Origin of the sequence: Pseudorhizobium tarimense, from assembly GCF_022968135.1 — a bacterium.
In the GTDB taxonomy this organism is placed as follows: domain Bacteria; phylum Pseudomonadota; class Alphaproteobacteria; order Rhizobiales; family Rhizobiaceae; genus Neorhizobium; species Neorhizobium tarimense.
This window is the reverse complement of sequence record NZ_JALJRA010000013.1, coordinates 56301-112217: the sequence shown is the minus strand read 5'-3', so window position 1 is coordinate 112217 and position 55917 is coordinate 56301. Positions and strand designations below refer to the sequence as shown.

Sequence of the window (55917 nt, the reverse complement as noted above, 5' to 3'; positions counted from 1 at the left end):
TCCGCTTGGGCCACGGATCCGGATAGAGAAGATCGATCCGGTCGACAGACCCCTCCGGCAACCAGTCCAGCACCTGCGTCGCATCGTCGTCGTAGACCCGGATGTTCTGCAGCCCGAGGTTGGTCACCCGGCCCACCAGCTTTGCCATCGAATTGACGAAGGGCTCCACGCCGATGAAGCCGCTCTGCGGGTTCTCCTGTGCCCGATGCACGAGATGCTCCCCACCGCCGAAGCCGATTTCCAAACGCACTTCTTCCACCGGATGCGGGAAAAGCGCCGCCAGCGAGGCAGGCGCCGGTGCCGTGAGGTCAAGCTTCAGCGCTGGCAGAACCGTTGCAAGACCCTCCGCCTGACGCTCGCGGAGCGGCTTTCCCTTGCGCCGTCCGAAGAAGGCTTCGGTGGAGCGGCTGGGGTGCTGCTGGTCGTTCATCGCGTGGTCTCTCGATAGAAGAAAGCGGGCGGCTCTCAAAGCCACCCGCTTTACAGTTTCAGAGCCGTGTCCGTAAAGGGACAATCAGGCAGCCTTGAGGGCTTCCTTCAGCGGTTTTGCCAGATCGACCTTTTCCCAGGAGAAGGAGCCGTCACGGCCAGGCTTGCGGCCGAAGTGGCCATAGGCGGCGGTCTTGGCATAGATCGGCTTGTTGAGGTCGAGATGCCGGCGAATGCCGGACGGCGACAGGTCCATGACCTTGCGGATCGCCGCCTCGACCTGATCCTCAGTCACGCCGTTACCGGTGCCATGCAAGTCTACATAGATCGAGACCGGCTGGGCAATTCCAATCGCATAGGCGATCTGGATCGTGCAGCGGTCGGCCAGACCTGCCGCCACGACGTTCTTGGCGAGATAGCGAGCGGCATAGGCGGCTGAACGGTCGACCTTGGTCGTATCCTTGCCGGAGAAGGCGCCGCCGCCATGCGGAGCCGCCCCACCATAAGTGTCGACGATGATCTTGCGGCCGGTGAGGCCTGCGTCTCCGTCCGGTCCGCCGATGACGAACTTACCGGTCGGATTGATGTACCACTTGCAGTCGTCGGCAACGGGAAGCTCGCCCAGAGCTTCCCTGATGTAAGGCTCCACGACGGCGCGAACCTTCTTGGAGTCCCAGCTCTCATCCAGGTGCTGCGTGGAAAGAACGATCGAGTCGACGCAGGAGGGCTTACCGTTCTCGTAGCGGACGGTCACTTGGCTCTTGGCGTCCGGCCCGAGCTTGCCGACATCACCTTCGCCCTTCTTGCGGGCGGCAGCCAGGAGCTGCAGAATCTTGTGCGAGTAGTAGATCGGGGCAGGCATCAGGTCCGGTGTTTCCTTGCAGGCGTAGCCAAACATGATGCCCTGATCGCCGGCGCCCTCGTCGCCCTGCTTGTCCGCAGCGCTGTCCACGCCCTTGGCAATGTCGGCCGATTGGGAATGCAGGAGAACGTCGATCTTTGCCGTCTTCCAATGAAAACCATCTTGCTCATAGCCGATATCGCGGATCGCCTTGCGGGCGGCGGACTTGAACTTCGAAGGGTTGATGACGTCCTTGCCGTCCTTGTCCTTCTTCATCAGGCTTGCGGGAAGGCGCACTTCTCCGGCGATGACGACACGGTTGGTGGTCGCAAGGGTCTCGCAGGCAATCCGAACAGACCACGGATCCGTTCCCGTCTTGCCCGCCTCGCGATACACGAGGTCGACGATCTCGTCGGAAATTCGGTCGCAGACCTTGTCGGGATGACCTTCGGCAACCGACTCGCTGGTGAAGAGATGATTCTCGCGCATTCCGGGATTCCCCTCAAAGAAATAACACCGGATCTGTTAGTGGTTCACCAACGTAAATACAAGCGCATAAATATATCTTTATATCTCAAATCCTTCTCTCGTGCGGGAAAGGCACAAAAAAAGCGGCATTTAGCCGCTTTTTCATAGGCTTTGAGAGGGACGGCTAATCCGCGTCGGCTTCTGCGGCCAGCGCCTTCACCAAATCAACGATGCGGCGCCGCACCTTCTGGTCGGCAATCTTGACGAACGCGCGGTTCAGCTGCAGTCCCTCGGAGGAAGACAGGAAGTCGACCACGTAATTGGAGCTTGACGCCTCTTCAAGACCGCCTGCACTCGCAGCCTGCTCCCCCGGCGCGTCTTCAAAGAAGAACGAGACCGGCACGTTGAGAATGCTGGAGATGTTCTGCAGACGGCTCGCACCGACGCGGTTGGTGCCCTTCTCGTACTTCTGGATCTGCTGGAACGTGATGCCAAGGCTCTCGCCCAGCTTTTCCTGGCTCATTCCCAGCATGGTCCGACGCAGTCGAATACGGCTTCCGACGTGGATATCGATCGGGTTCGGCTTCTTCTTATTCTCAATCATCATTGCGTCCTGACAAGTTACCGGTCTCTGAACCGGGTCGACCGATGATGCCCAAGCGTCTGTGGCTAATGCATGACGAAAGCCAAACAGCACGTTTGCGGAACAATATGAAGCTCACTATGCGATTTTGGGGGTTTTGGTCAATTCGCCGCAGTTTTGAAACCACTGCGCGCAATCGCTGCAATCAGGAACATGGCAAACAGGATCAACCAAAAGTTCATCTTGCGCACCGACCCGTTCCAGGTTGGTACCGTTCCGCCCGCAATCGACGCATCCACCACGCCCTTGCTATTGAAGGCCGAGCCGTTGACGATCCGCCCATAGGGGTCAACCACGGCCGAAATGCCGCTGTTGGCATCCCGGAGAAGGGGCAAGCCATTTTCTACCGCCCTCAGCCTTGCCTGCTGGAAATGCTGATACGGACCCGGTGTATCGCCAAACCAGGCATCGTTCGTGATGTTCAGGATCGCATCGGCCTGTGCGACTTCAGCCCCGACTTCCTGAGGAAAGATCGCCTCGTAGCAGATCAAAGGGTAGAGCGTCTGGCCGCTGGGCAGCGTCAGGAGCGAGCGGTTCGCCGCGGCAGAGAAGCCACCGGGAAGCGCCACGAGATTGTTTACGCCCCATTTGCGCAGCCATTCCTCGAACGGCACATATTCGCCGAACGGCGTCAGGTGGATCTTGTCCGAGGCGCCGAGAATCTGTCCGTTCGAATCGATGACGTAAATGGAGTTATAGAAGCGCGGCGGCTGGCCTGCTGCCGCATATTCCACGCGTACGGCACCGGCGATGAGGATCTGCCCATCTTCCAGGATCTCGGCAATGCGCGAAAGGGCGTCCTGGCTTTCGGTAAGGATGAAAGGAACAGACGTCTCGGGCCAGACGATCACATCCGGCCGGCGGGAGCCGGGCTGAGGCGGCAGGGCCGAAAGCGCCAGATGTTCTTCGAAAATTGCCGCACGATCGCTGTTCTCCAGCTTGCGCGACTGATCGAGAACCGGCTGGACCAGGCGGACTGCCAAGTCGGCGGCGGCGGGTGCAGTTTCGGCATTGGCAAGCCGATAGGCGCCATAGCCGAGATGCGCTGCTAGCAAACAGCTGCCGGCGGCAAGGCCAAGGCGCAGGCCTCGGCGGGTTCCAAGGAGCGCCGGCACGGAAAAGACGAACACGGCAAGCGTCGTGACGCCAAAGAGACCTATGACGCTCGCCGATTGCATCATCATCGGCATGGGCATTGCCCCATAGCCGATGGCGTTCCAGGGGAAACCGGTCATCAAGAAGCTGCGCAGCCATTCGGCAAGGCCGAACCCGAAGGCAAGGGCTGCATGACGTCCTACCCCATCAGACCAAAGAATGCCCGCAAGGCTGGTGGCAAGGCCATAAAACAGGGCCAGAAAGGCCGGCAGGCCAAGAACCGCAAACGGCAACGCCCAGGCAAAATCGTCGGCCTCGAGAAGAAGCGCATTGCCGAGCCACCAGAGGCCGGCAACGAAATAACCAAAGCCGAATAGCCAGCCCAGCAGGAATGCGGAGCGTGCGCGGGTAAACCAGCCGCTTCCGCGATGCGAGGCGAGGCCGTCCATCAGCCAGACGAGTATTGGGAAAGAGAAAAAGGGTGCGGCGAGGACATTGAACGGCGGCAGCGCAGCTGCGCCCACTGTTCCCGCGACGACGGCAAGCGCCACGCGTCGCACGCCCCAAAGAAGCATTACCCTATTTGCCAGCCGCTCCATAAGGAAGCTTCCCCTCACCCGCCCGAATCAGGTCCGCAGTGTTTCAAAAATCACTGCGCCTGTCCTCAGGCGAGCGTGGAAGACGATGGCATGCCTCAATGGGAGCGTTCACCCGCACCGGCAGTCTCGGACGGCGGCGGGTTTGGATGGACCGGATGGATGCTTTCCGCGGGCGCGGCGTCCATCTCGCCCTTCAGCTGTCGCCGGCGGGCAAGGACGCGCTTGCGCACGACTCGCACGCGCTTGATACGGCGCGGATCGGCCTCCAGAATGTGAAATTCGAAGCCCGGAACGGCTTGCACGACTTCGCCTCTGACCGGAATGCGGCCCAAGGCAGAGAAGATCAGCCCCCCGAGGGTATCGACATCCTCAAGCCTGTCGCGAATGTCGAAGTCGGATCCGATTGCCTGGGCGATTTCCTCGAGCTCGATACGGGCATCGGCGACGAAGATATCCTCGCCGACCTGCGAGAACATGACTTCTTCGTCGTCGTGTTCGTCCTCCACATCGCCGATCACCATTTCGACGATATCTTCGTGGGAGACGAGTCCGTCGGTGCCGCCGTACTCATCGATGACAAGCGCCATTTGCGTGCGCGCCGCCTGCATGCTCTGCAGAAGATCTGATGCCAGCATCGAGGGGGGTACGAAGAGGATCTTGCGGATCAGCCCGGCATCCGCCACGGTCTTGCTCAAATCGACACGACCAAGGTCGAAGGCAGCCTTCGGCACGCGGGCCACCTTTTCCGGCTTTTCTGCCTTTTCATTGACCAGCGGCATCGGGTGCGTCGCCGAAGCGGCACGGGGCGCCGTACGCCGCTTGTTGCGGGCCTGCTTGGCCAGATAGGAATGGAGGTCGCGGATGTGCACGAAGCCGCGCGGATCGTCGAGCGTGTCGCAGTAGACCGGCATGCGCGAACGGCCGGTTTCTTCAAAATGGATCATCAGGTCGCCGAGGGTCATCGTCATGTCGACGGCCTCGATATCGGCACGCGGTACCATGATATCTTCCACCCGGACTTCGCGGAAGCGCAGGATATTGTGCAGCATTGCGCGTTCTTCGGGTGAGAAGGCGCTGCTGACGTTTGTGTCCGTCATCAGAGCGTCCGCGAGATCCTCTCGCAGACGTTCGCCCTGGGCGGGCCGCAGAAGTCTCAAAGCACGGGCCCAGAAGGAGGCATTGCTCCGGTGGTGAGCTTCTGATCGTTGCGGACTACTGCCCTCTTCCGAAGAGGTGTCCGAACCGTCCTTGCCATCAGCGGCAACAATTGTCGAAATGTCGTTCATCGTTCCAAGCTAGGTGATCGGGTCTTGTCCCGCATAGGGATCAGATAGGCCAAGAGTGGCCAAAATGCGAGTCTCCAGCGCTTCCATGCGCTCGGCCTCGTCAATTTCCATGTGGTCGTAGCCGAACAGGTGCAGGAAACCATGCACCAGCAGATGGGTCAAATGGCTTTCGCTGCTTTTCTCGAGTTCAGCTGCCTCGCGCTCCACCGTCTCGTAGGCAATGATGATGTCGCCGAGCATGGGGCCGGGCATGCCGCCCGGTTCGAGCGGGAAGCCTGGAAAGGACAAGACGTTCGTCGGCTTGTCCTGGCCCCGCCATTCCGCATTAACCTCTCGGATCGCTTCGTCGCCGGTAAACACCAGCGACAGCTCTATCGGCTGCTGCGGAAAGGGCTGCTGCTCCATCGCCGAAAGATGCTCGGCCGCCGCGACGATGACACGCTCGGCGAGCGCCTGAAGCGTCTCTTCTTCTGGCCACGCGTCGTCTTCCACGCTGATCTGTATGTCGAGTTGGGGCATGCCGCGCCGACCGCCTCAGCGACCGGTTTCCTCGCTTTCCTCGTGGACTGCATATTGGGCGTCATAGGCTCTCACGATCCGTCCGACGAGCGGATGGCGGACGACATCCACATCCTTGAAACGGACGACGGAGATGCCTTCAACGCCTTTCAGGACATGAAGGGCTTCGACCAGGCCAGATTTCACGCCGCGCGGCAAGTCGACCTGACTTGGGTCGCCCGTAACAATCATGCGCGCATTCTCGCCCAGACGTGTCAGGAACATCTTCATCTGCATCGACGTCGTATTCTGTGCCTCGTCCAGGATGACGGCAGCATTGGCCAGCGTGCGGCCACGCATGAAGGCGAGCGGTGCGATCTCGATGACGCCCGCGGTAAGGGCGCGCTCGACCTTGTCGGCAGGGATCATGTCGTAGAGAGCGTCATAGAGAGGCCGCAGATAGGGATCGACCTTCTCTTTCATATCGCCGGGCAGGAAGCCGAGACGCTCGCCCGCCTCAACGGCCGGACGCGACAGGATGATCCGGTCGACCGCGCCCCGCTCCAGAAGCTGGGCGGCATGGGCGACGGCCAGATAGGTCTTGCCGGTACCGGCCGGGCCAACACCGAAGACCAGCTCGGACCGTTCCAAAGCACGCATGTAGGCGTCCTGCGTCGGCGTCCGCGCAGCGATGGTCTTCTTGCGCGTCGAGATCTGCGCCATCGAGAGCTTCGCCTTGCGCTCCATCGTCGGGAGCTGCAGCTGATCGTCGGCGGCCACCGCCATCCGGATAGCGCCCTCGACGTCGGATGCCTCGACGCTCGCACCCTTCTGCAGACGGTCGTAGAGATAATCCAACGCACGACGCGCCTGATTGGTGGCGGTAACGTCGCCGGATATGGTGACGGAATTGCCGCGCGCGCGGGCATCGACGTGCAGGCGCTCCTCGATCAGCTTGAGGTTCTGGTCGAATTGTCCGAACAGTTCGCTGGCGAACCTGTTGTTCTCGAACGTGAGCACGAAGTGGTTGGCGTCGGTCGCAGCAGTTCTAGGTTGACGTGCGGGTGAAGAAACCAGTTCGTTTGCGTTCAAGTAGGCAAGCTCCTCGCCATGTCGTTCAGGATGCGCTCGAGGCCCCCACCGGCTCGGCAAACAAGCTGTTGGGACCCGTTCCAATGATTCGTACCGGAATAATGTCACCGATCTGCGATGGTTTTGCATCAACATTCACAGACTGCAGCCACGGCGATCGTCCGATGAGTTGGCCAGGCATCCGCCCGGGCTTCTCAAGCAGCAGATCGATGACCTTTCCGACGCATGATTTGGCGAACTCAGCCTGCTGTTTCAAGAGCAAGGACTGAAGTCTTTCCAGTCGCTCGGCCTTCACGTCTTCCGCAACATGACCGGGAAGGTCGGCGCCAGGTGTTCCGGGGCGAGTCGAATACTTGAACGAGAAGGCCTGAGCATAACCCACCGCCTCCACAATCCGCAGCGTATCCGCAAAGTCCTGTTCGGTCTCACCGGGGAAGCCGACGATGAAGTCGCCCGACATCGCCATGTCCGGCTTGACGGCGCGGATGCGGGAGATCAGGCGCAGATATTCTTCTGCAGTGTGGCGGCGGTTCATCGCCTTCAGGATCCGGTCGGAGCCCGATTGTACCGGCAGATGCAGGTAAGGCATCAGTTCCCGCAGATCGCGGTGCGCCTCGATCAGCCGATCGTCCATGTCGCGCGGATGGCTAGTCGTGTATCGCAGGCGCGCTAGCCCCGGAATCTCTGCCAATTTGTAGAGAAGGTCGCCCAGTCCCCATTCACGCCCGTCGGGCCCCTCCGAGCGCCAGGCGTTGACGTTCTGCCCGAGCAGGGTGATTTCCCGCACCCCGGCATCGACCAGCCGTTGCGCTTCGACGACGATCTGGCGGAAGGGGCGCGAGACCTCGGCACCGCGGGTATAGGGCACCACACAAAAGGTGCAGAACTTGTCGCAGCCTTCCTGCACAGTCAGGAACGATGTGACGCCGCGGGAGCGGACACGCGTGCTTTCCACCGCCGGCAGGTGCTCGAACTTGTCTTCCACGGCGTAGTCGGTATCGACAATGCGATCGCCCAGGCGCGCGCGCCGAAGGGCGGCGGGCAAACGGTGATAGGTCTGCGGGCCGATCACCACGTCGACGGACGGCTCGCGCCTGAGTATCTCCTCGCCCTCGGCCTGCGCAACGCAGCCGGCGACGCCGATCATCAGTTCCTGCCCCTGGGCATTGCGCGCCTTCTTCATCTCGCGCAACCGCCCTAGTGCGGAATAGACCTTGTCGGCCGCTTTCTCGCGGATATGGCACGTATTGAGAACGATCAGGTCCGCTTCTTCCATCTGCTCCGTCGGCACATAGCCTTCGCTCGCCAGGGCATCACCCATGCGGACGGAATCGTAGACGTTCATCTGGCAGCCATAGGTCTTGATGAAGACCTTGCGCGTGTTTGCGCCAGGCTGCCCCTCTGCCGGGGATGCGGTCAAAATCGGATCGATGCTCATGCGGGGTCTTTACCGCATGACGGCCTGCAATAGAAGGGTTAGTTAGTTGTAGTCGCGGCCACGCAGCCGGGCGATCAGCATCCGACGGATCTGCGCTGCAACGTTTGCGCTCAGAATCTTCCGCTTATCGCCGGTGCCGAACTCGATCGTGTCGCCGAAGGTGATCTCCACGTCGATCGCCTCCGCTTTCAGGACCCCCATCAGATGAGGGACAAGCTCGATGTCGCCTGGCCAAGCTGCGATCGGGCGATGATAACGGCCCATCGCCATACCATAAACGCGAGTATAGGCGATCGCCACGGGCTGGACGTGAACGACTTGGCCCGGCACCTGCGGAACGGCTGCCGCTGCCGCGCCAAAGAGCGACGACTTGATCTCCAGCACCCGGTTGCCGTCCGATGTGGTTCCCTCCGGGAAGAGGACGACGATCTCGCCGTCCGCCAACCGCTGGGCGATCTCGTTGACCTGATCACCGGCCTTCCGCTTCTGGTCGCGCGCGACGAAAATGGTTTTCTGGAGCTTGGCGAGCACCCCGAATACCGGCCAGTCGGCCACCTCGGACTTGGCGATAAAAACCACGTCTGCAACCGCACCGAGGACGAGGATATCCTTCCAGGAGGCGTGGTTTGCCGCCAGCAGAAGGGGGCGACGCTTCTCCACGCGACGATGAACATGAATGCGAATGCCCATAAGCCGGCAGGCGATGCGGTGCCAGACCCGCGGCAGATAGCGCCGAAGCCTCAGGTTCAGCGCCAACCCGACAAGTTGCAGCGGCAAAAATACGAGCGTGACGATCGACAGAGCCAGGACGACAAAGCCGATCCGCAACCAGGTGATCAAGGGTCATCCTTGTCCAGCGGAATACCGTACAGTTCGAGCCGATGCCCGACCAGACGAAAGCCGTGCTCGCGGGCAATTCGCTCCTGCAAGGCTTCGATCTCGGGCGAGTGGAACTCGATGACCGTGCCTGACTTCAAATCGATCATGTGGTCATGGTGCTCTTCGGGGACCGTCTCGTAGCGGGATCGGCCATCACGAAAGTCGTGCTTCTCGATGATGCCCTCGTCCTCGAACAGCTTCACCGTTCGATAAACGGTCGAGATGGAGATGCGCGGATCAACCTTCGACGAGCGGCGGTAAAGCTCCTCGACGTCCGGATGATCGTCGGAATCCTGAAGGATGCGGGCGATGACGCGGCGCTGGTCGGTCATCCGCATGCCCTTGTCGGCACACAGTTCCTCAAGCGTCTTGGGAAGATCCGTCATGACCTTGCCGCCTTCAATCAAATCACAATTCGACCGAACTAGCGAAGATGGCGCCGCATGACAAGCGCGCTGGGTTTCGTGCCGTCGGATGCGGAATAATAGGCCGGCCGCTCGGCGATCTGTTCAAAATTGAGCTTCCGATAGAGCTGGACGGCTGCCCGGTTGGCTGCCTCGACTTCGAGGAACATCGTTTCGCCACCCCGCTGGCTAGCTTCACGCAGTGCTGCCTGCATGAGGCGCCACCCGAGCCCTGCCCTGCCGAACTTCTCCGAAACCGCGATGGTCAGGATTTCCGCTTCTCCCGCCGTCTCCCGGGCGACCACGAAGCCTCCCAGCGGTCGAGAGAAGAAGGCATTCGTCTGGCGCGCGACGAAGCCGAAGACACTGGGTTGAAGCAGCAGGCTGACAAACTCGCCATCACCCCATTGCCGGGGAAAGCGCTCGCCGTGGATCATCGAGATTTCGGCGCAGTCTTCGACGACGAGCGGAACGATCTCGAAATACGGCTTCCACTGTAGCAGTTCGTCGATCATCGGCCTCAGGCCCGAGCCAGCGCATAGCCGGTCTGCGGCTTTGCGTCCGGCCCACGCAGATAGAGCGGCTTCGGCCGTTCGCCATCGCCCGAGCGCTGGGCGCCCAGCCTGGCGACGGTGGAAATATCGAAGCGATCGGCGACAGACGCAACCGCAGGATCTTGCAGGACGAGCGGCCGGCCGGAGCCGACGACCTCGGCCGAATGCGACCTTGCCAGATCGGCGGCCTCCTCCGGAGGCATTGCCGCGGGACGGGTCATTGGACTGCCGTCGGCGGCGAATGCCTGCACGTAAAGCTCGCCCCGCTTGGCATCCATGGCGACGACGAGAGGTGCCTGGGGATTGCTTTCAAGGTAGCCTTGTCCGAGCGTATCGAGCGTCGTTACACCGACACACTCGGCACTCAAGGCGAGCGCCAGACCGCGTGCGGCCGCGACTCCGACTCGAATGCCGGTGAACGAACCCGGGCCGGTCACCACGGCAACGCGCTGGACGTCCGACAGAGCTCGATCAGCTTTCGCCAGCGCCTCATCGATCACCGCCATCAGCCGTTCCGCATGCCCCTTGCCGATCATCTCCGTGACGGCCGCCAGTACCTGGCCGCTGCCACTGTCGAAGACGGCCGCGGAGCAATCCGCGCCCGCCGTATCGATTGCCAGGACAATCATCAGTCTTGGACGTTCCTAGAGAGCTTCAACTGCCTGGACTTCGGGCACGAAGTGGCGAAGCAGATTCTGGACCCCGTGCTTCAGCGTTGCGGTCGACGACGGGCAGCCCGAGCAGGCACCCTTCATGTTGAGGTAGACGGTGCCGTCTTTGAAGCCCTTGAAGGTGATGTCGCCGCCATCCTGGGCGACTGCGGGGCGAACCCGCGTTTCCAGCAGTTCCTTGATGGTGGCAACGACCGTCTCGTCGCCGTCCTCATAAAACTCGCCTTCTTCGTCGGAGATTTCAGCCGTCGACGTGCCGCCGCCCATGACGGACTGACCAGACATAAAATGCTCCATGATCGAGCCGAGGATCGCCGGCTTCATGTGCTGCCAGTCTCCGCCGCTCTTGGTGACCGTGATGAAGTCGTAGCCGAAATAGACGCCCGTGACGCCGGGTACGCCGAACAGGCGCAGAGCCAAGGGCGAAGCCTCGGCTTCCGACTGATCACGGAAATCAGCGGTGCCCTTCTCCATGACGATCTTGCCCGGAAGGAACTTCAGGGTCGCCGGGTTCGGCGTTGCCTCGGTCTGGATGAACATCTCACGTCTCCTGAGGGCCGACAGGCACCTTCAATTTAGAACTCTTCAAAAGAAGATAATCTCAACCATGTTTCGGTTCAAGTGCGCCTTCCGCCGACCGCCGTCAAGGCAGGTCAGCATAGCGCATCGATTTCCTCATCGGACAGGCTGTCGGGCAGAACCGTGACGGGGATCGGGAAAATCGCACCGCGTCCAGCGATCGACGAAACCAGCGGGCCCGGTCCTTCCTTGGCGGACGCCGCCGCCAGAACGAGAATGGCGATGTCGCGATCCTCTTCCACCAGAGCATTTATCTGCTCCGTTGCGCTTCCCTCGCGGATCACCACTTCTGGGTCGATGCCAATCGTCTCGCGCACCTTCTGCGCCGCCTTTGCCATGATCGCTTCGGCTTCTTCGCGCGCTTCCGCACGCATGATCGCCTCTACCCCCAGCCACTGCTGAAAATCGCCCTCAGGGATGACGAAAAGCAGAACGAGGCCGCCATTGGAGTTCTTGGCGCGACGACCCGCATAATGCACGGCGCGCTCGCATTCCGGGGTGCCGTCGATCACCGCCATGAACTTGCGGCGATGGCCTTCGAGACGCGAAAGACGTTTGGAAACCATAGCAGCCCTTTCCTCCCCTGACTCGGCCGCGGGACCGAGCAGCGGAATCTATACCAAAGTCTGGAAATGAAAAACCTAGGTCCGGCGGGACCCCAGATCCCTTCAGCGGAGGAAACCGATGATGTCGTAAACGTCCGCCATCACCTTTTCGGCACGCGCGCGTGCCCTCTCGCCACCATCGCGCAGGATGGCGTCGATGTGCGCGGTGTCGTCCATCAGGCGACGCATTTCGCCGGTGATGGGTGAAAGGACGTGAACCGCCAGATCCGCAAGCGCGGGCTTGAAGGTGGAGAACTGCTGCCCGCCATACTCCTTCAGAACGTCTTCCTTCTTTCGGTCGGAAAGTGCGGCATAGATGCCGACAAGATTGTCTGCTTCAGGCCGTCCCTTGAGGCCTTCAACCTCACTCGGAAGGCAATCCGGGTCGGTCTTGGCCTTGCGGATCTTCTTTAGGATGGTCTCGCCATCGTCCATGAGGTTGATGCGCGACAGATCCGACGGATCCGACTTCGACATCTTCTTGGTGCCGTCCTTCAGCGACATGACGCGGGGCGCCGGCCCTTCGATCAGCGGCTCGACCAGCGGAAAGAAGCCATGGATCGGCTCTTCGCCGACCACCATGTCGATTCCGGCCCCTGTCGCGCGGATCTTGTCCTGGAAATCGATGTTGAACTTCTGGGCAATGTCGCGGGCGAGTTCCAGGTGCTGTTTCTGGTCGTCGCCGACCGGAACATGGGTTGCGCGATAAACGAGAATGTCGGCTGCCATCAGGCTCGGATAGGCGAGCAGACCGAGCGAAGCGTTCTCGCGGTCCTTGCCAGCCTTGTCCTTGAACTGCGTCATGCGGTTCATCCAGCCGATGCGCGCCACGCAGTTGAAGATCCAGGCAAGTTCCGCATGCTGCGGGACGGCCGATTGGTTGAAGACGATGTGCTTCACCGGATCAATGCCCGATGCAATAAAGGCTGCGGCGATCGAGCGGATCTGGCCCTTCAGGTCCTCGTGGACCAGCTGCGCGGTGATGGCGTGCAGGTCGACCACACAATAGATGCAGTCGTTGTTTTCCTGCAGCGCCACGAACTTGCGGATCGCCCCGAGGTAGTTGCCGAGATGGAGATTGCCGGTCGGCTGGACGCCGGAAAACACGAGCGGCTTGAAGCTGTTCATTTCGTCCTCAGTAGGCTGGTGGAGGGCCCCATGCCCCGCAGGCCATGTTGTCGTGGCGGGCTTATGCACGTCCACACCCAGCCGATCAAGAGGAGTGCTGGCGATAACCTAGCGAGAGGTTGCCACTTTCTTGCCGCAATTCGCCAGCTTGGCCGGGTGGGATGCGCGGCGCGTCCCGCACAACGCTAACGAGCAGCCAATTTGTTGAGCAGCAAAAGGCGGAGGCGTCCTGAATTGCATAGCTCTCTATGCAGGCCCAGAATATTGATTCTCAATGGGAAACGGAATGATCTTCTTCTTCCCTCCGCGAAAGCGCTGGAACATTGCGGCGCAACAAAGGCTTAGCTAAAACCTAAAGCAAATTTTCACCTTATTTGCGACACTTTCGAGAACGAATTTGCATCCACCAACGGAGGCTCGAGATGATCACGAGCCAGATTTGGGGGATACCATGCGCATTGTTTATCGTGTCGCGCTTGCATCCTTGCTCTCGCTCGCGGTGAGCGGAGTTGCGGAAGCCGACAGCCAGAAACGTCGCGGCAACATCTTCAAGCATGACTACACCGCGGCCTACACCGTACAACGGGTCAGCGTCAGGACGAGTTGCTTTCCCGAAAAGCTCAAGGCCATTCTCGCTCACATCGCCGTTCAGACCGGAAAGAAGCCGATGGTAACATCCGGCCACCGCCCGAGATCCGGCCGCTCACAGCATACGCGCTGTTACGCCGCCGATATTCGGGTACCCGGGGTGGCTGAGAAAAGGATCCTCGCCGCCGCCGCATCGGCTCCCGGCATCGGTGGAATCGGCCGCTACTGCAACGGGCTGGTGCACGTCGATATCGGCCCGAAGCGGCGCTGGGCGCACTGCGGACGGCGGAAGTAGCGCTAGCCTTTGACCGGCTTGCGCTTCAGGTTTCTCCGGATCATGCCGAGATCGGCCCCACCGATCAGGAAAGCCACCGGGAAGTAGATCGCCATCGCGACCACCAGAAGGCAGCCGAGAGCGAAAACCTGCCGGAGAAGCGGCACCTGCGGCAGAAGCCATGGTGCGGCGTATGGCAGAAGGTAGACAAGCGCTACCGCCATCACGCCTGCAGAGACCAAAAGCAGCAGTGCCCGTCGGAGCAAGTGCCACTCCCATGTAAGGTCGCCGCGCCAGAGAAGCGTTGCGAACAGAAGCGCAGTGTTGAGCCATCCGGCAACAGCTTCCGCCGTGGCGATCCCACGCTCTGCCAAGAGCGGGAACAGCGTGATGGCAAGCCCCGAATTCACGATCACCGAGACGATCGTGTAGCGCATTGGGGTGCGGGTGTCCTCGCGGGCGTAGAAGCCCGGCTGCAAGGCCTTGATCATCACGAACCCGGGCAGGCCGATGCCGTAGATCGCCAGGATGGAGGCAACGATTTCTGTATTCTGAGCGGAAAAGGCACCGCGCTCGTAAAGCACCCGGATGATCGGCTCCGACAGCACCCAAAGGCCTGCCGCCGCGGGCAGGGTCAGGAACAGAACGAATTCGAGCGAGCGGTTCTGGATACCCGCCGCCTCCTTCATGTGGCCACCTTTAAGCGCGCGCGACAATTCCGGCAGCAACACGACCCCCACCGCGACGCCGACGACGCCGAGTGGCAGCTGATAGATGCGATCCGCATATTGAAGTGCGGCAATGGCACCATCCTTGGTGGAGGCGATTGCCTGCCCGATCACCTGGTTGATCTGCGTGACACCACCGGTGATCGCCGCCGGCACGGCGAGAACGAGAAGCCGCTTTACGTTTGGCGTGATCCTTGGCCGCCGGAAGCCGATCCTGATGCCCGCATGGCGGACCCCGAAGTACACGACGGACAGCTGCAGAACGCCGGCGACCAGCACGCTCCAGGAGAGATACCAGGCCGTCGATAGTGCATCCGTCCCGCTCCACCATGCATAACCCAGTGCGGCGATCATCACCACGTTCAGGAAGACGGGTGCGATGGCCGCCGCAAAGAAATGATGCAGCGAGTTCAGCATGCCGCTCATCATCGCCGTCAGCGACATGCACATCAGATAGGGAAACATCACTGCGGCCAGGCGGACGGTCAGTGCCGACTTTTCGGGATCATCGGCGAAGCCCGGCGCAATGATCCAGTCGACCAGCCAGGGCATCGCCAGTTCCATGGCGATGGTGATCAGCATCAGCACCGAGAATAGGACGCCGAAGACTTCCTCGGAGAAGCGCCTGGCGCCTTCCACGCCATTGGTCTCGATCTCCTTGGAGAACAGCGGCACAAAGGCCGCGTTGAAGGCGCCCTCCGCAAAGAGACGGCGGAAGAGGTTCGGGAAGCGGAAGGCGGCATAGAAGACGTCGGCCATCGTGCCCGTGCCGAGTGCGGCCGCCATCAGCGTCTCGCGGGCAAAACCGAAGAGCCGACTGCCGAGCGTGGCTCCCCCGACGGTGGCGAACTTGCGGACGAGGCTCATGCTTCAGCCTTGGAACGGCGTGGTGTCTGTTGCGCACGACGTGCCGGCATAGGGGCCGGCGCAATCATTCCGGAGGGCATTCCGCGGCGCAGCTCGTCTTCCTGCTCGGCCATGACGGCCTTCAGACGCGCCATGATGTTGCCTTGGCGGTTCTCGTTGGTGATCTTTGAGCCCAGGAGGTCGGTGACGTAGAAGGTATCGATCACCTTCTCTCCGAAGGTCGTGATGCGTGCAGAGTGGATGTCGAGCGAAAGATCGGCCAGCACGGCCGTGATTTCCGCCAGAAGGCCGGGCCGGTCAAGGCACTCGACCTCCACCACGGTGAACTTGTTCGAGAGGCCGTTCGACAGCACGACGGATGGCGGGATCTCGAAGGCCTTGTTGCGCTTCTTGCCCTTGGCCCGGGTCGCGATCACTTCGGGCAGACGCTTCTTGCCGGACAGGACGTCCTCAATCATCCGACCGATGGTTGCCGCGCGGCGCATCTCGTCCTCGTCGGTGGTGAACTCGCGGTTGATGAGGATGGTGTCGAGAGCACGGCCGTCCGACGTCGTGTAGATCTGAGCGTCCGCAATATTGGCACCGGCGGCGGCACATGCGCCGGCGATGATCGACAAAAGCCGCGGATGGTCCGGCGCCAGCACGGTGATCTCGGTGATGGCATGGAAGGAGTGGGTCCGCACCATCGTCGCCAGCGCATGCCCCGCCCGATCGGTGTCGCGGATGAACTGGGCGTGCCGAACCTGGTCCTCAAGGTCGACCGAAAGAAGGTAGGGCTGGTAGTGGAGCCGGGAATAGACCCGCCGGTCCTTCTGGCTCCAGTCCGCAAGAGCCGTGAAGAGTTCCTCCTCAGCCTGCTTTGCTCGCTCCTTGCGTGAGACTTCGGAGAAGCCGCCGGAGAGCAGGAGCTCGGTCTCGTAATAGAGCGTGCGCAGCAACTGCCCCTTCCAGCCGTTCCAGACGCCAGGGCCAACGGCGCGGATATCGCAGATAGTGAGGATCAGGAGCAGCTTCAGGCGATCCATCGATTGCGCCTTTTCGGCGAAATCGGTGATCGTCTTGCGGTCATGGAGATCGCGCGTCTGCGCCGTCATCGACATGATCAGATGCTCTTCAATGAGCCAGACCACCAGCTCCGTCTGCTTTGCGTTCAGTCCGAATCGCGGGCAGAGCTTGCGGGCGATGCGTGCGCCGGCGACCGAGTGATCTTCCTGCCGTCCCTTCGCAATGTCGTGCAGCAGGACCGCCACATAGAGGGCTTCCCGCTCCTCGACGGACGGCATCAGCTTGTTGGCGAGCGGATGGATGTCGGCGGCCTGACCCTTGTCGACCTCCGAGAGCGCCTCGACGGAGCGGATCAGGTGCTCGTCGACCGTGTAGTGATGATACATGTTGAACTGCATCATTGAGACGATGCGGCCGAAATCGGGGATAAAACGTCTCAGCACCCCCGCCTCGTTCATCCGTCGCAGCATCAGCGCCGGCTCGCGGCGGGACGTCAGCATCGAAATGAAGAGGCGGTTGGCCTCGTCATTATTGCGGACGTCGTCGTTGATCAGGGAAAGCGAGCGCGTCACCCTCTTCAAAGCGTCTGGATGGAATTCGAGGCCGTTGATGTCTGCAACATGGAAGAAGCGGATGATGTTGATTGGGTCGCGCTTGAAGACGTCGGGATCTGCAAGCGTAATGCGTCCGCGGTCCTGCACAAATTCTACGGTGCCGGGTATCTTGTGCACACGCTTGGTAAAGCGCGAGATGACGCGCTTGAGGCCGGGAGCCTCCTTGGCCTGCTCATCCTCAAGTGCCGCGCAGAAGATCCGGGTCAAGTCTCCGACGTCCTTGGCGACAAGGAAGTAGTGCTTCATGAAGCGTTCGACAGCCGCCAAGCCAGGGCGGGTGTGGTAACCTAGGCTCTCGGCAATCTCCCGCTGGATGTCGAAGGACAGCCGCTCCTCCGCCTTGCCCGTCAGGAAGTGCATGTGGCAGCGCACAGCCCAGAGAAAGTCGTCCGATTTCTGGAACACCTTCCACTCGTGCCGCGACAGGACGCCGAGCTTGACGAGTTCACGCGCATCACGGATGCGATAATAGTACTTGGCGATCCAGAAGAGCGTCTGCAGGTCGCGCAGGCCGCCCTTTCCTTCCTTAACATTGGGTTCGACGAGATAGCGGGTGTCGCCCGCCTTCTGGTGGCGCTGGTCGCGTTCAGCGAGCTTTGCTGCGACGAATTCAGCACCGGTGCCGGCGACGATTTCATTATCGAAGCGTTTCTCCAGCTCGCTGACCAGGGCCTCCTCCCCGCAGATGTAGCGACTTTCCAGGATGGCCGTACGGATCGTGATATCCGTCTTGGCGAGCTGGATGCACTCCTCGACCGTGCGCGTGGCGTGACCGACCTTGAAGCCCATGTCCCAGAGGACGTAGAGCAAGAACTCGATCGCCTTGCGCATCGCCTCCGAATTCTTCGACGGCAACAGGAAAAGCAGGTCAATGTCCGACCCGGGCGCCAGGGTGTCACGCCCGTAGCCGCCGACGGCTGCGACCGCCACCTCCATCGCTTCCGGGTGCAGCCGCTCTGCTACAACCTCATGAAGGATCTGGATCAACTGATCCTGCAGCCAGGACAGACGCCGCGCGCAGGCAAGGCCGCCGCCATCTTCGTCAAGGAGGGCACGGGTCCTCTTGCGGCCTTCAACGCTCGCCGCCCGCAGCACTGCAAGCAAAGCCGCCCGCATCTCCAGCACCGTCTGCCCGCTACCCGAAGCGGCCGCGCGGCACTCTTTACGCAGCTGAGCTACATCAAGGATGCCTGAGAAATCGATCGAATCGTCGTAAGCCATGTCGTCCTGCTGCTGCCAGCGTGTCGCAAGCAGCCTATATCTGCTCCGCTCTGTGCTTCACAGTCTTTATGATGACAGAAGCGTTCAAACTTCGTGTGCGCCGGTCTGCTGATCAAGACGCCGGAAGCTGCTTCTTCAAGGCGTAAAGCGCTTCCAGTGCTTCGCGTGGGGTCATGTCGTCGGGGTTGATCGATTTCAGCGCTTCTTCGATCTTCGAGGGACCTGCCTTGCGTTGCTCCTCGCGCAGGACGGCCACTTGAAAGAGCGGCAGGTCGTCGATCAGCTGGCTGGCCGGGTTCTTGCGGTCGGAGTCCTCGAGCTTGGTCAGGACATCGCGTGCGCGGGCGACGACAGAAGGCGGCAGGCCGGCGAGCCGCGCGACCTGGATGCCGTATGAACGATCGGCGGCGCCGGGGCCTACCTCGTGGAGGAAGATGACTTCGCCGTCCCACTCCTTCACCCGCATCGTCGCGTTGGAGAGCCGGTTCAGCTTTTCCGACAGCACCGTCAGTTCGTGGAAATGGGTTGCGAACAGCCCGCGGCAGCGGTTCGCCTCGTGCAGGTGCTCGACGGCTGCCCAAGCGATGGAAAGGCCGTCGAAGGTCGCCGTCCCGCGACCAATTTCGTCCAGGATCACCAGCGAGCGGTCCGTTGCCTGGTTGAGGATTGCCGCCGTCTCGACCATCTCAACCATGAAGGTGGAGCGGCCGCGGGCGAGGTCGTCGGAAGCACCGACGCGGGAAAAAAGACGATCCACAACGCCGATATGGGCCGATGCCGCCGGGACGAAGGAGCCCATTTGTGCCAGGATCGCGATCAGCGCGTTCTGGCGCAGGAAGGTCGACTTACCACCCATGTTGGGGCCGGTCAGCAGCCAGAGCGCTCCAAATTCACTGCCCTGGGGGGAGAGGTCGCAATCATTGGCGATGAAAGGGCCTGATGAATGGCGCCGCAGTGCCTGTTCGACCACAGGATGACGACCGCCCTCGATCGTGAACATCCGGGAATCGTCGACGGCTGGACGATTGTAGCCCCACTCCTCAGCAAGGAGGGCGAGACCCGCGGCAACATCGACGGCGGCAATGGCTCTAGCGCCGCGCTTGATCGCCTCGGCTTCGGCGGTCACGCCCTCGACCATCCGGTCGAAGGCTGCAAGCTCTATCGAAAGCGCACGGTCGGCGGCATTGGCAATCCGGCTTTCCAGATCGGCAAGCTCGGTGGTGGTGAAGCGCATGGCATTGGCCATCGTCTGGCGGTGGATGAAACGCGCCTTTGCCTCCGGGCTGTCGGTCATTGGCCCCGCATTGCCGGCCGTCACTTCGATGAAATAGCCGAGAACGTTGTTGTGCTTGATCTTCAGCGAGCGGATGCCGGTTTCCTCGGCATATTGCAGCTGGAGGCCGGCGATGACCCGGCGCGACTGATCGCGCAGCGCGCGCGCCTCATCGAGTGCCTCATGGGCACCGTCGCGGAGAAAGCCGCCGTCGCGCTTTAACAGCGGCAGCTCGTCCGCCAGCATCTCGCCCAGGTGTCGTTCCAGCGCCTGGGGCAAGGCCTGAAGATCGGTGAGTGCTTCGCCGAGTTCCTCTGGCAGCATCGCCCTTTCGAGAAACGCGACAACATCCCGCGCGGCTCGCAGGCCCTGCAGGATGGCTCCAAGATCGCGCGGACCGCCGCGGTCCAGCGCCAGTCGCGACAGCGCGCGCGGCATGTCCGGCACCTGCTTCAAGGAGGCACGCAGATCGGAGCAGAGCGACGGCTCCTCACGGAGGAAGGAGATGGAATCGAGACGACGATTGATCTGCGCAGGGTTGGTCAGAGGCGACATCAGCCGTTCTGCAATCAATCGAGCACCACCGCCGGTGACCGTGCGATCGATCGCCTTCAAGAGCGTCCCTTCCCGTTCCCCAGACAGCGTGCGCGTAAGCTCCAGGTTTCCGCGGGTGGCTGGGTCGATGAAGAGCGTCGATGCTGCGCTTTCACGCTCCGGGATCCCGAGCGGCGGCCGCTCGGAAATCTGCGTCTTCTCCACATAAGCCACCGCGGCGGCAGCCGCCGCGAGTTCGGCGCGGGAAAAGCTGCCGAAGCCGTCGAGGGTGCCGACGCCGAAATAGCGGGTGACACGGCGCTCGGCCGTCGCACTGTCGAAGAGCACGCCCGGCTGCGGCACCGCGACCTTGCCCAGCACGTCGAAGACCGGCTTCAGCTCCGGATCGTGGAACATCGTGTCCGGCAGGATCAGTTCCCGCGGATCAATGCGCAGGATGTCCGCCAGCAGCCGCGACTGGTCCGATTCCGCCAGCCGAAAGACACCGGTCGAGATATCGATCCAGGCAAGCGCCAGTTGAGGCTCCGACGTGCCGCGGATGCGGGCTAGCGCCATCAGGTAGTTCGACTCGGATGGAGAAAGCAGCTTCTCCTCGGTCAGCGTCCCCGGCGTGACCAGCCGCACGACGTCGCGCTTTACCACCGACTTCGACCCGCGCCTCTTCGCCTCGGCCGGATCTTCCACCTGCTCGCAGACCGCCACCCGGAAGCCGAGCGAAATTAGTTTCTGCAGGTAATCGTCTGCGGCGTGGATCGGGACGCCACACATGGGGATGTCCTGTCCCATGTGCTGGCCGCGCTTCGTCAGCGTGATACCAAGCGCCCGGGCAGCCTCGACCGCATCCTCGAAAAAGAGCTCGTAGAAATCCCCCATGCGATAGAAGAGCAGGGATCCCGGGTTGTTCGCCTTGATCTCGATATACTGTTCCATCATCGGCGTTGCCGTCGCACGGCTCTCCTCCGAGACGAGCTCGGCGGCGGTCAGAGCATCTATGGCAAAGCGTTGGTGTTGGGTCACGGGCCGGTTTTCTGTTGCGCAAGAGGATGGGCAACACTATCGATTGTGACCCGCAAAAGACAACCGATAGAGCGGCCGGGACAAGGGCTGCCCACAAAAAGCTGGAGGAGCTTCACCCATGAACGATAAGGCCGCCCGCACGCGTGCTTCCGTGACCGAACAGGAAGCGCTTGCCTTTCACGCCCAGGGACGTCCGGGGAAGCTTGAAATCAACCCGACGAAGCCCATGGCGACGCAGCGCGATCTGTCGCTCGCTTATTCGCCGGGGGTCGCCGTACCGGTCAAGGCAATCGCCGCTGACCCGGCATCGGCCTACGACTACACCACGCGCGGCAACATGGTGGCCGTGATCTCCAACGGGACGGCCATCCTGGGCCTCGGCAATCTCGGCGCGCTTGCTTCCAAGCCGGTGATGGAAGGAAAATCCGTCCTCTTCAAGCGGTTTGCCGATGTCGACTCGATCGATCTCGAGGTGGACACCGAGAACGTCGACGAGTTCGTCAACTGTGTTCGCTTCCTCGGCCCCTCCTTCGGCGGCATCAACCTGGAAGACATCAAGGCTCCCGAATGCTTCATCATCGAGAGCCGCCTGCGCGAGCTGATGGACATTCCGGTGTTTCATGACGACCAGCATGGCACGGCGATCATCGCGGCCGCCGGGCTCATCAACGCGCTGGAACTCACCGGCCGGGATCTCAAGACGACGAAGCTCGTCTGCAACGGCGCCGGAGCAGCGGCGATCGCCTGCATGGAGCTCATCAAGGCGATGGGCTTCAACCCCGACAACATCATTCTCTGCGATACCAAGGGGGTCATCTACCAGGGCCGCTCGGAGGGCATGAACCAGTGGAAGTCCGCGCATGCGGCGAAGACCGACAAGCGGACGCTGGAAGAGGCGATGGCAGGCGCCGACGTCGTGTTCGGCCTGTCGCAGAAAGGCGCTTTCTCGGAAGAGATGATCCGCTCGATGGCGGAGAAGCCGATCATCTTCGCCATGGCCAACCCCGATCCGGAAATCACGCCGGAAGAGGTGGCGCGGATCCGTGACGACGCGATTATGGCCACAGGCCGGTCCGACTACCCGAACCAGGTGAACAACGTCCTCGGCTTCCCCTATATCTTCCGCGGCGCCCTCGACGTGCGGGCGACACAGATCAACGACGAGATGAAGATCGCTGCCGTCCATGCGCTCGCCAACCTGGCGCGAGAGGATGTGCCGGACGACGTGGCTGCCGCCTATCAGGGAAACCGTCCACGTTTCGGATCACAATATATAATCCCTGTCCCCTTCGATCCGCGGCTAATCTCGGCGATCCCGGTGGCGGTTGCAGAAGCGGCGATGGAGAGCGGCGTCGCACAGCGCGACATTATGGACCTCGCCGCCTACGGGCGCGAGCTCTCCGCTCGGCGCGATCCGATGGCTGCAACGACTCAAGGTATCTACGAGCGGGTGCGTCGGTTCCCGAAGCGGGTCGTGTTCGCCGAGGCGGAGGAAGAACAGGTCATGCGCGCCGCGGTCTCCTTTGCGCATCATGGGCTCGGCACGGCAATCCTGCTCGGGCGCGACGACGTCATCATGGCAACGGCAGAGAAGGCCGGCATCGATCTCGACCGCCCGGGCATCGAGATCGTCAATGCGCGCATTTCCACTCGCGTCGAGGCCTATATCGACCATCTCTATGCACGCCTGCAGCGCCAGGGTTACCTGCTGCGCGATGTGCAGCGCCTGATCCACAACGACCGCAATCACTTTGCAGCAACAATGGTCGCGGTCGGCGACGCGGATGCGATGGTCACCGGCACGACGCGTAACTACGCGACCGCCCTGCAGGATGTTCGTCGCTGCATCGACACCAAACCGGGACACAAGGTCATCGGCATCTCGCTGGCGCTCTCGCGTGGCCGCACCGTATTCGTGGCAGACACTGCGGTGCATGACATGCCGACGGCGGAAGAGCTTGCTGATATCGCGGTGGAGGCCGCCCGCGTGGCGCGCCGAATGGGATACGAACCGCGCGTGGCGATGTTAGCCTATTCCACCTTCGGCCAACCCACAGGGGAACGCTCGGAGCGGGTGCGGGAGGCCGTGAAGATCCTCGACAAGCGCCGCGTGGATTTCGAGTACGACGGCGAGATGGCAGCCGATGTGGCGCTCAACCCGCAGCGGATGGAGCAGTACCCGTTCTGCCGGCTGTCCGGCACGGCGAACGTCCTGATCATGCCGGCGATCCACTCGGCATCGATCTCGACGCGGATGCTTCAGGAGCTTGGCGCGGCGACCGTGATCGGCCCGCTGCTGGTCGGCCTCGACAAGTCCGTGCAGATCACCTCGATGGGGGCGAAAGACAGCGACATCGTCAACATGGCAGCGATTGCCGCCTCTAACGCCGGGAGCTGATCCCGGCGCGCTTCGGCGCCAGCTCTGCCTAGCTTGCGAAGCGGCCGGCGTCGGCGCCGTAGTAATTGATGTAGCGGTCAGAGATCGACGAGATCGGCAGCACCACCAGCACATCGGTAGTGTTGAAGGCCTGATCCACAACCGCACCATCGCCGATCATGGCGCCGAGGCGAAGGTAGCCCTTCACCAGCGGCGGCATGGCGGCCAGCGCCTTGCGCGCATTGATCGCCTCGAGCGGCATCAGGTCCATCTCGCGGTAGAGCTCGGAACGCGCTGACGCCATCCACTCGCCTTTGACGCGCGCGTTGTGGTGAAGGAAGGAAAGCGCCAGCGCATGCTCTTCCGGACGAATGCCAGGAAAGGACGCGCAGCCGAACATGGCCGACATGCCGTGCTTGAGAGCATAGGCCCAGTTGCCCTGCCAAAGCAGTTCCACGGTGCGCTTGGTGCGGTACGCGGGCAGAACGCAAGAGCGACCGAGCTCCATGAACTGCTTTTCCGGATGACGGGCGAGCAGCGGCGCGATGTCGAATTCGGATGCCGAATAGAAGCCGCCATGCGCTATCGCCACCTGCTGCCGGAGCAGACGGTAGGTACCCACGATCTGATCTTCGATGTCGCCCTCTATCGCCCGGTCGACCACCAGAAGATGGTCGCAGAAGGCGTCATAGGCGTCGACGTCGCGGCGCTGGCGCATCGCGTCTGGCGGCAGCTGCGCCTTCATCTCTTCGACGAAGACGCGGTAGCGTACAGCCTGAGCGGCATCGATCTCGCGCGGCGTACGCGCAAGGCGGGTCTCAAGGCTTCCGATGCGGCCAAACAGGTCGACGGATTGGTCCACCAGCAGCTGCTGATTAGGTACTGCGCTCACGTCTTGCTTCAGGAATTCAAGAGCCATGGTGATTTGCCCGCCGTTCAAGTCACCGCCAATAATCATTATCCGACGACAGAAAAATGACAACGCCTGAGGGCGTTGTTTGGCAGGCGTTGAATCGTCCGTTTGAAATCTTGAGAACGGTTATTCCGACGAATCTGCGGGGCGCTTGTTCTCGCCGCCGAAGATCTCGTCAAGAATCACCAGGGCTGCGCCAATCGAGATGAAGCTGTCCGCGAGGTTGAAGACGGCGAAGGACCAGGTGGCGGCGTGGAACAGAATGTAGTCGACGACGTGACAGTAGAGAAAGCCATCGATCAGGTTTCCAATGGCACCGGCGATGATCAGAGCGAAACCGAGATGGGTAAGGGAGCGATCGGGTGGCGTGCGCCGCCAGAGCCAGATGACGAAGCCGACGATGACGATCCGCATGCCGATGATGAATTCCCGCTCCATGCCTGACAACAGGGAAAAGGCGACGCCGAGATTGTAGGTTCGATAGAGTGCGAGGACCGGAAGCAGCGGCACCGCCTCCTGCAAAGGAAGATAGGCTTCGACAGCGAACTTGATCGCCTGATCGAGGATGACCGCGACAACGATGATGAGCGCGGCGACGGCCGGTCTCGAAAGAGCAGGATTTGGCGAATTCATTGATTGCCCTCCAGTGCCAGGAGGTGGCGGCGCGCCTCGAACAGCATAACGGCGGTTGCGACGGCCAGATTAAGGCTGTCCGCCCTGCCCTGCTGCGGGATCCGGACCAGCCGGTCTGCCGCCTTTGCCAGCGCATTGGGGAGGCCCGACTGTTCGTTGCCCATCAAGAGCGCGATCGGCTTCTTCGTGTAATCTACCGTTCGGTAGTCGACAGACCCTTCGAGATGAGTCGCAACCACCTCGACGCCTGCCCGCTTCCGCCAGGCAAGAAACTCCTCCGGATCGGTCTTCACCAGCGGGATCGCGAAGACCGAGCCCATCGTGGCACGGACCGTTTCGAGCGAGAACGGATCGGTGCAATCGCCGAGTAGGAGGACGCCTGCGGCACCGGCCGCGTCTGCCGTCCGGATGATCGTTCCGAGATTGCCGGGATCGCGCACCCGATCGAGCGCAACGTAGGTCTTGCCCTTCTCCGGCTGGAGCGCATCCAGCGAGGCCCAGCGCTGTTCGAAGATGCCGACGACCATTTGCGGGTTGTCCCGGCGCGTGATCGAAGAAAGCACCTTTTCGCTCACCTCCAGCACCAGCCCGCCCTTGGCGACCGTCTTCGTCGCCACCTGCTCGACAAGCGGCTTGCCCTTGGCAGCCTTGGCATAGACCAGGGTGCGGATGATCCAGCCAAGCTCCAGCGCATCGATCACGAGCTTCAGCCCTTCAGCCATGAAGGTGCCGGTCTGCTCGCGGTCCTTCTTGCTCGTGAGAGCCTTGATCTCCTTGACGATCGGGTTGGAAAGGCTGGTGACTTCCTTCACCTGCCCTACCCGGCGCGGTCCGCCCTGTCGCATTTGATCTGTCATTGCGGAATCCAGCGGCTGAAAAGAGAAGTCGAAAGAGCCCTACCGCGGTCCTTGCCTTCCAGGCCGCTCTCGCGGATGACGAGCTCACCCGATTCGACCACGCCGCCTGCGCCGCGCATGGTCTCGCGCATCAGCTCGTGGATGGAGTAGAAGCTTGCCCGGATGGAATAGGCTGTAAGGACGAGTCCGAGAGCCTTCGGCGAGAAAAGTTCGCGGCAGATATCCAGCATTGAAGGAAGATGCTCGAACAGGTGCCAGACTTCGCCATTGGGGCCGCGGCCGAACTTGGGCGGGTCAGTCAGGATGATGTCATAGCGGTTGCCGCGGCGTTCCTCGCGCTGGATGAACTTCATGGCATCCTCGCAGATCCAGCGGATTGGCGCGCGCTCCAAGCGCGACAGCGCCTGGTTTTCTCGCGCCCAGCCGATCGCCTTCTTCGACGCGTCGACATGGGTCACTTCCGCACCTGCGGCCGCAGCAACAAGGGATGCCACCCCGGTATAGCCAAAAAGGTTGAGAACCTTGACCGGCCGTGCCGCGGCCTCGACCTGCTGCTTCATCCATTGCCAGTGGACGATCTGCTCCGGAAAGACGCCGACATGGCGGAAAGACGTGAAGCGGCCGAGGAAGTCGATCCCGAGGAGCGAAAGCGGCCAGGTTTCGCCCAATGCCTCCTTGGGGAACCGCCAGCGCCCCATGCCGTCTTCGTCGGTATCGCCCGTGAAGATCGCGTCTACATTGTCCCACGCGACTGCGCCGAGCGACGGCTTCCAAAGAGCCTGCGCCTCGGGCCTCACAATCCGGTAGGGGCCATATTGCTCCAGCTTCAAGGCATTGCCGCTGTCGATCAGGTGAAAATCGCCTGCTCCGGAGGATTCCAGGATCAGCGGGATGCGCTCCGCGGGGCGCTCACCCGTCCGCTCGATCAGGAGACGCTGCGGAGCGGCCTCCTCAGATCTCGCTTTCTCGGGAGATGCGGCTCGGCCGGGCCTCGCAGGAGCTGACCGCGGCACGGCCGGCTTTGCCGAAGGCGAGGTCCTTCCCTGCCGCTGTACGGGACGCTTGTCCTTATTCCTCAACGTATTCTTCCAGATCGCTCGTGTCGGAGGTGCAAATAGCATCCGCCTGCCACTTGGCAAAGCGCTTTCCCCTGCCGTAACCTCCTCCCCATGATCGGAGGAGGTCAGTATGGATGTCGATGGCGAAGAGCGCATCGCCGCGCCGCGGGACGTAGTCTGGCAAGCGCTGAACGATCCGGAGATCCTCAAGCAGTGCGTGCCGGGCTGCCAAAGTCTTGAAAAGAAATCACCGACGGAGCTTGTCACGACGGTGCGGATCAAGATCGGACCTGTTGCCGCCAACTTCAACGGCGAGATCACTCTCTCCAATATCGATGCCCCCAAGAGCTACACGATCTCAGGAGAGGGCAAGGGCGGCATTGCCGGCTTCGGAAAGGGGGCAGCGGATGTCGAACTCGTCGAGGACGGGGCGGAGACGATCCTGCGCTACAAGGCAAAGGCGCAGGTTGGCGGCAAGCTCGCACAACTCGGCTCGCGCCTGATCGATTCCGCCTCCCGCAAGCTAGCCCAACAGTTCTTCGCCGACTTCAACGCTGCCGTTGCCGGCGACGGGAAAACCGTGTCGTCACCCTCCTGATGGCCCGTAGCGACGCCAGGCGCCCCGTCATTCATGATAGGGGAAAGCAGATTCTTTTGCGGCAGAAACCCGGCGTTCTGCCGCGATTTTGGCGCGTATATTAACGATGCGTTGACTTTCGGCCCCGGCAGAGTTAGAAGCCCGCCGCAATTGCAACGGACGCAAAGAACCGATCCCCCTTATCCAGTCTGCCAGCTTCAAATATCGTTCTCGCGCGGTGTGTTGCGCTTGGATGAGGGCACGGCTTCGCGTAGACTGGAACACGCAAGTCACGACAAGAAGGAATAATTCCATGAGTGTGCGTGTATCTGGTAAACAGATGGAAGTTGGCGAGTCGTTTCGCCAGCGGATCGAGTCGCAGATCGCAGATGCTGTCACCAAGTACTTCGACGGGGGGTATTCGAGCCAGGTGATCGTTGAGAAAGCCGGCTCCCGCTTTTCAAGCGATTGCAAGGTTCATCTCGATACGGGCATCGTTCTGCATGCCGCCGGCCAGGCCAATGATCCGCAGCTGAGCTTCGATGCTGCCGCAGAGCGAATTGAAAAGCGCCTGCGTCGCTACAAGCGCAGACTCAAGGATCACCACGCCGGGACGCACGGCAATGGCGATATCGAAGTGGCGTACACGGTCATGGATGCAGTTTCAGACGAGCATGACGAAGTGCCGGAAGATTTCGCGCCCACCATCGTGGCTGAGAGTTCGAAGCAGTTGAGAACAATGTCGGTTGCCACCGCCGTCATGGCGTTGGATATGACCGACGAACCGGTCCTGCTCTTCCGGTCTCCCGGAAAGGAGGATCTGAACATCGTCTACCGCCGCCACGACGGCAATATTGGCTGGATCGACGCCGCCAATATCAAGGGCTAACGGATCTCTGGGCGAACGTTGGCAACAGCGCTCCCCCCACCTTCGGGTGGCATAAAGGATGAAGAGAATGGCTTTGGCAGATTTGCTGCAGCAAGATGCGATAATTCCCGCCCTCAAGGTAAACTCGAAAAAGCAGCTGTTGCAGGAGCTGGCCGCCAAGGCGTCCAAGCTCACGGGTGTGCCTGAGCGGGAAATCTTCGATGTCATCCTGCAGCGGGAGCGACTCGGTTCCACCGGCGTGGGGCATGGCGTGGCCATTCCGCACGGCAAGCTCAACAGCATCTCCTCCATCAAAGGGGTATTCGCGCGCCTTGAAAACCCGGTGGACTTCGAGGCGCTCGACGACGAGCCGGTGGATCTCGTTTTCCTGCTGCTTGCCCCGGAAGGTGCCGGAGCCGACCACTTGAAAGCACTTTCGCGAATCGCACGCGTGCTGCGCGATCAGGAGCTGGTCAACAAGCTGCGGCAGACGGATTCTGCGTCCGCGATCTACGCCTTTCTCAACGAAGAACAGGCGTCCAACGCCGCCTGATCATTGTCAACGGGCAAAGAAAAACCGCCTGCCATCAACCGACGGCAGGCGGTTTTTTTATCCTCGAGACGGATCGCTTCAGCCCTGGGCCTTCTCGGTCTCGCCGGCGGCCACTTCTGCCTTGGGGCCGCCCTTCGAGACGCCGACCATGGCCGGGCGCAAGACGCGCTCCCCGATGGTGAAGCCCGCCTGGACTACCCGGAGAACGGTGTTGTTCGGTACATCCGCGTTCGGGATTTCGAACATCGCCTGATGGAAATTGGGGTCGAACTTTTCGCCCTCAGCCTCGATCTTCTTGACGCCGTGACGCTCCAGCGCCGACAGCATCGAGCGCTCCGTCATCTCCACGCCTTCAAGAAGGGTCGTCAGCGTCTGATCACCGGACTCCCGGACATCGGCCGGCACAGCGTCGAGAGCGCGGCGCAGATTGTCGGAGACAGCCAGCATGTCCCGGGCGAAGCCGGCAACGGAATAGGATTTCGCGTCCTTGACGTCTCGCTCGGTGCGGCGGCGGAGGTTTTCCATCTCGGCTGCCATACGCAAGAAACGGTCGCGAAGCTCCGCATTCTCTGCCTTCAGCACCTCGGTCGGATCCGGCTGGGCAACGGGCTCCTCTGCCGAGTCGGTGGCATTCGTACCCTCCAGAGCGGACGCCACTGCTTCCGCAGTGTTTTCGGGAGCCCGTTCGTTTCTGGCCGCGTCAGGTCCGTTCTTCTTTGTCTCGTCGGTCATGACCTTCTCCGGTATTCGTGTTCACAAGTCGTGTCCGATATCGAGGTTTGAACCTCAAAAATCAAGGCTTCCAAGGGATAGTTCGGCTAGAGCGGCTGGCGGGTCAGCCGAGCCAGGAGCTGGGCGGTGTAGTCGACCATCGGGACCACCCGTGCATAATTGAGCCGCGTCGGTCCGATTACGCCGACGGCGCCCACGATCCGCTCTTCCTGATCGCGATAGGGTGCCACGATCAGCGAAGAGCCCGAAAGCGAGAATAACTTGTTCTCCGATCCGATGAAGATGCGGACACCTGGTCCGCTTTCCGCCAGATCCAGTAGTTCGATCAGGCTGTCTTTCTTCTCCAGATCGTCAAAAAGCATGCGCAGCCGATCGAGATCATCCGTCTCGTTGATGCTTTCCAGGAGGTTCGCCCGCCCGCGCACGATGAGCTGGTTGGGCTTGCCGTCCTCGCGACTCCCGGACCAGACAGCAAGACCCCGTTCCACCAGATCCTGCGACAACACCGTCAGCTCATCCTGAACCGCGGTCTTGAGCTTATGGAGCTGACCCCGAAGCTCCACCAGCGTTTGGCCGCCAAGGTGCGCATTCAGGAAGTTGGCCGCTTCGACGAGCTGGGAGGATGTGACGCCAGCAGGCAGTTCGATGATCCGGTTTTCCACCTGGTTATGTTCGCCAACGAGCACGGCAAGCGCCTTCGTCGGCTCCAGCCGGATGAACTCCACGTGTTTGAGCACCGGGTCGCTCTTTGTCGTGAGGACGATGCCCGCGCCACGCGATACGCCGGAGAGCATCTGGCTCGCCTCGTTCATCAGCGCTTCCATTGGCCGGTCCCGCTCTTCCGGCCGGATCTGTCGTTCAATCGTCGTGCGCTCTTCCTCCGACAGGTCGCCCACCTGCATGAAGGCGTCGACGAAGAAGCGCAGGCCGGACTGCGTTGGCAGCCTTCCGGCGCTGACATGGGGGGCATAGATGAGGCCGAGTTCTTCAAGGTCGCTCATCACGTTGCGAACGGAGGCGGGCGATAATGACATCGGCAAGAGACGCGAAAGATTGCGCGAGCCCACCGGTTCACCGGTCTCCAGGTAGCTTTCGACGATACGTCGGAAGATCTCGCGCGAACGGTCGTCCAGCGGTGCGCCGTTGTCCCTTCGTGCCATGACACCCATCTTGCCGTTCTTGCCTTCATTGTGATCGCCAAGGGAAAATATAGTCATTCCGGCGCGTCTTCGCCAACCGGCTTTTTGCCTCCTGCACACCAGCTGACGCCGAAAGCGGGCCCTTTTCCTTTGCAAATGACTTGGCAGCCCCGTAGAAGGCCATACGAATTCTTCAGGAGCACGATATGCGGCCTTCAGGCAGAAAAACCGACCAGATGCGCAAGGTTTCCTTCGAGCGAAACTTCGCCAAGCATGCAGAGGGCTCCTGTCTGGTCCGTTTCGGCGATACGCATGTACTGTGCACCGCGAGCCTTGAAGAAAAGCCGCCAGCCTGGTTGCGCAACAGCGGCAAGGGCTGGGTGACGGCCGAATATGGCATGCTGCCCCGGGCGACCGGCGACCGGATGAAGCGCGAGGCTGCATCCGGCAAGCAGGGCGGACGGACACAGGAGATCCAGCGGCTGATCGGCCGTTCACTGCGGGCCGTGGTGGACCTGACGGCGCTCGGCGAAAAGCAGGTGACGATCGATTGCGACGTCATCCAGGCAGACGGCGGAACCCGTACCGCGGCGATCACGGGCGGATGGATCGCGCTTCATGATTGCCTGAAATGGATGGAAGCGCGCTCGATGGTTAAGCTCGACAAGGTGCTGAAAGACCATGTCGCCGCCATCTCCTGCGGCATCTTCGCCAACCAGCCCGTGATCGATCTCGATTATCTTGAAGACTCCGCCGCAGAAACGGACGCCAATTTCGTGATGACCGGCACCGGCGGCATTGTCGAGGTGCAGGGAACGGCGGAGGGCGCGCCCTTCAGCGAGGAAGAATTCCTCACGCTGCTGAAGCTTGCCCGGGCGGGAACCGAAGAACTGGTTGCGCTGCAGAAGCAGGCGATCGCCGCTTAGCTGGAGCCGCTGGTGCTGATTGAAGGCATTCTTGAGACAGCGCTTTATGCGGAAGATCTCGACGCCGCAGAAGCCTTCTACGGCGGCGTCCTCGGGCTCGACCGGATCAGCCGCGCCGGCAACCGGCATGTCTTCTATCGGTGCGGACCTGGCATTCTTCTCATCTTCAATCCGGCGGAGACCGTGAAGCCACCACCGGCAGATGGTCTGCAGGTGCCGCCACACGGCGCGACCGGCCCCGGCCACGCCTGCTTCCGCGTTTGGCGCGGCAACCTCGATGCGATGGCAGAGGCGCTGAGGTCTGCAGGGATCGCGATCGAGAGCGACATGACCTGGCCCAACGGAGCCCGGTCGATCTATTTCCGCGACCCGGCGGGAAACAGTCTGGAATGTGCCGAACCAGGGCTCTGGTCGATCGGCTGAGGAAACATCATGCGCAAACTCGACACCAAGACCATTGTCGTCGCCAGCCATAACGCCGGAAAGATCCGGGAGATCGCCGATCTCATCGGACCCTTCGGCTTTTCCGCCAAGTCTGCCGCCGAACTGGAGTTCGACGAGCCGGAGGAGACGGGGACGACCTTCGAGGAGAATGCTGCAATCAAGGCATTGGCTTCCGCCAAGGCATCGGGCCTCCCAGCGCTTTCGGACGATTCCGGCCTGGTGGTGGACGCGCTGGACGGCGCCCCGGGCGTCTATACCGCCAACTGGGCCGAACGCGAGGACGGCAGCCGTGATTTTGCCGTGGCAATGGAGAAGGTAGAGAAAGCGCTGGCAGAGAAGGGAGCAACCGGGGCCGACCAGAGGACTGCTCGCTTCGTTAGCGTGCTTTGTCTTGCCTGGCCGGATGGTCACACCGAGTTCTTCCGCGGGGAGGTGGAAGGCACGGTCGTGTGGCCGCCGCGTGGAGAAAAGGGATTCGGTTACGATCCGGTCTTTCAACCGTACGGCCATGACCTTACCTTTGGCGAGATGAGTTCGGACGAGAAGCATGGCTGGCGCCGCGGCGAGCCGGAGGCGCTGTCGCATCGCGCGCGTGCGTTCAAACGCTTCGTAGAAACCTGCCTGGAGGCCTAAGCTCCTTTGAACATCGACGCTCCCCTTCTGCCCGACACCGGCGAGCCCGGTTTCGGGATCTATGTGCATTGGCCCTTCTGCGCGGCCAAATGTCCCTACTGTGATTTCAACAGCCATGTCCGCCACCAGCCGGTGGACCAGCCGCGGTTCACCTCCGCCTTCCTGAATGAGATGGAGACGATGCGCCGGATGAGCGGCCCCAAAACCGTGACCAGCATCTTCCTTGGGGGTGGGACGCCTTCCTTAATGGAGCCAGCGACCGTCGCGGCCGTCCTCGAGGGGATCGCCCGTCACTGGCATGTGCCCGACGGCATCGAGATCACTATGGAGGCCAATCCCTCCAGCGTGGAGGCCGAACGCTTTCGCGGTTACCGGGCAGCCGGCGTCAACCGCGTCTCTCTCGGCGTGCAGGCGCTCAACGATGAGGATCTGAAGTTCCTTGGCCGGCTGCACGATGTCGCCGACGCATTGAAGGCGATCCGGCTGGCGCGGGGGATCTTCCCGCGCATGAGCTTTGATCTGATCTATGCCCGTCCTCGCCAGACGGTGGCCGCGTGGGAAGCCGAACTGAAGCAGGCGATCTCCTACGCTGTCGACCACCTGTCGCTCTACCAGCTGACGATCGAGGAAGGGACGCCGTTCTTCGGGTTGCACAAGGCCGGCAAGTTGATCGTCCCGGACGGCGACCAGTCGGCAGACCTTTATGAAGCGACGCAGGAGATCACCGCACGCCATGGCATGCCGGCCTATGAGGTGTCCAACCACGCGCGACCAGGCGCCGAGAGCCGCCATAACCTCACCTATTGGCGCTATGGCGATTATGCCGGCATTGGTCCGGGTGCGCACGGTCGCCTGACGCGGGGTCCCCACAAGATCGCGTTGGCCACCGAGCGACGGCCGGAGACTTGGCTCGAGCAGGTCGAAGCCCATGGTCACGGGTTGGTGGACCAGGAGGAGCTTGGCCGTGACGAGCAGGCCGATGAACTTCTGCTGATGGGTCTGCGGCTGACTGAGGGTGTCGATCTCGCTCGCTGGCAGCAGCTTTCCGGCCGCGACCCCGATCCTCAGCGCGAACAGATTTTACTGGAACACGGCTTCATCGAGCGCCTGGGCAACTCACGTCTGCGCTGCACGCCCAAGGGCATGCTCATCCTTGATGCGGTCGTCGCAGACCTCGCCTGCTGACCAGCAAAATCAAACCACAAAAAAGGCCGGCATCTCGCCGGCCTTCAGACTGCTGACAAAGTCCTCTTTGCCTTTGCTGGCGCTACTTCGACTCCGATCCGTTCTCTTTTCGATTCAGAGACGTTCCGTGAATCTTGGTCCTTGAGAAGGTGGGGCGGGGGTTTGTCATCAAGCTGAAGGCCGGCATCTCGCCGGCCTTTTTGCTTTACGCGTTGTTTTCGTTGATCAGCCGCTTGAGAAGCTCGATCTCGTGGCTGAGCTTCGTGTCGCCCGAGATCAGGTCTTCGATCTTGCGAACGGCATGCAGAACCGTGGTGTGATCGCGCCCACCGAAGCGTCGCCCGATCTCCGGGAATGAGCGTGGCGTCAGCGTCTTTGCAAGATACATGGCAATCTGGCGCGGCTTTACGACGACGCGTGTTCGGCGATTGGAGACAAGCTCCTGGCGCGAGACATTATAGTGGCGCGCCACGATGCGCTGGATGTCTTCAATGCGAACGCGCTTCGGCTCTCCTGTTCCGACCAGATGTGCCAAAAGCTCGTCCACGCGGTCGATGCTCAGCATCGGCTCGAAAGACTTTCGGAACACGAGCTGGTTGAAGGCGCCCTCAAGCTCGCGACCACTGCTGGCAACGTTGCGGGCGACGTGGGACAGGATCTCCACCGGAATGTCGAGAGACGGATCGTCCTGCTGGGCAATCTCCAGACGGCGCTTGAGCATCTCCAGACGCATTTCGTAGTCGGGCGTTTCCATCTCGATGGCGACGCCCCCCTGCAGGCGGGAGCGAACGCGTGGATCGAGCGATTCCAGCTCCCAGGGAGCACGGTCGGCGGCGACGACGACCTGCTTGGCACTGTCGAGCAGCGTGTTGAGCAGATGGCAGAACTCGTTCTGGATCATCTTGCCCTGCAGGAACTGCATGTCGTCAATGATCAGCAGGTCGATGTTACGCAGCGAGTCCTTCAGTGTCAGCGCATCGTTGTCACGGATCGCGGTGGCGAAGCGCCACATGAAGTATTCCGCCGTTAGATAAACCACCCGCGGCGTGCGGCTGCTGGACACGGCGGAGTTCGCGATCGCCTGCAGCAGGTGCGTCTTGCCGAGACCGACGCCCGAATGAATGAAGAGCGGGTTGAAGCGGACGGCACCGGCGCCTGCTTCCGCAATCGTCTTGGCAGCAGCGAGCGCTACGCGGTTCGACGGACCCTCTATATAGGTATCGAAGGTGTAGCGGCTATCAAGCGGCGAGCCGAACAGCGGGCTCGCAGTCGTCGCACGCGCAGCGCTCGTCGAGGGGAACGTCGCAATCTTGCCAATCTCGCGCGCACCAGTGGCACGAGGAAAAGGAAGCGTAGCCGCTGCAGCGGGGGCCGCATCCACCACGGGCGGACGCTCGTCTCCTGAAGCCGGCCTTGTGTTGCGGCCTGCGCTGCGGACCAAAATCTCCACCTTGAGGATTGCCGGATCCTCCGCCTGAAGGATTGAGGTGATCAGGTCCAGATAGCGGTTGTTGATCCAGGACTTCAGGAAGGTCGTGGGGACGCTGAGGCGTACGACGCTCTTGGAAATGGAGTGAAGCTTCAGCCGACCGAACCAGCTTGCGTAAACGTCGTGACCGACTTGCGCTTTCAAACGCTTGCTGAATCTCTCGAAGAGAGCCTCATGCTTCATATCTGGAGTATCCCCTGCCGCTTGGGTCTTCACTGAATCGAATGCCTGCCGCGCATGGTCTGCATCGCCTGCACGGACTGATACGGTATTCGTTTGCATGTAGTTGCCGCCTTCCACGTTCTATTGTCCTGCCGGCGCCTCGCGTCGCCGCCAAAACACCAATGTTTTCCGACTATGCTTCCTCATCATAAGGCAGCCTCGTCATCGCCCCGTCCTGATGTCGTCTCCACCCCGCCAGCCAAAGGCAAAGGCATCGTCGACATCCGCCCTATTTCGAAGGCGTTGCCTTCCTGCAGGCGCCCCATCCTCGTCATGAGAGCCTGCGTTCCCCGTTCCTCCTGCTTGCCGGCGTGCCGGCATACATTTGGACATGACAGTAGCGTTCCAGGAGTCGGATGGACTCCCGGCGCACAACCGTCGGTTATTAGAAGAGCGGGCATCAAAGTCCCGCGGCAAGGGCGAAAAAGACCCTGCTCCGCAACGTTGGTTGCGGTTGGCAATGGTCTTCTTGAAGTCGTCCCCGTGCCCTTGCTGAAGGCATTTAGGCAGGATCGCAGACCAAGATCAATGCTGAAATTTACCCGGAATTAATTGGCGGGCGTTGACTCTTGGAGCCTGTTTAGCATCGGCGAGAACGGCTGTTCGAGAATCGCTGTCGAATCAATGAGATTCAAAAATGACAGCCTCCGGACGGCACGAGTCACAGAAAAAATAAAAAATCGCTTGACGTAATTTTCGGTGGCGCCCCGACGCCGGGAAGGTCCATCTTCTTCACGATCCTCACATAAACAGCTGAAATTCCTCAGCTATTTCTGTTGCAGCTTTGACATCAAGCCGACACATCGCTTCACAATCGTCAGCGAAAAGGCTGAATCAAGAAAGCCCGGCGAGCCGCCAGGCTTATTCACGAAGTCTTGAATATGACAGTTAGGCGGAGAGAGCCTTCACGCGTGCGGCGAGGCGCGAGACCTTCCGGGACGCCGTGTTGCGATGAACGACACCCTTGGACGCTGCGCGCTGGATTTCCGGCTGAGCTGCCTTCAGAGCTTCAGCGGCAACTGCAGCATCACCGGCAGCAATCGCCTCTTCAACCTTGCGGAGGAAGCCGCGCATGCGCGAACGACGAGCCTTGTTGACTGCGGTACGGCGAGCGATCTTGCGGGTCGCCTTTTTCGCCGAAGTTGTATTGGCCATGTATGCCTCTCTACGAATTCGAACCAAACTCCACCGCTGCCGCGACCGGTCGTGTGCGACCTTAACTTCAGCAATTGGGGAGCATTAGAGGAAGCCGTGATCAGGCTTTCCCAACTGTGGCGCGGCATATAACTTGAAAGGCGGGATCAGTCAACGCGCAATTTGGGCGTTCCGCGACCCTCCACAGTGTCAGCGGTTGCGAAACTGCGCCTTCCGCTTCTCGACGAAGGCAGCCATCCCCTCCTTCTGATCCTCGGTGGCAAAGAGCGAGTGGAACAGCCGACGTTCGTAGCGGAGGCCCTCGGCCAACGTCAGTTCGTCGGAACGACCGACGGCTTCCTTTGCCATCATCACGGCGGCACGTGAATAGGAGGCGATCTTGCCTGCCGCTTCCAGCGCCTCGTCTAGCAGGCGCTCCGGCGGAACGATCCGCGCAACGAGCCCTGCCCTCTCGGCTTCCGCCGCATCCATCATCCGACCTGTCAGCACCATGTCCATAGCCTTGGCCTTGCCGACGGCCCGCGTCAGCCTCTGCGACCCACCCATTCCCGGGATGATGCCGAGCGTGATCTCCGGCTGGCCGAACTTGGCCGTTTCCGAGGCAATGATGAAATCGCAGATCATCGCAAGTTCGCAACCGCCGCCCAGGGCATAGCCGGAAACCGCCGCGACGATGGGTTTGCGGGTGGCAGCAATCGCTTCCCAACCGCCGAGAAAATCTCCCAGATAGGCATCGACGAAGGTGACAGGCTGCATTTCCTTGATGTCGGCGCCGGCAGCGAATGCCTTCTCGGAGCCGGCAAGCACGATCGAGCCCACACCATCATCGGCGTCACACGTCCGCAGGGCTTCGCTCAGTTCTCGCATGACCGTAGAGTTGAGGGCATTCAGCGCCTGCGGCCGGTTGAGCGTGATCAGCATGACCGCGCCTCGCTGTTCCGTCAGCAGCGTCTCGAATTCCTTCACGATGAACCTCCCCGTTTATGGCTCTATTTCTGGCAACCGGCGCAGAAGAATGTGGACCGGCCGGACTGCACGATGCGCGCGACGGTACTGTTGCAACCGGGCGTTCGGCAAGCCTCCCCCTCTTGATCGTAGACGGAGAAGGAATGCTGGAAATAGCCGAGCGAGCCGTCCGCCTGAATGTGGTCCCGCAGCGAGGATCCTCCTGCCGCGATGGCGTCGGCGATCACGGCGCGGATTGCATCCGTGAGCGCAACCAGCTCCCTCTTCGGCCGCCCCCCGGGCGTCACCAGCGATCCGGCACTGCGGCGTGGGGAGAGATGCGACCGCCAGAGCGCTTCACAGACATAGATGTTGCCGAGGCCGGCAATCACGTTCTGGTCGAGCAGGGTGCCCTTTAGCGGCCGGCTTTTTCCAGCAAAACGCGATGCCAGATAGGAGGCGTCAAGGGCATTGCCCGTCGGCTCCGGGCCAAGGCCGACAAAGGCTGGATAGGCGTCGAGCGCGCTGCGCTTCCAGAGATGCATGAAGCCGAAACGCCGAGGGTCATTATAGATGACCCGTAGCGATCCATCCTCAGGCATCAGGTGGAAGACGACGTGGTCGTGCTTCTCGTCCTTTGAGCGGGGGTGGTGGAAACTCCCCGACGTTTCTGCTGTGGGCTCCGCCTCCACGCGAAACGAGCCGGACATCCCGAGATGCGCGATGATCGTCCAGTCGTCCTCTAGGTCGATCAGCAGATACTTTGCCCGGCGCCCGAGCGACAGGATGCGCTTGCCAGCCACGAGTTCGGCGAGGCGGTCGGGGAACGGGAAACGCAGGTCAGTGCGGCGAAGCTCTAGCTCCCTTAGGGTCGCGCCCTCCATGGCGGGCGCCAGCCCGCGCCTGACCGTTTCCACCTCTGGCAATTCCGGCACGAGTTTCTAACTTCCTGTTCCAACGCACGCTTGCCTGGTCTATAGACCGGGGCCGAACGTCGCACTGTTCCTTTGGACTTGCGGCACAGATAGCGAGGCGCAGTTGATTTCGCTATGGTCGCCGGCCAGATGACGAGCAAGGAGTTCCTATGAGTGAAGCGCGCACCTCTGCCGAAGGCGGCATGGAAACTTCCTATGGCTTCCGTCAGGTCGCCGAGGGCGAGAAGCAGCCGCTCGTCAACGATGTCTTCCACAAGGTGGCCAAACGCTACGACATCATGAACGACGTGATGTCCGGTGGCATGCACCGCGTCTGGAAGGATGCTCTCGTCGCCACTCTCAATCCGCGCAAGGACGAGACCTACAAGGTCCTCGACGTCGCGGGCGGCACGGGCGACATCGCGTTTCGCATCCTGGAGGCTTCGGGCCGCAAGGCGCATGCCACGGTTCTCGACATCAATGGCTCTATGCTGGCCGTCGGCGCCGAGCGGGCGGCAAAACGCGGTCTCTCCGACCACCTGACCTTCGTCGAAGCCAATGCCGAGGAGCTGCCGTTCGAAGCCAATTCCTTCGACGCCTATACGATCGCCTTCGGCATTCGAAACGTGCCGCGCATCGACGTGGCGCTGAAGGAGGGCTACCGGGTGCTCAAGCGCGGCGGGCGGCTGCTCGTCCTGGAATTCTCCGAGGTCGACCTGCCGATGCTGAACCGCCTCTACGACGAGTGGTCGTTCAAGGCGATCCCCCGGTTCGGCAAGATGATCACCGGCGACAGCGAACCCTATCAGTATCTGGTGGAATCCATCCGCAAGTTTCCCAACCAGGACAACTTTGCCGCCATGATCCGCAGCGCCGGGTTCTCTCGCGTCACCTATACCAGCTATACCGGCGGCATCGCGGCCCTGCACTCCGGCTGGAAGCTCTGACCGGATGAGGGTGGCGTGCGGCGTAACAGGTAGAGGCGGCTCATGAGCACCATCGGCGCCTATTTCCGCCTCGTTCGCGTCGGCTGGGTTCTCGTGCGCGAGGGAGTGGTATCCGCTCTTCCGACCCACGACATGCCGCCCGCCATTGGCGTGCTCAAATCAATGGCCGAGCCTTTCACGCGCTTCAGGGCAAAGAAGCAGGCGCGCAGCACGCGGCTATCGCGCGCCGTCGACAGGCTTGGGCCTTCTTACGTCAAGATTGGACAGTTTCTCGCCACGCGTCCCGATGTCGTCGGCGTCGATTGGGCGCTCGACCTCTCGATGCTGCAGGATCGCATGCCGTTTTTCCCAACGGACACAGCGAGGATCGCGATCGAAGGGTCACTTGGCCGACCGATCGACGATCTCTTTGCGGAATTTGGCGAGCCGATCGCTGCTGCCTCCATCGCCCAGGTCCATCCGGCGCGTGTGGCTGGCAAGAAGGTGGCGGTGAAGGTCGTGCGCCCCGGCGTTCGCCAGCGCTTTGCGCATGACATCGAGAGCATGTACCTGCTGGCGCGGATGCAGGAGCGGTTGATACCCTCGAGCCGCCGCCTGCGACCGGTGGAAGTGACGCGGACGCTGGAGCAGACCACCAAGGTCGAGATGGACCTGAGGTTGGAAGCGGCAGCCCTTTCGGAGATCGCCGAGAACACGAAGAACGATCCTGGCTTCCGGGTGCCGGAGGTCGATTGGGAGCGAACCGGCCGCGACGTCATCACCATGGAGTGGATCGACGGCGTTAAGATGTCGGATCTGGCGGGCCTCAGGGCGGCAGGCCACGATCTCGACCGGCTTGCCGAAACCCTTATACAGTCCTTCCTGCGCCACACGCTGCGCGATGGCTTCTTCCACGGCGATATGCACCCGGGCAACCTGTTCGTCGATCCTGCCGGCACCATTGTTGCGGTCGATATGGGCATCGTCGGACGGCTGGGGAAGAAGGAACGGCGGTTCCTGGCCGAAATTCTCTATGGCTTCATCATTCGCGATTACCGGCGGGTAGCAGAGGTCCATTTCGAGGCGGGCTATGTTCCATCGCATCACGATGTCGCAAGCTTCGCCCAGGCGATCCGGGCGATCGGCGAGCCGATCCATGGGCAGCCGGCGGAAACCATCTCGATGGCCCGGCTGCTTGCTCTTCTCTTCGAGGTGACTGACCTCTTCGAGATGGAGACCCGGCCCGAGCTCATCATGCTGCAGAAGACCATGGTGGTGGTCGAAGGCGTTTCGCGCATCCTCAATCCGCGCTTCAACATGTGGAAGGCGGCCGAGCCCGTCGTCGGCGACTGGATCCGCGACAATCTCGGGCCGAGGCGGGTCGTCAGCGACCTGCGCGACGGCGTGAAGGCGGCGGTGAAGCTGGCCGAGGCGCTTCCGGAGATTGCCGCCAAGACGGAAAAGCTCCACCACGAGGTGGTGCAGATGAGCGAACACGGTTTGCGGTTTGACGCGCAGACGGCCGAAGCGATCGGGAAATCGGAGGCTCGCCACAGCCGCTCGGGCCGGTTGGCGCTCTGGATCATCGCGCTCTGTCTCGTCTATCTCGTCTTCACGTTGGGGTAGCGGAGGACAGAGGCTCGCGGGGACGTGTGCCAGCGAGCCTTCATTTTGCCCCCTTCTTCAGAGGTTGTTAAAGAATTCATTCCCTGTTGGAGGGTTTCCATGGCGCTTGGCGCATCGCATCGCTTGCAGGATGGCGTCATTGCCGTCGAAACCATGACCCGCTTTGCACTGGCGGTGCTTGCTCTGGCCTCCGGCGTCTACACCTATCTCGGCGTCCGGAGCTTGCTCGACGGTTCGGCAACAGCCGTGTTCTTCGCGGCCATCATCTATTCGGCCTCCGTTTCCGTCGCGATTTATGCCTTCTGGTCCTACATGGCGCGGTTCTACCCGCATGTGACGGGCACGGCGGCCCGCGGTGCGATGCTTGGCGTCCTCGCGCTGGGCTGCGCGATGATCATCGCCATGTCGAGCTGGCTGAACGCAGCAGCGCTCGCCGGATCGGCGGCGCTCGAGCAGCATCTTGCCGAGACGGTTGAGGATTATACGGCAGACCTCGACCAGGCGCATCAGAATGCGCTTGCAGCACAGAGCCTCCTGCCGGACATCCAACGCACCTCCGAACGCTTCGCAAGACTGGCGGAAGACGAGCGCGAGTCCGGGGCCCTGACGGGCACGACCGGCTCGGGAAGCGTCGTGCAGCTTCTCTCGCAGATGTCGGCACAGCTCAGCGAATTGGAGACCGGCATCACCGAATCGCGGGAGCGGGTCAACACGCTCTTCGATCAAGGCCGTGCGCATCTTGAAACCATGCGCGGGCTTGTTTCGGCACCCGGCGCGATTGCTCCGCGCAGCGACGAGTTCTCGGCCGAGGTCGTGGCGCTGTCCGGCGTCATCACCTCTCTGGAGCAGACGTCGATCGCCCCTTCCGTCAAGCGCGCCGCCGAGGATCTTTCGCTCGGCTTCATCGCCCCCGTTGCCGATGGCCGCGCCGCCGATCTCGCCAACCGGCAGGACCAGGTGATGGAGACGATCCGGGCTTCCGTCGCGGCGCAGTCCCAGGTGCTGTCACAGGCTGCAGACGACATTCTTGCCCGCGAAGCGGTGGCCGACCGGCGCTTCGTGCCGCTTTCCTCCGCCGAAGCCGTTCTTCGCTATGCGGCTGACTTCATTCCTGCATGGGCCGGAGCGATCTCGATCGACCTGCTGCCTGCGGTGCTCGTATTCATCCTCGCCGTGGTCCACGGGGCCATCCGCCGGCAGGAGGAAAGACTGCCTTTTGCCCAGCGGATCACCGCTGCGGAGCTGCTCGAGGCGCTAGAAGTCCAGCGGGCACTTGGCCGCAACGGCGTCGATGTCGAAAAAGCCCTGCAGGATGCGGAGGAGGACGAGACGCGGGAGCGCGATTCCAACATCACCAGCCTTGAGATGGCGGCTAAGACACCGCGCAAGGGTCCTCCCGCATGAGGCCTTCCTCGCTTGCGCTGCGCCTGAAGGAGACATTTCTGCGAACGGATGACGGGGCGCTTATGCGCTACGCGTTCTTCAGCCTTCTCGCAGCCGCCGGCATCTTCGTGGCCATCGATGTGCGGGAACTGAGCCTCGCCAATGCAAATCTGCCTGGCCATGACCCCATGCACACCGAGGCACCCGTCCTGCCGCCGGCGCTCACGGATGGCGTGCCACAGGCGCCTCCGGTCCAGCCGGAAAGTCCGCCGGAGGTTCTGCGCCAGCCGATGCGCTTCGAATTGCTTTCTGGCGGCACGCTTCGTGCAGAGGGGTCGATCGATGTCGGCGCGGCTACTCGATTTGCGGAAGAGATCGAAGCGCGTGGCGAATACGTGAAGTCGGTGGCGCTGAATTCGCCCGGCGGTTCCGTGGATGACGCTCTCGCGATGTCAAAGCTCATCCGCGACAAGGGGCTGAACACGAGAGTCGCCTCGAAGGCACTTTGCGCCTCGTCCTGCCCGATCGTCTTTGCCGGTGGCGTAACACGCGAAGCCGAAAAGGACGCCGTCATCGGTGTCCACCAGGTGTTCAATGCCGGTCCGGCTCGCCCCTCGCCTGAACAGGCAATGTCCGGAGCGCAGAGCACCACAGGCCGCATCGCCCGCCATCTCGATGAGATGGGTATCGGCGCTGGGCTGTGGATCAACGCCCTGGAAACGCCGCCGGACCGCCTTTATTACCTGACGCCCGACGAAATGGCGGAGTTCAAGCTAACCACCGATCCGGTTGCGACGGCGAAGCAGCAGGATTAGCGCCGTTCAGGACGGCCGGACCCGATCCGCGCCTTCATCTCGGACAAAATCTCGGTGCCAGCCTTCTTCAATCCCGCTCCGGCAAGTTCCAAGGCGACGCCAGGATGCTCCCGGACAAGCGTCTTCAAGGCAGCAAGAAACGCCACCGTCCCTATCCGTTCCGCCGGCGTCTTGCAAAAACGCTTCAACGCCAGCCGCTCTAGGCGGCCGGCCTTCCATTTCTGGCGCCGATGGGGCTTGGGTTCAGTCTGGCCTAATGCGTGGCGCTGCTGGCGAAAGGGCGATCTTCCTTCGCTTCCTCTCGCGGCTGGCGCGTCGACCGCTTCTCGTCCTTCGTCTGCGGCAGGTAGGATCGTGCCAAGTCCGTCACGACGCCCATGGCCGCATGCGCAGCGCTTTGCATCGCGTCACCTGCAATCCCTATTGCGCGCGCGCCCTTGCCAGCGCCTTTCTTCCCGGCATGCGCCACCTCATCCCGCTCTTCCGCCAGGACTGCGGCGGCAGCGGCTGCTCCCGCCATTAGCACCTTGCCGAGGATGTCGCGGCCCGTCTTGCTGGCCAGCATCGCTTTCAAAGGCTTGGACTTGCGGATGGACTTCGGCACCTTGAAGCCAGCCACCTTCTTCGGAATTCTGTTCTTCTTGGACATCGGCATCTCCTTTACGAGAAAACGCTGAAGAGGCTGCCGCTGTTCCCGGCCCCCGCCCCTCCCGGATTGCAAGTCCCGCGTCAAAGGCTTAGCTTCGCGCCACCCTCAGCACGGGCGACGGCATGGAACTCTCCGAAAAGCGCATCCTTCTCATCATTTCCGGCGGCATTGCCGCCTACAAGAGCCTGGACCTCATCCGCCGCCTTCGCGAGCGGGGCGCCTCGGTGCGTCCGGTGATGACTGCCGCTTCGCAGGAGTTCGTCACGCCTCTTGCGGTCGGCGCGCTTTCCGCTTCACACGTCTATACCGAGCTCTTCTCCCGCGAGGATGAGCAGGATGTCGGTCACATCCGGCTCGCCCGTGAATGCGACCTCGTTCTCGTGGCGCCGGCAAGTGCGGATCTGCTAGCCAAGATGGCGCATGGTTTGGCCAATGATCTCGCCAGCACGATCCTGCTGGCTAGCGACCGTCCTGTGCTCTTGGCGCCAGCGATGAACCCGAAGATGTGGTCGGCTGCCGCGACAGTGCGAAACATCGCGACGTTGAAGGCCGATGGGATTCATTTCGTTGGCCCAATGCGCGGCGAGATGGCCGAAAGCGGCGAGGCGGGCCTTGGCAGGATGGCAGAACCGGTCGAGATCGCCGATGCGGCAGCGCGCCTGCTCGCCGGCGCCAAAGGTCCGCTTGCCGGCCGGACCGCAATCGTGACCTCAGGGCCCACGCACGAGCCGATCGACCCGGTGCGCTACATCGCCAACCGCTCCTCTGGCCGCCAGGGGCATGCCATTGCAGCTGCGCTGGCACGGTTGGGGGCGGACGTGACGCTTGTCTCCGGGCCTGTTTCCATCGCCGATCCGTCGGGTGTTCGCACCATCCACGTTGAGCGTGCGGAGGAGATGCGCGTAGCCGTCGAGTCGCAGTTGCCGGCGGATCTCGCCGTGATGGTCGCAGCCGTTGCCGACTGGCGGGTGGCAGGTGCTGCAGACCAGAAGATCAAGAAGCGGCATGGTGGGGGCCCGCCTACGCTCGAGCTGGCGGAGAACCCGGACATCCTGAAAACGGTAGGGCATCACCCACAACGTCCGAAGCTGGTGGTCGGCTTTGCGGCGGAAACGCAGGATCTGGATCAGAATGCGCTCCAGAAGCTGCAGCGAAAGGGCGCGGACCTCATCGTTGCCAATGACGTCTCGCCTGAAACAGGGGTCATGGGGGGAAGGCGAAACCGGGTGAAGATCGTCTCGGCGAATGGCATTCAAGACTGGCCGGACATGAGCAAGGACGAGGTGGCCGAGCGGCTGGCTGCGTTGATTGCCGAACGTCTTGGCGACGCCTAGGCTGCCTGCGCCGGCATCTCGGGAAGGAACCGCTCGACAGATAGTCCCGCATCGCCAACGACCACAATGCTGCCGTCCGGTATCTCCGCCCAGCGATCTACCTCATCGTTCAGCGGTTCGGACACGAGGCAGTAGCTCGATGCATCCCCCAGCGGCGCAGCATACAGCGTCGGAGGACGGCTGTCGGTTGCGTAGCGGACTGCATAGAGCGAGCGACCATCCGAGAAGGCCGCGGTGAAGCGCACCAGAACATCATCGGAGACGCCGGCCGACAGGCGTTCGACCGTCGCGATGGCACGCGCGATGGCGCCTTGCGGATTCTGGTCGAGGCCGAACTCCAATGCCAGAAGGAAAAGGAGCTCGGAGTCCGTCGTTCCGGTGCGGGCGTGGAACAGCTCGTCGGACAGAATCGCCTCCATGCGTCGGCGGATGCGGTCGAAGCCGGAAATCTGGCCATTGTGCATGAAGGACCAGCGCCCGTTGACGAAGGGATGGCAGTTGTCGCGTCGGGTCGCACCATGGGTGGCGGCCCGCACGTGGGCGAGAAACAGCGGCGAGCGGATCTGCCGGGCCAGGCTGCGCAGGTTGCAGTCGGACCAGGCCGGCAGGATGTCACGATAGCGCCCCGGCTCTGGATGATCGCCATACCAGGCGATGCCGAAGCCGTCGCCATTGGTTGCGGTCTTGGCGCGGGTCGCACAGTGGGACTGCTCGATCAGGGAATGCGCGGGATAGGAGACCAGCTCTTCCAGGTAGATTGGATTTCCGCGTTAGGCCGCCCAGCGACACATGTGTTCAGAGCTCCAGCTCTCGATTCCTCGGATATACTCCTCCGGAAAGATTCGCCGTGGAGCCGTTAACAGCGCGTAAACCTGCATCCTTGGTGGCAGATTTATGACGGACGCCCTCCCCTCTTCTGAGGCTTCAAGCCGGTGCGGCCTTGCCACGTGCGACCTCTGGTCTACATAGGAGGTCATGTTGCCTTCTGATCCATCGCACGCCGGAGATGATCAAGACCCGCTTCAGCCTTTCGATCGGCTGGTCAAGACGCTGGTCGAGGAACCCGACCAATGGGCACTTTTTCTTGATATCGACGGCACCCTCATCGATCTTGCCCCGTCGCCGGATGAGATCGTCGTTCCGCAGGACCTTCCGGGTCATCTTTCCTCAGTCTCGCAGTACCTCGGTGGAGCGCTTGCGTTGGTCACGGGCCGCGCCCTGCCCTATGCCGACGAACTTTTCCAGCCTCACCAGTTCCCGATCGCCGGCCTCCACGGCTCGGAGCGACGGCTGGCCGATGGAACGTTGGATTGTGTCACGGCAACCGAAGCGCTCGAAGAGGTCAAGAACGCGCTATGCGTTGCAGCCGGACGTTGGCCGGGCATCCTCATCGAGGACAAGGGCGCCGCGGTTGCCGCGCATTATCGCCAGGCTCCGGAAAGACGCGCCGAACTGGAAGAGGTGATGCAATACTACCTGCTGCAGGCAGGAAATGATTTCACGCTCCAGCGCGGCAAGATGGTGTTCGAGATCCGTCCGGCACGCGCCGACAAGGGCGGAGCGCTGGAGGCCTATCTCACCGAACCGCCCTTCAAGGGACGCCGTCCGATTGCGATTGGCGATGACGTCACGGACGAGGCGATGTTCAAGGTCGTCAACGGCATGAACGGCAGGTCCATTCGCGTCGCCAAAAACAGCGATGGCACCGAAGCACGCTCGGTGATCGCATCTGCCGCCCTCGTTCGCGATGCGCTGGCAGGCATCGCGGAACAGATCGCACAAAATGATCTATCTCAGAAAGGAAGACGCACTTGAGCCGCCTCGTGGTCGTTTCCAACCGGGTTACCTTGCCAGCCAAGGGCGGCGCTGCGCCAGCCGGCGGCCTTGCCGTCGCCCTTCAGGCAGCACTGGAAGAGCGTGGCGGCATTTGGATGGGCTGGTCCGGCAAGTCTAGCGGCACGAAGGACCCAGAAGTCCTTTCGCTGCAGGAACATGGCAAGATCACCTATGCCCTGACCGACCTCACCAAGACGGATGTCGAGGAGTATTACGAGGGTTTCGCCAACCGCGTGCTTTGGCCGATCTGCCATTATCGTCTGGATCTGGCGGAATACGGCCGAAAGGAAATGGCCGGCTACTTCCGCGTCAATCGCTTCTTCGCCCACCGACTGGCACCGCTTCTCGAGGAAGACGATGTCATCTGGGTGCACGACTACCACTTGATCCCGCTGGCGACCGAGCTGCGTCAGATGGGTGTCAAGAACAAGATCGGCTTCTTCCTGCACATTCCCTGGCCGCCGGCCGACGTGCTGTTCGCCATGCCGGTGCACGAGGAGATCATGCGGGGCCTGTCGCATTATGATCTTGTCGGCTTCCAGACCGACCATGATTTGTCCAATTTCGGCGGAGGTCTGGTGCGCGAGGGCATCGGAGAAGCGCTGGGAGATGGGCTCTTCACCTCCTACGGCCGCACGTTCAAAGGCGGCTTCTATCCGATCGGCATCGAGACCAAGGCCTTCTCGGAGTTTGCAACCAAAGCGGCACGTAATATCATGGTCCGCAAGGCGCGCCAGAGCATCGAAGGCCGCGACCTGATTATCGGCGTCGACCGCCTCGACTATTCCAAGGGCATCACGCAGCGCATCGATGCCTTCGAACACTTCGTCAAGAACAATCCTGGTTACCACAACAAGGTCACCTATCTGCAGATTACCCCGAAGTCCCGCTCCGAAGTGCCGGAATACGAAGCCATGCAGCGCACGGTTGCGGAACAGGCCGGCCGCGCAAACGGCGCGATCGGTACGGTTGATTGGGTGCCGATCCGCTACATCAACCGATCGATCGGGCGACCGGTGCTTGCCGGCCTTTACCGTCTGGCAAAGATCGGGCTCGTGACCCCGCTGCGCGACGGGATGAACCTCGTCGCTAAGGAATACGTTGCGGCGCAGGATCCGGATGATCCGGGCGTTCTGGTGCTTTCGCGGTTTGCGGGAGCTGCGCGCGAGCTGAAGGGCGCTCTCCTGGTCAACCCTTATGACATCGAGGGGACGGCGAACGCGATTGCTCGGGGGCTCAGCATGTCTCTCGAAGAGCGGCAGGAGCGGTGGCGCCGAATGATGGACCACCTGCTCGAGCACGACGTCATGCGCTGGTGCGACGACTTCCTTGCTGACCTTGCGCCGGGCCGCTAGGCAGCTTCCAGTACCCGCTCCTTGAGCGTCTGGAACAGATGCTGCCCGTCGAGCGAGGCCGGATCAAAGCTTGTCTTCTCGGCCAGGCCGGAGAGATATTCGTCGGCTTCTCCAAGCTTACCAATATAGGCCATTGACCAGTTCCCGAAGCTGTGTTCGGCGACTGGTTCGAAGGCGACGAGTTGTACGTTCCCGTGCCGGCTGTCCTGTTGGATGCGTTCGAAGGTCGCCTCGACCGACTCCTGTTCGCCTTCGAGGACCTGAACGGAATAGCCACCGCTGAACATGAGGGCGCCCGTGAGGCTTTTGTCCCAGGCGTCCATGATCGCTCATATCGCGGCGGTTTCGGCCGTTGCACAGCAAGAACGGCAGAGGGCTCTCCTTGTCCTCCACATCGACCGGCTGCAGGGCCTGCGGAATCGCTCGCGCTCACGACGGCTGGCAAGCTGCTCAAGAAGATCGCAGGGCGCATAACCGGCCATCTGAAGGCGGAGGCCCATGCGGCTCGCCTGGATGGCGAGAGCTTCGCAGTCTTGTTGAATGCAGGAGCAGAGTCGGAGGCGATGGAGCAGGCTCGGACGCTCATCGATCTGATTTCCCGGCCATACATCGTCGACGGCCAGATGCTGCATGTCGGGGCCAGCATCGGGATCACCATTCTCTCTGGACAGGCCGTCGATGCGGATGAGCTGATGCGCAAGGCAGCCGTCGCCTTGCTTCACGCTCGGCAGGGGGCGGTGACGGCGCGCTCGGCATCTATTGCGATGATCTGAACGAACAGGTGCGCCGCCGCCGCGCTCTGGAAGGGGATCTGCGGCAGGCGTTCGCCTTAAGGGAGCTAAGGCTCGTCTACCAGCCGCGATACGAGCTGGATGGCGACCGGCTCGTCGGGTTTGAGGCTCTTGTGGGGCGGACGCATCCGCAACGCGGTCCCGTTTCCCCGGCCGAGTTCATTCCGGCCGCAGAGGACATGGGCCTCATCACCCAGATGGGCGAGTGGATTCTTCGCACAGCCTGCCGTGAGGCGGCGACGTGGCCAAAGCCTTTGACAGTTTCGGTAAACATTTTCCCCATCCAGTTCCGCAATCCGCAGATCGTGGCTGTCGTGACCTCTGCACTGGCCGCCGCAGGCTTGCCGGCATCGCGTCTCGAACTGGAGGTGACGGAAGGTGCCCTGCTGCTCAACAGCGCGCCCATCATGGAAAGCTTCCAGCAGCTCAAGGCACTTGGTGTTCGCTTTGCCATGGATGACTTCGGGACCGGCTATTCCTCGCTGAGCTACCTGCAGAAGTTCCCCTTCGACAAGATCAAGATCGATCAATGCGGGTGGCAGTCAACCCCTGCGTCCGAGTTCCGACCTAGGCGGCCTTCACCCATCTTATGTTTCAGAACGCTTCCAACGCCTTGAGACCTTGCGTTCCGTCGCGGGGTAGGTAACGCAATCCTACTCGATTTCACAGGACGCCAAGCCGATGAACGAACTAGCACCGGAACGGATATCCCAGGTTCACGACCTCATTCAACCGCAGATCCGGCGAACGCCTGTACTTCGGGCGGATCTGGCAGATTTTGGGGGGAAAGCTCTTCCTTTGGCGCTGAAGCTGGAGTTCCTGCAGCATTCCGGCTCCTTCAAGGCGCGCGGCGCATTCTCGCACCTGCTGTCGCGCGAGACCCCCAAGGCGGGAGTGGTGGCGGCCTCGGGCGGCAACCATGGCGCCGCCGTCGCCTATGCTGCCTCTCGGCTGGGCGTACCCGCGACGATCTTCGTCCCTGGTCTCACGTCTCCAGCGAAGATGGCGAAGATCCGGAGCTACGGCGCGGAGCTTATCGTCGGTGGCGATTTATATGCCGATGCTCTGGCTGCAAGCGAAGCGTTCGTCCAGTCGAGCGGCGCCCTGGCCGTTCATGCCTATGATCAGGTCGAGACGCTGCTGGGCCAAGGAACGCTTGGGAAAGAGATCGAGGAAGACGTTCCGGAGATGACGACGCTGCTGGTTGCTGTCGGTGGCGGCGGATTGATCGGTGGCATTTCCGCCTGGTTCCGCGGACGCGTGAAGATCGTGGCGGTGGAATCGGACGGTGCGCCGACGCTTTACAAGGCAATGGAGGCGGGTAGGCTCGTCGATGCGGAAGCGGGCGGTATCGCTGCGGATTCGCTTGCGCCCCGTCAGGTCGGTCAACTGATGTTTCCGCTGGCGCAGCAGTTCGTGCAGCCGCCGATCCTGGTCAGCGACGACGATATCCGATTAGCTCAGAAAGCCCTCTGGAACGGCGGGCGCATCGTCGCCGAGCCGGGCGGAGCCGCAGCTTTTGCTGCACTTCTTTCCGGAAAATATCAGCCCGCAGAATACGAGCGCATTGCTGTCCTCATCTGCGGCGCCAACACGACGGCGGTCAACTTCGACTAAAGGGTATCACGCCGCCTTGGCCACGTGATACTCCTTGATGGCGGCCATCCTGATCGCCGGGTAGCGCTCCGCTTCGTAGCGCAAGGAAAAGGCATCCTGCGCCAGGAAAACGGGATCGCCATCCAGATCGCGGGCAATATCGCCGCGCTTGACCGTGAGGAACTTCTCCAGCTCCGCCGGCTTATCAGATGAGATCCAGCGGCAGACGGAGAAGCGGGACATCTCGAACGAGACGGGCAGCGTGTACTCCGCTGAAAGACGCTCCTTCAGGACGTCCAACTGCAGGGCACCGACGACGCCGACGATGGCCGGCGAACCGTCCTCGGGCGAGAAGAGCTGCACGACGCCCTCCTCCGCCATCTGTTGAAGCGCTTCCTTCAGCTTCTTCGCCTTCATGGCGTCCTCCAGCCGCACGCGGCGCAGGATTTCCGGCGAGAAGTTCGGCACGCCCTGGAAGACCAGCTGCTCGCCTTCGGTGAGCGTATCGCCGATGCGGAGCGTCCCGTGGTTCGGGATGCCGACGACGTCGCCTGCATAGGCGGTATCGGCAAGCTGCCGCTGGGAAGCGAAGAAGAACTGCGGCGCGGTGAGCCCAAGATGCTTACCGGTACGGGCAAGCCGCGCCTTCATGCCGCGCTCCAGCTTGCCGGAGCAGACGCGCGCAAAGGCGATGCGGTCACGGTGGTTCGGATCCATGTTGGCCTGTATCTTGAAGACGAAGGCCGTCATCTTGTCTTCGGCTGCGTGCACGGTGCGGGTGTCGGCAACCTGGTCGCGCGGGGGTGGGGCGAAATCGCCCAGCGCGTTGATCAAGTCGCGGACGCCGAAGTTGCGAAGCGCTGAGCCGAAGAAGACAGGGGTCATGTGCCCCTCGAGGAAGGCCTGCTTGTCAAACGGGCGGCAGGCTTCGCGCGCGAGTTCAAGTTCCTCGATGAAGGTGTCCCGCTCGTTTTCCGGTAGCTTGTCGGCAATCGCCTGCGGTCCGTTCACCTTCGTCGTCACCACCTGCGTATCGGAACCGCGGAAGCTGTTGTGAGCGAGGTGATAGGCTCCACAGAAGGTCTTGGACCGGCCGACGGGCCAGGTGACCGGTGCGGTATCGAGCGCCAGCTTCTCCTCCACCTCGTCCAGAATCTCGAAGGGGTCGCGGCTTTCGCGGTCCATCTTGTTGATGAAGGTGATGATCGGGATGTCGCGTATGCGGCAGACCTCAAAAAGCTTCAGCGTCCGCGGCTCAATGCCTTTGGCGGCGTCGATGACCATGACGGCCGCATCGACCGCCGTTAGCGTGCGGTAGGTATCATCGGCGAAGTCTTCGTGGCCGGGCGTGTCGAGAATGTTGAAGACATTGCCGTCATACTCGAAGGTCATCACCGAGGTGACGACGGAGATGCCGCGTTCGCGCTCGATCTTCATCCAATCCGAACGGGTCTGGATGCGGTCCTTCTTTGCCTTCACCTCGCCTGCGAGCTGGATGGCGCCGCCGAACAGCAGCAGCTTTTCGGTGAGCGTCGTCTTACCCGCATCGGGGTGCGCGATGATCGCAAATGTACGGCGGCGGGAGACCGCCTCGGCGAGACTTTCGGCCATATCTGGTAAATCCTGTCGGTTGCCGCTTATCTAGCGATTCCGCGGCACATATGCAATTGACCGGGACGAACCGAAGGAGACTGCCCATGCGCGAGGTCATCGGACCCCTCGTCACCCTGATCCGGCTTCCGCACGGAGAAGGCCTGCCGCTGCCAAGCTACGAGAGCTCGGGGGCCGCAGGCATGGACCTGCGGGCTGCCCTGCCGGAGGGTGAGCCGCTGACGCTTGAGGCGGGTGAGCGCGCGCTGGTGCCGACCGGCTTGGTGTTCGAACTTCCCCAAAATTTCGAGGCGCAGGTGCGGCCACGATCTGGCCTGGCGTTCAAGCACGGCGTCACCTGCCTCAATACGCCGGGAACGATCGACAGTGATTATCGTGGCGAGGTAAAGGTGCTGCTCGTCAATCTTGGACAGGAAGCGTTTTCCATCGCGCGCGGCATGCGGATTGCGCAGATGGTGGTGGCGCCGGTGATCCAAGTGCGTGTTCAAGAGGCTGGCGAGGCCGGCTCGACGCTGCGTGGGGCAGGCGGGTTCGGCTCGACCGGTGTCTGACTGAGCAAACCCTACCTCGGCCTGCCTTCTCCGTGGAACAAATTTCTGCGGCATTCTGCCGATCCGCTCTTCCTTCGCTGGCCTTGCGGCGAAACTCGCCCTACCTTGTCGGCAACCTAGGGAGAGCATCATGGCAGACACAAAGAAGCATGGCCGCGGCCGGATCTATTCCTCCATTACCGAAACGATCGGTGACACGCCGATCGTGCGCCTCGACAAACTGAGCAAGGAGAAGGGCGTCAAGGCAAATCTTCTCGCCAAGCTTGAGTTTTTCAATCCCATTGCATCGGTCAAGGATCGCATCGGCGTCGCAATGATCGAGAGCCTAGAAGCCCAGGGCAAGATCACGCCCGGCAAGACGACGCTCGTGGAGCCCACGTCGGGCAACACCGGCATTGCACTTGCCTTCGCTGCGGCCGCAAAGGGTTACAAGCTGATCCTGACCATGCCGGAGACCATGTCGATCGAGCGCCGCAAGATGCTCGCCCTGCTCGGTGCCGAACTGGTGCTGACAGAAGGTCCGAAGGGGATGAAGGGTGCCATTGCCAAGGCAGAGGAACTCGCTTCGACTCTTCCCGATGCGATCATCCCGCAGCAGTTCGAGAACCCGGCCAATCCGGAGATCCACCGCAAGACCACGGCCGAAGAGATCTGGAACGACACCAATGGCGCGGTCGACATCTTGGTCTCCGGCATCGGCACCGGCGGCACGATCACCGGCGCCGGCCAGGTCCTGAAGGGTCGCAAGCCGGAGATCAAGGTCATCGCCGTTGAGCCGACCGACAGCCCGGTGCTGTCCGGCGGCAACCCTGGCCCGCACAAGATTCAGGGCATTGGCGCCGGCTTCGCGCCCACGATCCTCGACACCGAGATCTACGACGAGGTCGTGACCGTTTCCAACGACGAAGCATTCGAAATGGCACGTTTGGTCGCCCGCCTCGAAGGGGTGCCGGTCGGGATCTCCTCCGGCGCGGCTTTGACTGCCGCGATCAAAGTGGGCAGCCGCGAGGAAAACGTCGGGAAGAACATCGTCGTCATCATCCCCTCCTTCGCCGAACGATATCTCTCCACGGCATTGTTCGAAGGCCTGGGCGGCTTATCTAGCGAATAGCGAGTGTCGAGTGTCGAGTGTCGAGTGTCGAGTGTCGAGTGTCGAGTGTCGAGTGTCGAGTGTCAGACCGACTGATGGTCTGCACCGCAAGCCGTCCGCATTCTCCAGTTCCCTATTCGCTATCCCCCATTCGCTCACATTACTACGCCGCCGCTGCCAGCCGTTTGCCGGCCATGCGGTAGGAACGGGAACGCCTTCTTTGCCATGAAATGCAACTGTAGAGACGCGTGCCACCATATTCCCGCCTCCAACCTAATGTCCGAGGACCGCAACATACATGCCTTCCGCATCAGCGAACGCAATCCTGCACAGAAATAGAATAAACAAGAACATCCGGGGAATGAGTTCCCGCTCGCGCTGTGCCTAGGTTGCAAGCGGTTGTAAAGCAGGAACAAAGCGGCGCTGGATGAGGAATGCCTTAGCGGCGCTTGGCCTCGATTGCGTCCCACAGAAGGGCCGCAACATCGGCGCCGCCAAACTTCTTCACCTCGCGGATGCCCGTTGGAGAGGTCACGTTGATCTCCGTCATGTAGTCGCCGATCACGTCGATCCCGACGAAGATGAAGCCACGCTCCCGCAACGCCGGACCGATCCGCTCGCAGATCTCCCGGTCGCGAGTCGTCAATTCCACGGCCTCGGCACGCCCCCCGACATGCATGTTGGAGCGGCTGTCGGTCTCCGCCGGCACGCGGTTGATGGCACCGACGGGCTCGCCGTCGACCAGCAGGATGCGCTTGTCGCCCTTGCGCACGGCCGGCAGATACGCCTGCGCGATATAGGGCTCGCCGCGATAGACCTGCTCGAACATTTCCAGCAGCGAGGTAAAGTTGCGGTCGTCGCGGGTGGAATGGAATACGCCGGCGCCGCCATTGCCGTAAAGCGGCTTCAGGATGATGTCGCCCATCTCCTGACGGAAGGTGGCGATCTCTTGGACGTCGCGGCTGATCAGGGTGGCCGGCATCAGGTCTGCGAATTCGGTAACGAAGATCTTCTCCGGCGAGTTGCGGACCCAGGCGGGATCGTTGACCACCAGCGTCTTCGGATGAATGCGCTCAAGCAGGTGTGTCGAGGTAATGTAGCCCATGTGGAAGGGCGGGTCCTGCCGCAGGTGGATCACGTCCATGGCCGACAGATCGACCCGCTCGCGGTCGCCCAGCGTATAATGGTCGCCCTTGACGTCGCGGACCTGCATCGGCTCGACGGCGGCGAAGATCTTGCCGTCGCGCATGGTCAGCCGATCGGGGGTGTAGTGGAACAGCTCGTAACCGCGCGCCTGCGCCTCCAGCGCCATGGCGAAGGTGGAATCTCCAGCAATGTTGATGCTGGAGACATGGTCCATCTGGAATGCGACCTTGCGAATGC

The 55917-nt window shown here is 61.8% G+C and carries 55 protein-coding genes (2 of these 55 running past the window's edge); 21 read left to right on the top strand and 34 right to left on the bottom strand.

The annotated features are described in order from the left end of the window. From trmB to trpS, 15 genes are all read right to left on the bottom strand, one after another. On the bottom strand, positions 1-430 hold the 5' portion of the coding sequence (gene trmB / locus MUU54_RS16635) for a tRNA (guanosine(46)-N7)-methyltransferase TrmB (RefSeq protein WP_247245141.1). The gene continues 287 nt to the left of window position 1, outside the view; the window shows 430 of its 717 coding nt (coding positions 1-430); it begins with the start codon at positions 428-430; its stop codon lies beyond the left edge, outside the window. 84 nt (positions 431-514) lie between these two features. Then, positions 515-1759, bottom strand: coding sequence for a methionine adenosyltransferase (gene metK, locus MUU54_RS16630; RefSeq protein ID WP_247245140.1), 1245 nt, complete (start codon positions 1757-1759; stop codon positions 515-517). A gap of 163 nt (positions 1760-1922) precedes the next feature. Beyond that, a complete protein-coding gene (locus MUU54_RS16625; RefSeq protein ID WP_247245184.1) occupies positions 1923-2342 on the bottom strand; it encodes a helix-turn-helix domain-containing protein in 420 nt (139 codons plus the stop codon). Between the two features lie 140 nt (positions 2343-2482). Continuing rightward, on the bottom strand, positions 2483-4075 hold the full coding sequence (gene lnt, locus MUU54_RS16620) for an apolipoprotein N-acyltransferase (RefSeq protein WP_247245139.1): 1593 nt from the start codon (positions 4073-4075) through the stop codon (positions 2483-2485). A gap of 95 nt (positions 4076-4170) precedes the next feature. Beyond that, entirely contained in the window at positions 4171-5361 is a 1191-nt protein-coding gene (locus MUU54_RS16615) for a transporter associated domain-containing protein (RefSeq protein WP_247245138.1), read from the bottom strand. Positions 5362-5370: 9 nt separating this feature from the next. Continuing rightward, positions 5371-5880 (bottom strand): rRNA maturation RNase YbeY, encoded by a 510-nt coding sequence (ybeY, locus tag MUU54_RS16610; RefSeq protein WP_247245137.1) that lies wholly within the window; start codon positions 5878-5880, stop codon positions 5371-5373. A 15-nt stretch (positions 5881-5895) separates the two neighbouring features. Next, positions 5896-6951 (bottom strand): PhoH family protein, encoded by a 1056-nt coding sequence (locus MUU54_RS16605; RefSeq protein WP_247245136.1) that lies wholly within the window; start codon positions 6949-6951, stop codon positions 5896-5898. A gap of 25 nt (positions 6952-6976) precedes the next feature. Further along, positions 6977-8389 (bottom strand): tRNA (N6-isopentenyl adenosine(37)-C2)-methylthiotransferase MiaB, encoded by a 1413-nt coding sequence (miaB, locus tag MUU54_RS16600; protein ID WP_247245135.1) that lies wholly within the window; start codon positions 8387-8389, stop codon positions 6977-6979. 42 nt (positions 8390-8431) lie between these two features. Beyond that, positions 8432-9226 (bottom strand): lyso-ornithine lipid O-acyltransferase, encoded by a 795-nt coding sequence (gene olsA / locus MUU54_RS16595; protein ID WP_247245183.1) that lies wholly within the window; start codon positions 9224-9226, stop codon positions 8432-8434. Beyond that, the gene (locus tag MUU54_RS16590; protein ID WP_247245134.1) at positions 9226-9654 is read right to left on the bottom strand and encodes a Fur family transcriptional regulator; all 429 of its coding nucleotides are present in this window, start codon (positions 9652-9654) and stop codon (positions 9226-9228) included. The genes olsA and MUU54_RS16590 overlap by 1 nt, the downstream gene beginning before the upstream one ends. A 38-nt stretch (positions 9655-9692) precedes the next feature. Further along, positions 9693-10187: a GNAT family N-acetyltransferase gene (locus MUU54_RS16585; protein ID WP_247245133.1), complete on the bottom strand. Its 495-nt coding sequence runs from the start codon at positions 10185-10187 to the stop codon at positions 9693-9695. Positions 10188-10192: 5 nt separating this feature from the next. Then, positions 10193-10855 carry a tRNA (adenosine(37)-N6)-threonylcarbamoyltransferase complex dimerization subunit type 1 TsaB gene (gene tsaB / locus MUU54_RS16580; protein WP_247245132.1) on the bottom strand — a complete coding sequence of 221 codons (663 nt, stop codon included), beginning with the start codon at positions 10853-10855 and terminating at the stop codon, positions 10193-10195. Positions 10856-10870: 15 nt separating this feature from the next. Beyond that, complete coding sequence (locus MUU54_RS16575) at positions 10871-11437, bottom strand: NifU family protein (protein WP_247245131.1); 567 nt, start codon at positions 11435-11437, stop codon at positions 10871-10873. Between the two features lie 113 nt (positions 11438-11550). Next, positions 11551-12042 (bottom strand): universal stress protein, encoded by a 492-nt coding sequence (locus MUU54_RS16570; RefSeq protein WP_247245130.1) that lies wholly within the window; start codon positions 12040-12042, stop codon positions 11551-11553. Positions 12043-12144: 102 nt separating this feature from the next. Beyond that, the gene (trpS, locus tag MUU54_RS16565; RefSeq protein WP_247245129.1) at positions 12145-13209 is read right to left on the bottom strand and encodes a tryptophan--tRNA ligase; all 1065 of its coding nucleotides are present in this window, start codon (positions 13207-13209) and stop codon (positions 12145-12147) included. A 451-nt stretch (positions 13210-13660) separates the two neighbouring features. Here trpS and MUU54_RS16560 point away from each other — a divergent pair, with 451 nt between their 5' ends. Continuing rightward, the gene (locus MUU54_RS16560) at positions 13661-14092 is read left to right on the top strand and encodes a YcbK family protein (RefSeq protein WP_247245128.1); all 432 of its coding nucleotides are present in this window, start codon (positions 13661-13663) and stop codon (positions 14090-14092) included. 2 nt (positions 14093-14094) lie between these two features. Here the strand turns inward: MUU54_RS16560 and murJ are convergent, their stop codons facing one another. The 3 genes from murJ to mutS form a co-directional block, all read right to left on the bottom strand. Further along, positions 14095-15666: a murein biosynthesis integral membrane protein MurJ gene (murJ, locus tag MUU54_RS16555; RefSeq protein ID WP_247245127.1), complete on the bottom strand. Its 1572-nt coding sequence runs from the start codon at positions 15664-15666 to the stop codon at positions 14095-14097. After that, complete coding sequence (locus MUU54_RS16550; protein WP_247245126.1) at positions 15663-18506, bottom strand: [protein-PII] uridylyltransferase; 2844 nt, start codon at positions 18504-18506, stop codon at positions 15663-15665. The genes murJ and MUU54_RS16550 overlap by 4 nt, the downstream gene beginning before the upstream one ends. Positions 18507-18618: 112 nt before the next feature. Next, a complete protein-coding gene (mutS, locus tag MUU54_RS16545; RefSeq protein WP_247245182.1) occupies positions 18619-21267 on the bottom strand; it encodes a DNA mismatch repair protein MutS in 2649 nt (882 codons plus the stop codon). Between the two features lie 202 nt (positions 21268-21469). On the opposite strand from mutS, the gene MUU54_RS16540 reads away from it, so the two are divergent. After that, complete coding sequence (locus tag MUU54_RS16540) at positions 21470-23749, top strand: NADP-dependent malic enzyme (RefSeq protein ID WP_247245125.1); 2280 nt, start codon at positions 21470-21472, stop codon at positions 23747-23749. A gap of 28 nt (positions 23750-23777) precedes the next feature. Here MUU54_RS16540 and olsB read toward each other — a convergent pair whose 3' ends face one another. The 4 genes from olsB to MUU54_RS16520 form a co-directional block, all read right to left on the bottom strand. Next, positions 23778-24686: a l-ornithine N(alpha)-acyltransferase gene (gene olsB, locus MUU54_RS16535; RefSeq protein WP_494338237.1), complete on the bottom strand. Its 909-nt coding sequence runs from the start codon at positions 24684-24686 to the stop codon at positions 23778-23780. An 81-nt stretch (positions 24687-24767) separates the two neighbouring features. Beyond that, positions 24768-25274 (bottom strand): signal peptidase II, encoded by a 507-nt coding sequence (gene lspA / locus MUU54_RS16530; protein WP_247245123.1) that lies wholly within the window; start codon positions 25272-25274, stop codon positions 24768-24770. Beyond that, positions 25271-26131: a TrmH family RNA methyltransferase gene (locus MUU54_RS16525; RefSeq protein WP_247245122.1), complete on the bottom strand. Its 861-nt coding sequence runs from the start codon at positions 26129-26131 to the stop codon at positions 25271-25273. The genes lspA and MUU54_RS16525 overlap by 4 nt, the downstream gene beginning before the upstream one ends. Next, positions 26128-27252 (bottom strand): class I SAM-dependent methyltransferase, encoded by a 1125-nt coding sequence (locus MUU54_RS16520; RefSeq protein WP_376742119.1) that lies wholly within the window; start codon positions 27250-27252, stop codon positions 26128-26130. Before MUU54_RS16520 ends, MUU54_RS16525 begins: the two co-directional genes overlap by 4 nt. A gap of 67 nt (positions 27253-27319) precedes the next feature. On the opposite strand from MUU54_RS16520, the gene MUU54_RS16515 reads away from it, so the two are divergent. The 3 genes from MUU54_RS16515 (at position 27320) to ptsN (ending at position 29187) form a co-directional block, all read left to right on the top strand. After that, entirely contained in the window at positions 27320-27787 is a 468-nt protein-coding gene (locus MUU54_RS16515) for an SRPBCC family protein (protein WP_247245120.1), read from the top strand. A 292-nt stretch (positions 27788-28079) separates the two neighbouring features. Next, positions 28080-28655, top strand: a complete 576-nt coding sequence (gene hpf, locus MUU54_RS16510; protein ID WP_247245119.1) for a ribosome hibernation-promoting factor, HPF/YfiA family — start codon at positions 28080-28082, stop codon at positions 28653-28655. Between the two features lie 67 nt (positions 28656-28722). Next, the gene (ptsN, locus tag MUU54_RS16505) at positions 28723-29187 is read left to right on the top strand and encodes a PTS IIA-like nitrogen regulatory protein PtsN (protein WP_247245118.1); all 465 of its coding nucleotides are present in this window, start codon (positions 28723-28725) and stop codon (positions 29185-29187) included. Between the two features lie 78 nt (positions 29188-29265). Here ptsN and grpE read toward each other — a convergent pair whose 3' ends face one another. Both grpE and hrcA read right to left on the bottom strand, forming a co-directional pair. Continuing rightward, entirely contained in the window at positions 29266-29919 is a 654-nt protein-coding gene (gene grpE / locus MUU54_RS16500; protein ID WP_247245117.1) for a nucleotide exchange factor GrpE, read from the bottom strand. Between the two features lie 86 nt (positions 29920-30005). After that, entirely contained in the window at positions 30006-31088 is a 1083-nt protein-coding gene (gene hrcA / locus MUU54_RS16495) for a heat-inducible transcriptional repressor HrcA (protein ID WP_247245181.1), read from the bottom strand. A gap of 176 nt (positions 31089-31264) precedes the next feature. Between hrcA and rph the strand changes: the two genes are divergently transcribed. From rph to hemW, 4 genes are read left to right on the top strand one after another with little or no spacing between them, the layout of a single operon-like run. Beyond that, positions 31265-31984: a ribonuclease PH gene (gene rph / locus MUU54_RS16490; RefSeq protein ID WP_247245116.1), complete on the top strand. Its 720-nt coding sequence runs from the start codon at positions 31265-31267 to the stop codon at positions 31982-31984. A 15-nt stretch (positions 31985-31999) separates the two neighbouring features. Then, positions 32000-32407, top strand: coding sequence for a VOC family protein (locus tag MUU54_RS16485; RefSeq protein ID WP_247245180.1), 408 nt, complete (start codon positions 32000-32002; stop codon positions 32405-32407). A 9-nt stretch (positions 32408-32416) separates the two neighbouring features. Then, positions 32417-33061 carry an RdgB/HAM1 family non-canonical purine NTP pyrophosphatase gene (gene rdgB / locus MUU54_RS16480; RefSeq protein ID WP_247245115.1) on the top strand — a complete coding sequence of 215 codons (645 nt, stop codon included), beginning with the start codon at positions 32417-32419 and terminating at the stop codon, positions 33059-33061. A gap of 6 nt (positions 33062-33067) precedes the next feature. Further along, entirely contained in the window at positions 33068-34246 is a 1179-nt protein-coding gene (gene hemW / locus MUU54_RS16475) for a radical SAM family heme chaperone HemW (RefSeq protein WP_247245114.1), read from the top strand. Positions 34247-34451: 205 nt separating this feature from the next. Here hemW and dnaA read toward each other — a convergent pair whose 3' ends face one another. The 4 genes from dnaA to mutM form a co-directional block, all read right to left on the bottom strand. Continuing rightward, on the bottom strand, positions 34452-36017 hold the full coding sequence (dnaA, locus tag MUU54_RS16470) for a chromosomal replication initiator protein DnaA (RefSeq protein ID WP_247245113.1): 1566 nt from the start codon (positions 36015-36017) through the stop codon (positions 34452-34454). 828 nt (positions 36018-36845) lie between these two features. Continuing rightward, complete coding sequence (gene rpsT / locus MUU54_RS16465; RefSeq protein WP_247245112.1) at positions 36846-37112, bottom strand: 30S ribosomal protein S20; 267 nt, start codon at positions 37110-37112, stop codon at positions 36846-36848. Between the two features lie 189 nt (positions 37113-37301). Next, complete coding sequence (locus tag MUU54_RS16460; protein ID WP_312038839.1) at positions 37302-38078, bottom strand: enoyl-CoA hydratase; 777 nt, start codon at positions 38076-38078, stop codon at positions 37302-37304. Positions 38079-38101: 23 nt separating this feature from the next. Then, positions 38102-38992, bottom strand: coding sequence for a bifunctional DNA-formamidopyrimidine glycosylase/DNA-(apurinic or apyrimidinic site) lyase (mutM, locus tag MUU54_RS16455; protein WP_247245111.1), 891 nt, complete (start codon positions 38990-38992; stop codon positions 38102-38104). Between the two features lie 149 nt (positions 38993-39141). On the opposite strand from mutM, the gene ubiE reads away from it, so the two are divergent. From ubiE to MUU54_RS16435, 4 genes are all read left to right on the top strand, one after another. Further along, on the top strand, positions 39142-39918 hold the full coding sequence (gene ubiE, locus MUU54_RS16450) for a bifunctional demethylmenaquinone methyltransferase/2-methoxy-6-polyprenyl-1,4-benzoquinol methylase UbiE (RefSeq protein ID WP_247245110.1): 777 nt from the start codon (positions 39142-39144) through the stop codon (positions 39916-39918). 42 nt (positions 39919-39960) lie between these two features. Further along, positions 39961-41523: a 2-polyprenylphenol 6-hydroxylase gene (gene ubiB / locus MUU54_RS16445; protein ID WP_247245109.1), complete on the top strand. Its 1563-nt coding sequence runs from the start codon at positions 39961-39963 to the stop codon at positions 41521-41523. A 99-nt stretch (positions 41524-41622) separates the two neighbouring features. After that, positions 41623-42927, top strand: a complete 1305-nt coding sequence (locus tag MUU54_RS16440; RefSeq protein WP_247245108.1) for a hypothetical protein — start codon at positions 41623-41625, stop codon at positions 42925-42927. After that, entirely contained in the window at positions 42924-43721 is a 798-nt protein-coding gene (locus tag MUU54_RS16435; protein ID WP_376742117.1) for a COG3904 family protein, read from the top strand. Before MUU54_RS16440 ends, MUU54_RS16435 begins: the two co-directional genes overlap by 4 nt. On the opposite strand, the gene MUU54_RS16430 is transcribed toward MUU54_RS16435, so the two are convergent. Then, on the bottom strand, positions 43718-43867 hold the full coding sequence (locus MUU54_RS16430; RefSeq protein ID WP_247245107.1) for a hypothetical protein: 150 nt from the start codon (positions 43865-43867) through the stop codon (positions 43718-43720). The genes MUU54_RS16435 and MUU54_RS16430 overlap by 4 nt on opposite strands. Before the next feature lie 107 nt (positions 43868-43974). Further along, complete coding sequence (locus MUU54_RS16425; RefSeq protein ID WP_247245106.1) at positions 43975-44370, bottom strand: hypothetical protein; 396 nt, start codon at positions 44368-44370, stop codon at positions 43975-43977. A 122-nt stretch (positions 44371-44492) separates the two neighbouring features. On the opposite strand from MUU54_RS16425, the gene coaBC reads away from it, so the two are divergent. Continuing rightward, the gene (gene coaBC, locus MUU54_RS16420; protein WP_247245105.1) at positions 44493-45704 is read left to right on the top strand and encodes a bifunctional phosphopantothenoylcysteine decarboxylase/phosphopantothenate--cysteine ligase CoaBC; all 1212 of its coding nucleotides are present in this window, start codon (positions 44493-44495) and stop codon (positions 45702-45704) included. Here coaBC and MUU54_RS16415 read toward each other — a convergent pair. Continuing rightward, entirely contained in the window at positions 45701-46462 is a 762-nt protein-coding gene (locus tag MUU54_RS16415) for a class II glutamine amidotransferase (RefSeq protein ID WP_247245177.1), read from the bottom strand. The genes coaBC and MUU54_RS16415 overlap by 4 nt on opposite strands. A gap of 217 nt (positions 46463-46679) precedes the next feature. Between MUU54_RS16415 and otsB the strand changes: the two genes are divergently transcribed. Together otsB and otsA are read left to right on the top strand one after the other, a co-directional pair. Further along, positions 46680-47519, top strand: a complete 840-nt coding sequence (gene otsB / locus MUU54_RS16410) for a trehalose-phosphatase (RefSeq protein WP_247245104.1) — start codon at positions 46680-46682, stop codon at positions 47517-47519. Further along, positions 47516-48895, top strand: a complete 1380-nt coding sequence (gene otsA / locus MUU54_RS16405; protein WP_247245103.1) for an alpha,alpha-trehalose-phosphate synthase (UDP-forming) — start codon at positions 47516-47518, stop codon at positions 48893-48895. The genes otsB and otsA overlap by 4 nt, the downstream gene beginning before the upstream one ends. On the opposite strand, the gene MUU54_RS16400 is transcribed toward otsA, so the two are convergent. Next, the gene (locus tag MUU54_RS16400; protein ID WP_247245102.1) at positions 48892-49218 is read right to left on the bottom strand and encodes a BLUF domain-containing protein; all 327 of its coding nucleotides are present in this window, start codon (positions 49216-49218) and stop codon (positions 48892-48894) included. The genes otsA and MUU54_RS16400 overlap by 4 nt on opposite strands. Between MUU54_RS16400 and MUU54_RS16395 the strand changes: the two genes are divergently transcribed. The 3 genes from MUU54_RS16395 (at position 49105) to MUU54_RS16385 (ending at position 51303) form a co-directional block, all read left to right on the top strand. Then, positions 49105-49668: a GGDEF domain-containing protein gene (locus tag MUU54_RS16395; RefSeq protein ID WP_247245101.1), complete on the top strand. Its 564-nt coding sequence runs from the start codon at positions 49105-49107 to the stop codon at positions 49666-49668. The genes MUU54_RS16400 and MUU54_RS16395 overlap by 114 nt on opposite strands. 8 nt (positions 49669-49676) lie before the next feature. Next, complete coding sequence (locus MUU54_RS16390) at positions 49677-50303, top strand: EAL domain-containing protein (protein WP_247245100.1); 627 nt, start codon at positions 49677-49679, stop codon at positions 50301-50303. A gap of 64 nt (positions 50304-50367) precedes the next feature. After that, entirely contained in the window at positions 50368-51303 is a 936-nt protein-coding gene (locus MUU54_RS16385; protein ID WP_247245099.1) for a threonine/serine dehydratase, read from the top strand. A 6-nt stretch (positions 51304-51309) separates the two neighbouring features. Here the strand turns inward: MUU54_RS16385 and MUU54_RS16380 are convergent, their stop codons facing one another. Continuing rightward, positions 51310-52893, bottom strand: a complete 1584-nt coding sequence (locus MUU54_RS16380) for a peptide chain release factor 3 (RefSeq protein ID WP_247245098.1) — start codon at positions 52891-52893, stop codon at positions 51310-51312. A gap of 86 nt (positions 52894-52979) precedes the next feature. On the opposite strand from MUU54_RS16380, the gene dut reads away from it, so the two are divergent. Both dut and cysK read left to right on the top strand, forming a co-directional pair. Beyond that, positions 52980-53444 carry a dUTP diphosphatase gene (dut, locus tag MUU54_RS16375; RefSeq protein WP_247245097.1) on the top strand — a complete coding sequence of 155 codons (465 nt, stop codon included), beginning with the start codon at positions 52980-52982 and terminating at the stop codon, positions 53442-53444. Between the two features lie 130 nt (positions 53445-53574). Further along, positions 53575-54555, top strand: coding sequence for a cysteine synthase A (gene cysK / locus MUU54_RS16370; RefSeq protein WP_247245096.1), 981 nt, complete (start codon positions 53575-53577; stop codon positions 54553-54555). Between the two features lie 418 nt (positions 54556-54973). Here the strand turns inward: cysK and gshB are convergent, their stop codons facing one another. Continuing rightward, positions 54974-55917 carry the 3' portion of a glutathione synthase gene (gene gshB / locus MUU54_RS16365; RefSeq protein ID WP_247245095.1) on the bottom strand. It continues 7 nt past the right edge of the window, so 944 of the gene's 951 nt are visible here — the last part of the coding sequence; its start codon lies beyond the right edge, outside the window — the gene reads right to left on this strand; the stop codon is at positions 54974-54976.

What these genes read in the sequence shown, in the direction of transcription:
- metK (WP_247245140.1), bottom strand. Translation starts at nt 1,759, where the DNA reads ATGCGCGAGAATCATCTCTTCACCAGCGAGTCGGTTGCCGAAGGTCAT.
- MUU54_RS16625 (WP_247245184.1), bottom strand. Translation starts at nt 2,342, where the DNA reads ATGATTGAGAATAAGAAGAAGCCGAACCCGATCGATATCCACGTCGGA.
- lnt (WP_247245139.1), bottom strand. Translation starts at nt 4,075, where the DNA reads ATGGAGCGGCTGGCAAATAGGGTAATGCTTCTTTGGGGCGTGCGACGC.
- MUU54_RS16615 (WP_247245138.1), bottom strand. Translation starts at nt 5,361, where the DNA reads ATGAACGACATTTCGACAATTGTTGCCGCTGATGGCAAGGACGGTTCG.
- ybeY (WP_247245137.1), bottom strand. Translation starts at nt 5,880, where the DNA reads ATGCCCCAACTCGACATACAGATCAGCGTGGAAGACGACGCGTGGCCA.
- miaB (WP_247245135.1), bottom strand. Translation starts at nt 8,389, where the DNA reads ATGAGCATCGATCCGATTTTGACCGCATCCCCGGCAGAGGGGCAGCCT.
- MUU54_RS16590 (WP_247245134.1), bottom strand. Translation starts at nt 9,654, where the DNA reads ATGACGGATCTTCCCAAGACGCTTGAGGAACTGTGTGCCGACAAGGGC.
- MUU54_RS16585 (WP_247245133.1), bottom strand. Translation starts at nt 10,187, where the DNA reads ATGATCGACGAACTGCTACAGTGGAAGCCGTATTTCGAGATCGTTCCG.
- tsaB (WP_247245132.1), bottom strand. Translation starts at nt 10,855, where the DNA reads ATGATTGTCCTGGCAATCGATACGGCGGGCGCGGATTGCTCCGCGGCC.
- MUU54_RS16575 (WP_247245131.1), bottom strand. Translation starts at nt 11,437, where the DNA reads ATGTTCATCCAGACCGAGGCAACGCCGAACCCGGCGACCCTGAAGTTC.
- MUU54_RS16570 (WP_247245130.1), bottom strand. Translation starts at nt 12,042, where the DNA reads ATGGTTTCCAAACGTCTTTCGCGTCTCGAAGGCCATCGCCGCAAGTTC.
- trpS (WP_247245129.1), bottom strand. Translation starts at nt 13,209, where the DNA reads ATGAACAGCTTCAAGCCGCTCGTGTTTTCCGGCGTCCAGCCGACCGGC.
- MUU54_RS16560 (WP_247245128.1), top strand. Translation starts at nt 13,661, where the DNA reads ATGCGCATTGTTTATCGTGTCGCGCTTGCATCCTTGCTCTCGCTCGCG.
- murJ (WP_247245127.1), bottom strand. Translation starts at nt 15,666, where the DNA reads ATGAGCCTCGTCCGCAAGTTCGCCACCGTCGGGGGAGCCACGCTCGGC.
- MUU54_RS16550 (WP_247245126.1), bottom strand. Translation starts at nt 18,506, where the DNA reads ATGGCTTACGACGATTCGATCGATTTCTCAGGCATCCTTGATGTAGCT.
- mutS (WP_247245182.1), bottom strand. Translation starts at nt 21,267, where the DNA reads ATGATGGAACAGTATATCGAGATCAAGGCGAACAACCCGGGATCCCTG.
- MUU54_RS16540 (WP_247245125.1), top strand. Translation starts at nt 21,470, where the DNA reads ATGAACGATAAGGCCGCCCGCACGCGTGCTTCCGTGACCGAACAGGAA.
- olsB (WP_494338237.1), bottom strand. Translation starts at nt 24,686, where the DNA reads ATGATTATTGGCGGTGACTTGAACGGCGGGCAAATCACCATGGCTCTT.
- lspA (WP_247245123.1), bottom strand. Translation starts at nt 25,274, where the DNA reads ATGAATTCGCCAAATCCTGCTCTTTCGAGACCGGCCGTCGCCGCGCTC.
- MUU54_RS16525 (WP_247245122.1), bottom strand. Translation starts at nt 26,131, where the DNA reads ATGACAGATCAAATGCGACAGGGCGGACCGCGCCGGGTAGGGCAGGTG.
- MUU54_RS16520 (WP_376742119.1), bottom strand. Translation starts at nt 27,252, where the DNA reads ATGCTATTTGCACCTCCGACACGAGCGATCTGGAAGAATACGTTGAGG.
- MUU54_RS16515 (WP_247245120.1), top strand. Translation starts at nt 27,320, where the DNA reads ATGGATGTCGATGGCGAAGAGCGCATCGCCGCGCCGCGGGACGTAGTC.
- hpf (WP_247245119.1), top strand. Translation starts at nt 28,080, where the DNA reads ATGAGTGTGCGTGTATCTGGTAAACAGATGGAAGTTGGCGAGTCGTTT.
- ptsN (WP_247245118.1), top strand. Translation starts at nt 28,723, where the DNA reads ATGGCTTTGGCAGATTTGCTGCAGCAAGATGCGATAATTCCCGCCCTC.
- grpE (WP_247245117.1), bottom strand. Translation starts at nt 29,919, where the DNA reads ATGACCGACGAGACAAAGAAGAACGGACCTGACGCGGCCAGAAACGAA.
- hrcA (WP_247245181.1), bottom strand. Translation starts at nt 31,088, where the DNA reads ATGGGTGTCATGGCACGAAGGGACAACGGCGCACCGCTGGACGACCGT.
- rph (WP_247245116.1), top strand. Translation starts at nt 31,265, where the DNA reads ATGCGGCCTTCAGGCAGAAAAACCGACCAGATGCGCAAGGTTTCCTTC.
- rdgB (WP_247245115.1), top strand. Translation starts at nt 32,417, where the DNA reads ATGCGCAAACTCGACACCAAGACCATTGTCGTCGCCAGCCATAACGCC.
- dnaA (WP_247245113.1), bottom strand. Translation starts at nt 36,017, where the DNA reads ATGCAAACGAATACCGTATCAGTCCGTGCAGGCGATGCAGACCATGCG.
- rpsT (WP_247245112.1), bottom strand. Translation starts at nt 37,112, where the DNA reads ATGGCCAATACAACTTCGGCGAAAAAGGCGACCCGCAAGATCGCTCGC.
- ubiE (WP_247245110.1), top strand. Translation starts at nt 39,142, where the DNA reads ATGAGTGAAGCGCGCACCTCTGCCGAAGGCGGCATGGAAACTTCCTAT.
- ubiB (WP_247245109.1), top strand. Translation starts at nt 39,961, where the DNA reads ATGAGCACCATCGGCGCCTATTTCCGCCTCGTTCGCGTCGGCTGGGTT.
- MUU54_RS16440 (WP_247245108.1), top strand. Translation starts at nt 41,623, where the DNA reads ATGGCGCTTGGCGCATCGCATCGCTTGCAGGATGGCGTCATTGCCGTC.
- MUU54_RS16435 (WP_376742117.1), top strand. Translation starts at nt 42,924, where the DNA reads ATGAGGCCTTCCTCGCTTGCGCTGCGCCTGAAGGAGACATTTCTGCGA.
- MUU54_RS16425 (WP_247245106.1), bottom strand. Translation starts at nt 44,370, where the DNA reads ATGTCCAAGAAGAACAGAATTCCGAAGAAGGTGGCTGGCTTCAAGGTG.
- coaBC (WP_247245105.1), top strand. Translation starts at nt 44,493, where the DNA reads ATGGAACTCTCCGAAAAGCGCATCCTTCTCATCATTTCCGGCGGCATT.
- otsB (WP_247245104.1), top strand. Translation starts at nt 46,680, where the DNA reads ATGTTGCCTTCTGATCCATCGCACGCCGGAGATGATCAAGACCCGCTT.
- MUU54_RS16400 (WP_247245102.1), bottom strand. Translation starts at nt 49,218, where the DNA reads ATGGACGCCTGGGACAAAAGCCTCACGGGCGCCCTCATGTTCAGCGGT.
- MUU54_RS16385 (WP_247245099.1), top strand. Translation starts at nt 50,368, where the DNA reads ATGAACGAACTAGCACCGGAACGGATATCCCAGGTTCACGACCTCATT.
- MUU54_RS16380 (WP_247245098.1), bottom strand. Translation starts at nt 52,893, where the DNA reads ATGGCCGAAAGTCTCGCCGAGGCGGTCTCCCGCCGCCGTACATTTGCG.
- dut (WP_247245097.1), top strand. Translation starts at nt 52,980, where the DNA reads ATGCGCGAGGTCATCGGACCCCTCGTCACCCTGATCCGGCTTCCGCAC.
- cysK (WP_247245096.1), top strand. Translation starts at nt 53,575, where the DNA reads ATGGCAGACACAAAGAAGCATGGCCGCGGCCGGATCTATTCCTCCATT.